Below are 56,867 nucleotides of genomic sequence, written 5' to 3'. Positions count from 1 at the left end.
GCGCAGCAGCGAAGCCGCCAGCCGCTCGGAGCGCAACCTGGAGGTCTTCTTCGGCGCGGAAGCACCGCGGAGTGTCGCCGCTCTGGTCGGCCGAGCCCGTCACATCGGGTGACAGAGCGACTGAGGAGCGTAACGGCAAGGCCGCCGGTGACCTGATTCTGGTGCGCACTGGACGCCACATGACGCCTACGCCGCGTGCGTTGGCCATGCGTACCGAGGTTCACGCTTTGGTGCAGCAGGCTCATCAGTTGCTGTCCGCCCAGACGGACCTCGACCTGGCGGGTCTGGAGCGGGTGTCCACCGTCCGCCGGCACGACGCTCTCACCAGCGCCTGCGGGACCGCTCTACCTGTGATCGAGGCGTACGCCGTCGGGGAAGAACCGCTTTCCGCCGCCGACCACGCTCGTGGTGATGAACAGGTGGTACTCGTCCACCAGTCCGGCCTTGATCGCCTGGGCCGCGAGGTTCGGGCCGTCGACGGTGAGGTCGTGATCGGCCACGGCCTTGAGATCACGTACCGCCTTCGGGTCGAAGGTCCGCTCGATCCGGGTCTTCGCGCTGGACACGGACTCAAGGGTCGAGGAGTACACGATCTAATGCGCGGCCTGCCAGTCGCGGGCGTATTGCAGGATGTGCGGTGGCTGGTCGGGCTCGGTGTGCGCGGTTTCCCAGTAGACCATCGTCTCGTACATCCGTCGGCCGTAGAGGTACGTGCCGACGGGGCGGAAGAGGTCGTTGATGAAGGTGTGCACCTCCGGGTCGTCGGCCCCCGTGCCGGGGCCGCCCTCCGCCTCGGCGTAGCCGTCGAGCGAGGTGACCATCGAATAGATGAGCTTTGCCATGCTGCTTCCTTCGGGTACGAGGGCGTCAGCCTGTGAGCGGCCGTACGGTGATAACTCCTGCGCGCCCCAGAACTCATCGATCGCCCGGCCGACCGCCCGCCCCGCACGACCGGAGCCCGCAACGGCCGACGGGCCCGCACCCCCGGGCCCCAGCGCCTACTCCAGCCCGAAGGCGTCCGCCAGCATGCCGTTCTGGGCCGCGAGCAGGGACTCCCCGTCGTGCCCCATGCCGGCGAACTGCCCCGCCACCTCCAGGCCCACCGCCCCGTGCAACTGCGCCCACACCAGCACCGCACCGGCCAGCGCAACGGCGGAAGCCCTGACGTCCCCCGCGGCGTCGGGCGCGTACTCCGCCACCCAGGACCCCACACCGGCGTCCGTCTCCAGCCACGCCGCCATCCGGTCCACCATCGAGGCCGCGTCGGCCCCCGGGGAACCGCCTGCGAAGACCGGCAGGAACGGTCCGAGCGCGGCACGCGCGCGCTCCAGGGTGTCGTCCGGGGCCACATACCCCGGTACCGGAGAGCCCTGGATCAGCAGATAGCGGTGCGGCTCGGAGACGGCCCAGGCGCGGTAGGCCCCGGCCAGTACGCGCAGCCGCTCGCGCGGGCTCCGGTCGCGCGCCGTGGCCGCCGCCTCGCCGATGGCCGTTGCGGCGTCGTCGTACGCGTCTCTGATCAGGGCGCTCAGCAGGTCGTCGCGATTGGCGAAGTAGCGGTAGAGGGCGGGCCCCGAGAGCCCCAGCGCCTTGGCGATGCGTGTGAGCGCGAGCGCCGCCGCACCACCCTCCGCGAGCTGGCGCAGCGCCACTTCCTTGATCTCCGCCCGGGTCTGCTCCCGGTACCTGGCCCGCGGCCCCTGCTGCGTCTCCGCCATTCTCGGCCCTCTCGCTAGGCACACTCACTTCCGTTACGGAGTCTAACAAGAACTCTTGCGATGGACCATTGCAAGAGTTACAGTCCATAACTAAAGCAATGCACAGTCACTCTCACTTACTTCGGGAGCCCTCATGACCACAACACGTGATCTCCACGTAGTCCTCGGCGCCGGCCCCGCCGGCACCGCACTCGCCGCAGAGCTGGCCGGCCGGGGCCACCAGGTCCGACTGGTGGACCGGAGCGGCGACGGCGGCGCCCCGGACGGAGTTCAGCGGTTCGCCGCCGACGCGTCGACCGCGGAAGGCGCGCGGGCCGCCCTCGACGGAGCGGCGGTCGCCTACCACTGCCTGAACGTCGGCTATCACCTCCAGGTCGAGGTCATGCCGCGCATCCAGCAGTCCGTCCTCGCGGCGGCCGAGACGGCCGGCGCGCGCCTCGTCGTCCTCGACACGCTCTACCCGTACGGCGAGACGCACGGCGCGGTGATGACCGAGGAAACCCCCTGGAACGCGACCTCCCGCAAGGGCCGCATGCGCGCGGAGCTCGACGCCCGCTACCTCGCCGCCCACGACGAGGGACGGCTACGCGTCGTGCTGGGCCGGTCCGCCGACTTCGTCGGCCCCGGAGTCCTCAACTCCACGCTCGGCGGCGCGGTGTTCCCGGCCGCGCTGACCGGGGGAGAGGTGCCGGTACTCGGCGACATCGAGCTGCCGCACAGCTACACGTACATCGGAGACGTGGCGGCGGGCCTGGCGACGCTCGGCGAGAACCCGGACGGCGACGGCCGCGTCTGGCACCTGCCCACGGCACCCGCGCTCACCACCCGCCAGATCATGGACCTGGTGGCCCAGCGCATCGGCCGCCCCCTGAACCTCACCGTCATAGCCGAGCCGCGCCCGTTCGGCCCGTTCGACGAGGTGTTCATGGCGGAGTACGCCGAGATGTTCTACCAGCACACGGAGGCGCAGATCGTCGACTCCACGGCCATCGAGAAGGCGTACAGCCTCACCCCGAACCCGATGCCGGCCACGGTCGACGCCACACTCGACTGGTACGGAGAACTGCTGGCCGCGCACTGAACCCGGCCCGGTCCGACCGATCCGATCGAAGGCGGCGCCCATAGCAGACACGGGTAGGCGTCATCCCTGCGTGTGCGGGGTGGAGGAGTGGTTGGTCTGGGCTTGGACTGCGCCCGGTTGCTGATTCTGCTGACCGTGCTGGCTCGTGCCGGCGTCTTCGGAGTCTGCGACAGGCGGTTCCCCGTCGGCTGCCGGAAGCCCGAGCCGCAGGGCGCGCAGATCGGGGATGATCATCTGGTCATCGTCTGTGATGCGGATGAGGCCCTCGTCGGCCAGGGCGTTGAGCCGTTCCCGGCCCTGCGGCACGAGCTCGTGAAAGGTTCCCTCGGAGACGGCCAGGGTGATGGGGCCGGTCAGCGTGGCGCTGTGGGACTCCGCGAGACGGACGAGAGCTCTGATGAGTGTGGCGCGTGGTCCCCTGCCCGTGCGCCTGCTCTGCTCGGCACTGGTGTGCGCGGTCGAGGCGAGCAGCGCGCGTACGGCCGAGGGCCGGTCGTTGATGTAACGGGCGAACTCCTGGTGGGGGACGACGACGGTGTCGCCGTTGCTCCAGTACGCGATGTACTCGTTGCTGAGCCTGCCCGTCAGCGCGTAGGCGTCGCCCACGACGTCGCCGGCGTTGCACACGCCGACGTTGAACGACCCGGCGAAGGTGCGGATCTTCCGCAGCAGCGTGCCGGACAGCACCAGGACCACACCTTGCCGGTGGGACAGCCCGTCGAGTTCCTGTGTGCGGTGCGGTCGCCCGAGGTGCAGCAGGTTGTCGTGGTCGTCGGGGGCGAGGCGGGAGAGGAAGGATCCGGGCAGATACCCGTCGTGGTGCGCACCGGGTGTCTGCGGCCGGACAGTGCTGCCGGGGACCGCCTGCGGGTCGAGTCCGGCCAGGACGCCTGCGGCCTGCTGGACCTGCCGGCCGATGGTGCGGCTGAACTCCTCCGCGCGGGAGATGGCCTGGTCGATGTTGGCGGTGAACTCGTGTGTGGCATCGAAGGGAACCAGGGCGATCGCGCCGGCGCCGGGACTGTGAGGGGGCGGGCCGGGCGGCTCGTCCCCGCGTAGCCGCGCGATCTCCTCGCGCAGACGGCGCGCGGTGATGATCAGCCCTGCGAGTACCGACGCGGCACGGTCGAAGTCACCGCTGGTCTTCTCCTTGTCACTTATCACGCGCTCGTGCTGGCGGACGGTCAGGTTCAGCAGAGTCTCCACTCGCACGAGCTCGTCACGGTCCACAGCGGCACGGCCGGCGACGGCGCTGCGGTCCACGTGTCGGCGCTGCACTTCGTCGGCCAGGATGACAACCCACACAGCCAGCACCGCGGACAGCGCGCTTGCAGCCCGCAATGTCTCCTCGGCCAGCGCCCTCGCCGCTTCGGCCTCGTCGAGCTGCCGCTGCTTGTCCACCAACTCCTGCAGCGCCTCGGCCCGGCCGGCCTCGGCGCGGGCGATGACGGCGGTCGCGGTGAGGACCGTGTTCCTGGCGTCGGCCGACAGCCTCGGGTCCAGGCCGGGGGACGGCCTGTCCCACAGCCGCTCGGCGGTGGCGAGCTGCCTGAGCCGGGCGTGAGAGTCGAGGTCCTTGGTGCACACCTCTACGACCTTCAGCACGAACGCCCTGTTCAGACCACGGCCGTTGAACCGGTCGGACAGCTTGTTCCTGCTCATGCCCAGCGGCCCGATCAAGTCCTGCTGGTGCAGCCCGGACTCGATGAGCAGCTTGCGGAGGAAATCCACCACATGCGGCTTCGCGTCGGGCTGGGGCGCCAGCTCCTTGAACGGACGACCCGGCCGCCCCGGCGAACGATCGCCCACCGCTTCCCCCTCCCGTGCCGCGCCCGGCGACTTATCCCGGGACAAAGGGTAAGCGCTCCCGCTTGGCCCGGCCGATACCGCAGGTCAGAGCGCGGAGGAACAACATCCCGCCGGGAAAAGGCAGACCACCACGCTGGGGCCTCCTACGGTGCGCATGCCGGATTCCCGGTACACCGGCCCGGCCGGTCACCTGCCGCCACCTGTGCGCGCTGAACAAGGAGTTGCCATGTCCACTGTGGTCCTCGACGAGGTGAGTACACGCTACGTGCGCTCGCAGCTCGCCCGTATGCGACGCGTCGACCTCGTGATCGCGATCGTCTTCTGGACCGCGCACTGCTTCCTGTGGCTGGTGATGATCGCCGCCGCGACGGACGCCGTGAGGCAGTTCCTCCAGCATCACAGTGGTATGGCGGTCGCCGCCGGAACCATCACCGGCGGCGCCTGCTTCGCCGTGCGGTGGTCCCACCGCGTATGGTCGCGCCGCAGGAGCCGACTGCTGCCCCCGCCCGCCCTCCCGCCCACCCTGATGAACTGACCGGACGTGCCCGCCGTACGGCGGGCACCCCACCAGACTGACGCGACTACGAAGCCGCCTCAGCGCCCTCGCGCCCAGAACAAACGTGGGATGCGGCCTGAGCATGATCAGAAGGGACGCCCTTGGTCCGCCCGTCAGAGCTGGGAGAGCTCGTCGACCAGGTCGTCCAGGCCCAGGGAGCCCTGAGAGAGGGCAGCCATGTGCCAGGCTTTCAGGTCGAAGGCATCGCCGCGGTGCTCTTTGGCTCTTTCCCGGCCGAGCAACCAGGCCCGTTCCCCGAGCTTGTAGCCGATAGCCTGCCCCGGCATTGTCAGATAGCGGATGAGCTGGCTCTCCACGTAGTCCGCCGGGCGGCTGCTGTGCGCGCTGATGAACTCCTGGGCGAGGTCAGGCGTCCACCGCTCGCCCGGGTGGAACGGGGAGCCGGCCGGGATTTCCAGCTCCAGGTGCATGCCGATGTCGACGATCACCCGGACCGCCCGCATCATCTGCGCGTCCAGATAGCCGAGCCGTTCCTCGGGGTCCTTCAGGAATCCCAGTTCGTCCATCAGGCGCTCGGCGTAGAGAGCCCATCCCTCGATGTTGGCGCTGACCATGCCGACGGTCGCCTGGTAGCGGGAGAGGTCTTCTGAGACGTGTATCCATTGGGCGAGCTGGAGGTGGTGACCCGGGACGCCCTCGTGATACCAGGTCGACACCAGGTCGTATACGGGGAAGCGGGTCTGTCCCATGGTCGGCAGCCAGGTGCGGCCGGGGCGGGAGAAGTCCTCCGAGGGAGGGGTGTAGTACGGTCCGCCGCCGCCTCCGGACGGCGCGATACGGGACTCCACACGCCGTACCCGGTCGGCGAGTTCGAAATGGGTGCCGTCCAGGGCGCTGATCGCCTGGTCCATCAGGCCCTGGAGCCAGTCACGGACCTTCTCCTCGCCCTTGACGTGCCGGCCCTGCTCACGCAACCGGGCCAGCGCTGTCCAGGGGGTGTTCGCGCCTGGCAGGACACGTTCGGCCTCGGTCCGCATCTCGGCGAGCAGACGATGGAACTCCGACCAGCCGTAGGCGTATGCCTCGTCGAGGTCGAGGTCGGTGCCGTTGTAGTAACGGGCCCAGCGGGCGTAGCGCTCGCGGCCGACGGTGTCCGGGGCGCCTTGGACGGCGGGTTCGTATTCCTCACGGATCCAGTCGCGCAGTCCGGTGAGGGCGGCGGTGGCGGCACGGGCCGCCTCGCCCAGCTCGCCGCGCAGCGCGTCGGGACCGGCGGTTGTGAAATCTTCGAACCACCCTCGCCCTTGGCCATCGGTGTCGACCCACTGATCGAGCTGGTCGGCGAAGGTGGCGGTGGGCCGGGGGGCCGCGTACAACTCGCGTTCGAGTCCGAGGGCCAGGCTCTCGCGGTAGCCGGCCAGCGCCCGGGGCACGGCCCGCAGGCGCTCGACGACGGCCGTCCAGTCCTCCTCGGTCCCGGTCGGCATCGCCGTGAAGACGTCGCGGACGAAGTGGGGTGGCGTCGCTATATTGCCTACGGCCCGCAGGTGTTCACCGGCCGAGTGAACCGCGAGTTCCGCAGTGAGGCGTTCGCGCAGCAGACGAGCGCAGCGGCGCTCGGTCCCGCTGTCGGCACCGGGCAAGCGCTCAGCCTCGGTGAGGCGCGCGAGGGTCTCACGCGCGAGCGCCGCGAGGGCGTCCGCGCCGGCCGGTGAAAGGTCGGGCAAGCGGGTGGAACTCTTCGGCACGCCGAGGAACGTACCCGTGATCGGGTCAAGCTCGATGAGGGCTGTGACGTATGCGTCGGCGACTTGGCGAGGAAGCGGGTTGTCGATCTGCGTCATGCGGTCATCCTTCCGCAGAAGCCGACACCGGTCATCAGTCGTCGAGGGGCCCGCGACACAGACGTTCCGTACCGGTACCAGCTCCGTTTCCCTTCGGCGTCCGGCTCCCGCGAGAGAACGCCGACGGGTTCGCCGCCGTCCTGGAGTACGTCGCCACCAACGGCCTGCCCTCGGCGGAGGACTGCACGCCGTGGGGAGGATCTGCGCGAGACCCCGAAGCAGGCGAACAGGCTGCAGCCAGGAGGGCATGCCCGGCCTCGGTGAGTTCGTACATGGCCGTACGGCCGGCCCGGCTGCGCTCGACCAGCCCGGCGTCCCGCAGGATTGCCAGGTGTTCGCTGGCGGTCGGGGGAGTGACGTTCACCAGTCCGGCCACCGCCGTCGTCTGTAGCGGAGTGGTGAGCGCGGCAAGGATCCTCGCTCGAGTGGCGCCCAGAAGACGGTCGAGCGACCTCGGAGTGGGAGGTGCCGCCCAGAGGTACCGCCCGGACGCCGGGTAGTAGATCGCCGGGGCCCAGTGGTCCGAGGTGGTGCACTGCACCCGGTCGGTGATGAACAGCGACGGAACGAGAATGAGCCCCTCAGGGCAGTCGACGTCGATGTCCACAGGCTTCTCGACGGTGACGGTGTCGTACTCGAACGCCGCGGACGGGTGCAGGCGCGGAAGCACCGCTCGGAGCCCCTCGCGGTTGACCTGGATGGCCCGGTCCAGTAACTCGGCACGCAGAGCCTGCCGCATGGACACCCACTCCGGTTCCACGACTGTCTTCCAGAGGCGGCGCAGCGCATCGGCGGCCTCGGACCTGGCCCGCCCGGGGTCGTTGAGCAGCCGGCCCATGTCTGCTCCACGTCCCCGCATGGCGTCCACCAGTTCCGCGTACGTCTGGTCCGTCGGTGCGGCGAGGAGGGCATCCATACCTTCTTCGAACCTCGGCTCACTGGTCATCGGCGACGGGTCGAGGAAGTCGGGCCGATACGCACCGTCGGCCATGAAGACGGTGAGCGCCCGCAGGTCCGTATGCGAGAGACGGAGGTGGCGACGGCGAAGCCACGGATGGAACATCGCGTGACGCTGCGGTTCGGTCAACAGCTGAGCAAGGCTGACCACTTCGTGGATCGGTGACATCGCCCACCGCACACTCGCGGCGCCGGCACCCAAGCGGTAGCGGATCATCCCCGCATTGTTAGGCCACCGCCGAAGTGAGCGCGAGCAGAACCGTGAAACCCGGAGACTCGGGCCATGACGAACACGCAATCGAGTGCCCGGCGCTCCCAGGAGCCTGAGCGGGCCCAACAGACGCGAATGATTCGCCTGGGCGGCAGCGGATCGACCGTCGAAGTCCTCGCCGGTCCGGCGGAGACCAGGGGAATGGTGAGCATCTACCGGTGGCGCATGTCGCCCTCCAGCCGGGGACCTGCCCCGCACTTTCACACGACCTTCAGCGAGACCTTCATCGTGGAAGAAGGCGAAATCGACTACTTCGACGGGCAGACATGGCGAACACTGAGGCGTGGCGACACCGCACATGCCCCGATGAGCGGAGTCCATGCCCTCCGGAAGGAACGCGCCGAACCAGCCACCCTCCTGATGGCACTCTCGCCGGGCGTACCGCGGGAGGAGTACTTCGCACAGCTCGCCACCATCAACGAGCGGGAGCTGAGCCGCCTTCACGAAGACCACGACAACCATTTCGTCGACGCCCACGAGCGGTGACGGCGGCGCACCCTGTCCACTCCCGCCGGACAGGTGACCTCAGGCATCCCCTCGGCAGGATCGCCACCGCCGCATGACCCACCCTCTCCCAACGCGCTAGGTGTATTGACCCGCAGCGTTGTTGACGCCGCTGATTTGGGGGCTTGCCCTCGAGTGCGGTGGGGCAGCGCTAGGTCCAGGCGTTGTCCGTCAGGACCCGTTCGATGCGGTCGATGCAGTGGTCGCGGAAGAAGGCGGCCGTGCGGGTCAGGAAGGCCGCGCAGGTGGCGACCTTCTCGTGGGCGTGGATTTCGCCGTGGCCCAGGCGGGAGTGGTCGTCGACGGCGGAATGGACGTAGTCGAAGCCCATGCTGTGGACCGGGCGGCCGGCCTTGCGGCCGTTGGTCTTGTGGCCGCCGCCGTCGGGGATCCGGCCGGGCTTCTTCACGTCAGGACCGCCCCGATCCGGGCCGGTCCGAGCTTGCGGCTTCGCCGCAGGTGGCAGACCCGGTCTTCCATCGCGGCCGCAGTCCGGTGCGGCGTCGTGCGAGGCCGGCTCGACCGGTCGTACAGACCCGCCTGGCACTCGGCCTGCCACCGGCGTATCCACTTGTGGGCCGTGGCGCGGGAGATACCCATCTCGGCCGCCACATGAGTGACCGGACGCCCTGAGTACACGCGGTCGACCAGCATTCTTCTCCTACCGAAGACGGTCAGCCGGGCATTACGGTGGGGCACGAAGACCTCCGCGCGGTGAGTTCCTGGACAGCTCCCACCACACCGGAGGTCGTCGCCATGTCCAAGACCAGACCAGTGTCAACAACGCTCGTGATCAATGCACCTAGGGCCTGTCCGGCGGATCATGTGACTTTCCGATCGGTCGCTCGTTGGTTGGGGCATGGGCCGGGGGGATCTGACGAATCATGAGTGGTCGTTGCTGGAGCCGCATCTGCCTTTGCCGGGTGGCCGGGGCGGCCGGTGGAACGATCACCGGACCGTGGTCAACGGGATCCTGTTCCGGGTCCGCACCGGTGTTCCGTGGCGTGACCTGCCGGAACGCTACGGCTCGTGGAAGACCGTCTACGAGCGGCATCGCCGCTGGTCGGCGGACGGCACCTGGGACCGGCTCCTGCAGGCGGTCCAGGCCGACGCCGACCTGGCCGGGCGGATCGACTGGGGCATGGTCGGCGTCGACTCGACGTCCTGCCGGGCCCACCAGCACGCGGCTGGCGCCCGCAGGGCGAGGCCGCGGGTCCCGAAAAAAGGACGACGCCCCGGCACCACCGCCCCGATGAGGGACTCGGGCGGTCCCGGGGCGGTCTGACCTCCAAGATCCACCTCGCCGGTGAAGGCGGCTGCCGCCCCATGGCTCTTCTGATCACTCCAGGTCAGTGGGGTGACGCCCCGCAGATGATCGAGGTCCTGGTCCGGATTCGGGTTCCCCGCCCGCTGGGCGGGCGGCCCCGGACCCGGCCCGCTCACGTCAGTGGCGACAAGGCTTACAGCTCCCGCCGAAATCGCCGCTACCTGCGAAGACGCCGCATCAAGCACACGATCCCCGAGCCGAAGGACCAGCGGGCCAACCGCCGGCGCAGAGGCAGCGCGGGCGGCAGACCTGCAGGCTTCGACCGCGAGCGCTACAGGCGACGCAACGAGGTCGAGCGGACCATCAACCGACTCAAGAACTCCCGCGCGATCGCCACCCGTTACGACAAGCGGGCCTACGTCTTCCACGGCACGGTCACCGCAGGGGCAGTCCGCTTATGGCTCCGCCCATGATCCGCCGGACAGGCCCTAGGTGTTCTGTCCTGGGAGGTTGTGGACGGGTGAGCCAGGTCTCGGCTGAGGGATCTTGAAGCAGGTGAGGGCCTTCCGGTTCGGTGTGGATTGCGATGTCAACACCTGACCGAAAGGCCCTCGTGCCCCACCGTAATGCACCCCTGACCGAGACTGGACGCCTGCGCCTGGCCCGCTGTGTGGTCGAGGAGGGCTGGCCGCTGCGCCGAGCCGCCGAACGCTTCCAGGTCTCACCAACCACAGCCCAGCGCTGGGCCGGCCGCTACCGGCACCTCGGTGAAGCGGGCATGACCGACCGCTCCTCGCGTCCTCGTCACAGTCCCGGGCGGACCCCGACCCGCACCGAGCGGCGCATCATCAAAGTTCGTGTCCTACGGCGCTGGGGCCCGGCCCGCATCGCCCACCACCTGCGACTGGTGCCCTCGACCGTGCACCGGGTCCTCACCCGGTTCGGGCTCGCCCGTCTAACCCATCTGGACCGTGCGACCGGCCGGAACATACGCCGCTACGAACGCGAGAAGCCCGGCGAACTGGTGCACGTGGACATCAAGAAGCTCGGCAACATCCCCGACGGCGGCGGCCACAAGGTGCTGGGCCGCCAGGCCGGCCGCAAGACCCGCAAGAGCGCCGGCTACAGCTACATCCACACCGCCGTCGACGACCACTCCCGCCTCGCCTACAGCGAGATCCACACCAACGAGAAGAAGGAGACCGCCACCGCCTTCTGGCAGCGGGCCCACGCCTACTTCACCAGCGCAGGCATCACCGTCGAACGCGTCCTGACCGACAACGGCTCCTGCTACAAGTCCCACACCTGGCGCGACACCCTGGCAGCGGCCGGGATCACCCACAAGCGAACCCGCCCCTACCGGCCGCAGACCAACGGCAAGGTCGAACGCCTCAACCGCACCCTGCTCGACGAGTGGGCCTACGCCCGCCCCTACCAATCAGAGCAGGAACGACGCGACGCGTTCCCCGGCTGGCTGCACACCTACAATCACCACCGCGGACACACCGCGCTCGCAGGCAAGCCACCCGCCAGCCGCGTCCCCAACCTCACAGGGCAATACACCTAGGCCGTTGAGGTGTTGCGCCGCCTGTCGGCCGGCGGTCGGCCGATCGGACGGGAAACCCGCAGGCGGGACGGGGTGTCGGCGAACTCGGCCGCTGCCGGCCTGTTCGCCCGGGTGCGGGGGAGGGTCTTCGCCGCTCGCCGTCAGGCCGCCACGGGACCGTCCGGGGGCATGGTCGTCCGGCAGCCGGCAAGGAGTCGGGTGACCATGGCCCGCGCGTGCTCGCGGTCGTATCCCGGACCCAGGATGCACAGGTTGCCGACCGCTCGCATCAGTGTGTACGCGGTGACGTCCGGGTCAAGCTCCCCCCGGGCCGTCGCGGCGTCGAGGAGCGAGGCGCAGGCCGGGACCAGTGTGTCGAGCATCAAGGAGTGCAGGCTCTGCAGGCTGGGGTCCTCGGACTGGAGCGCCGCCCCCAGTCCGTGCTTCGTGACGAGGAACTCCACGAAAGCGTCCATCCAGCGCCACAGGGCCTCGCCCGGCCTCGGCGACCCGGCGAGATCGGCGGCGAGTCGCGCGCACTCGTCCACCTGGTGCCGGTAGACGGCGACGACCAGGTCCGCCCGGGTGGGGAAGTGGCGGTACACGGTGCCCAGGCCCACCCCGGCCCGGCCGGCGATGTCACGGATGGGCGCTTGGACGCCTTGCTCGACGAACACCTGCGCCGCGGCTGCGAGCAGGGACTGGCGAGTGCGCTCGGCGCCTGCCGCTCTGGAGCCGACCGATCGGGACAAGATCTCACCCCTGGTTCGCGGAACATTGTTCCGCTACTGTGGGCGGAACGTCGTTCCGTCAAGTATGCGGCACGCGCCTTTCCTACAGGAAGTCCGCACATGTTCGCTCCTGCGCAATCCCGGACGAAGACCGTCGCGATCAAGCCCATCACCGTCCCCACCAGTGGTCGGGCGGTGCCCCTGCAGGTCAAGGTGACCGCACCGGCCGAGGGTCGCGACCTTCCGGTCATCGTGTTCTCCCACGGCAACGCGTGGTCGATGGACGGCTACGAGCCGCTGGTCGACCGCTGGGCCGCCGCCGGCTTCGTCGTCGTGCAACCGACCCACCTGGACTCGCGCCGCAACACCATACCGTTCGACGATCCGCGCTTCGGCACCATCTGGCGCGTACGCATCGACGACCTCCACGCGGTGCTGGACCACCTCGACACCATCCTGGCCGAGGCAGGCGACCTGATCGACCGCGCCGACCCGAGAAGCGTCGCCCTTGTCGGACACTCCTGGGGAGCCCAGACCGTCGGCACCCTGCTGGGCGCCCGCGTGTTCGACGCCCAAGGCACCGCGGGCGAGGACTTCTCCCACGACGGAGCAAAGGCCGGCGTGCTCATCGCCGCGACCGGCACGGGCGACTCGCTCACGCCGTTCGCCGTCGAGCACCTGCCCTTCATGAGGCCGGACTACGCCACCATGACCGCACCGGCACTCGTCATCGCCGGCGACAAGGACCAGTCGAAGATGTCCACGCGCGGACCGGACTGGTTCCTCGACGCCTTCGACGTCAGCCCCGCCCCCAAACATCTCCTCGTCGTCCCCGGCGGAGAGCACACCCTGGGCGGCATCGCCGGGGAAGCCGTGTGCGAGACCACCGACACGGACGCCCACCGGGTTGCCCTCGTCGCCGACGCCGTCACCGCGTACCTCCTCGACGCCCTCGACCGCGACCCCGATGCGTGGTCCCGCTTCCGTGAGGACACCGAAGCCGTTGAGAAGGCGTCCTTCCAGCACAAGGACTGACCCGGCCAGTGCTGCCCCTTCCCGGCCCGTCGCCGGCCGCACGGCAGCGGCGGGCCGGGAGGCCTCTCGCACACATCACGCCGGTGATGCACCGAAGCCCGCCAGAAGCCCCCGATTCTCCTGGGGCAGCCGTTCCCTGTCCCAGGCGCGGGCGCCGTACCCCACCCGCAACAGCGAGAAAGACTTCAAGGCGGATCGCGGTGGCGGTAGAGCTGCGGCCCGCGAGGTCAGTCGTCGTGGACTTCGCCCTGGGCGATGTCAACGTGCTGATGCAGACGCGCGAGCCCTGCAGTGGCTTCCCCGCTGGTTGCGGCTGAGCAGGCAAGTGGCAGGCCGGCTGCCGCGACTGCGACGCCGCGAGGAGTCGCCACCGGCTGGAGCAGCGCTTTCACGCGCTGAGGCACCGGGCCGCCTGCGGCTCCTGCGGCAAAGGAGGGCCGATTGGAGCCGCTGGAGCTCTTGGCGAGGGCTGCGCGACCAATGGCGCGACCCATCAGGCTACGGTCGCCGACCGCGGTCGCGGCGGCGTCGCCTGCGACACGCTCGACGGCCAGGGCGATGGCGTCACCCAGTCCGCGCATCGCGGGATGGCGGCGGGCGGCAAGGCCTCCCGCCGCGAGGAAGTAGTGGTGGCGCCCGCAAGTGACCCGGTGAGGGCGATCGGGCGCACGAGGAGCGACTGCGGTCTGCTATGCCGCTGGTCCCGATTAAGCCTTCCGCGCAGGTGGAGGCCCCTGCGCGGACCCGTGGGCGGAGTTCTCGGCGCACGGCACGGTCCCGGAGATCGAGAGGCTCAGCCCCTCGGTCAGCCAGGCGTGAGCAGCTGTCATGTTCAGGGAACGCCCTGCGGTGACGGCGTCCAGCAGGCCCCAGTAGCGACGCAGACGTGGGTCGAAGCCCGACGACCTGGAGACCAGCGCGTGCAGGAAGCGGCGGAAGGCCGGGGTGTCCGACTCCCTCCGAGCCCGCGCGTGAGCGGACACGAAGGCGTCGACCGCCGGTCCGGGGCCAGGCCGCAGGCGTTCCTGCACTGCAGCGGCCGTCAGAGCGGCCGCCTCGTCGATCTCGCCGTAGAAGGCGGGTGCGTCCCGCATCTCCTCCGCGTGATCCCCCGTCCAGCGCGTGAAGCCGGGCGTGGAGACCAGAACGTGTATCTCGGCGTACGCCAGCGCCGCCGCGGGGGAGGGGTTGCGCGAGGGCTCGGGAGACAGCATGGCGATCATGATTTCGAGCCGCCGCCTCGGCATCTCGGCGGGCAGCTCCCGGTACCAGTGGTCGGTGAGGCTCCGCCGCGCCTCAGGAAGCCGATGCACCCGGGCGAGGATCTCCAGGCGCCGCAGCCGCTCGCCGTCCGCGCAGTCGTCGACGGCGCCGAGTGTCGCCTCCCGCCAGCGCAACTGCGTCAGCTGCTCCTGTACGGCGGCGAGTTCGGTCGCCACGAGGTCGCCGAGGGTCTGCTCCCCGCACGCGACCCGGGTGATGGCCGCAATCGGCGTGTCGAGCGCCCGCAAGCGCCTGATCAGTCCGATCCGCTCCCACGCCTCCGGGCCGTAGCGCCGATGGCCCCCGCCACTGCGCTCCGCGACCGGCAGCAGACCGCTGTCCGAGTAGTAGCGCAGGGTCTTCACCGAGAGGCCTGTCGCGGCGGCGAGTTCACCGATGCTCCATGTGCGGTGCGTCACAGACCCTTGAACCTCCAGCGCGGGGGAGCTTCTAGCGTACTGAGCACCGGCCGCCTCCGGGCCATGCAAAACCCGGACCGTCGAGACAAGGGAGCACGCATGTCCTCGATCCCACCACTACGCCCCCGCAGGTGCATTGGCCTGCGCGCGCACAGTCTGCGCTTGCTGCGCGTGACCGTCCTGCTCGCCGTGACGGCCGTGTCCGTCACGACTGCCGCCGCCGAGCCGTCGCGTGCCGACGGGGCTTCTGCGGAAACCGTCGTACGGACCGACCACGGCCTGGTCCGGGGCGCCGCCCACGGTTCGTACGTCACCTTCGACGGCATCCCGTACGCCGCGCCGCCCACCGGCCGGCTGCGCTGGCGGGAGCCCGCGCCGGCACCGGCCTGGCGGGGAGTGCGGGACGCGACGGCCCCCGCCCCGCGCTGCGTGCAGATGCCGATGCCCGGCACGGACGGCGTGAGCGGTTCCGAGGACTGCCTCTACCTCAATGTCACCATGCCGTCGACGCCCCCGCCCACCGGTCAGCGGCGCCCGGTACTGGTGTGGTTGCACGGTGGGGCGTTCCTCGGCGGGTCCGGAGGCGACTACGGGGCCGAGCGGATGGCCGTTCGCGGTGACACCCTCGTCGTCACGGTCAACTACCGCCTCGGCGTCTTCGGCTACTTCGGTCATCCCGCCCTCGGGTCCGCTCCGCCGTTCGGCCTCGCCGACCAGCAGGCGGCCTTGCGGTGGGTGCGGGTGAACGCGGCGCGGTTCGGCGGCGACCCCGGTGCCGTCACCCTGTTCGGTGAGTCCGCGGGCGCCCTGAGCGTCTGTGCGCACCTCACCTCGCCGAGCGCGGCCGGGCTCTTCCAGCGGGCGGTGCTGCAGAGCGGTTCCTGCCACATGTCGTTCCCGCCGGGCGCCCTCGGCCCCGGAACACCGGCGTACGAGCCCTTCGCCGCCGAACGCGACGTCCAGGACAGCGGCGCCCTGGCCGCGCGGCAGCTCGGCTGCGAGGCGGGCGACGACGCCCGGGTGCTGGCCTGCCTGCGCGAGCAGAGCACGGAACGCCTTGCCACCGCGCAACTGATGGCGTCTTTCAACCGGCCCGCCTTCGGCAACCCGCTGCTGCCCGCCGCGCCGGGCAAGGCCCTTGCCGCCGGCCGCTTCCACCGCATGCCCTTGCTCCAGGGCACCAACCACGACGAGATGCGGATGTTCGTCGGTCAGTCGCTCGCCGCGTACCCCATCCGCACCGAGGATGACTACCGCACCCGTCTCGACGAGGCCTTCGGCCCGGCCGGCGCCGCGGTGGACTTTCACTACCCGGCGGCGCGCTACCCGACGCCTGCGCTGGCCTGGTCCGCCGTGCTGACCGACCGCTCCCTCGCATGCACCACGCTCCAGGAGGCCCGCGAGATCACCACGCAGGCACCTCGGATGCCGCTCTACGGCTACGAGTTCAACGATCCGGACGCCCCGGTCCCGACCGGTCTCCCCGCGCACCCCGGCCTTCCCTACGGGGCGGCGCACGGCTTCGAACTGCCCTACCTCTTCTCCTCCGTGCCCACCGAACGGCCCCTGACCGAAGCTCAGGGCACCTTGTCCGACCGCATGATCGACTACTGGGCGTCCTTCGCCCGCACCGGGAACCCGAACACACCCGGAGCTCCGCACTGGCCGGTCCTGCACACCGCGGGCCCCGTACTGTCGCTGGCCCCCGGTCCCGGGGCGATACACACCACCGACGCGTATGACGCGCACGACTGTGCCTTCTGGCGCGATGCGCGGGAACGGCCCAGTGCGTAGCGGCTCGTAGGCGCTACGACGGGTCTTCGGGGACGGCGGACAGCAGGTGGTGCAGGATCGGGCCGGCCGAGCCACCTCCGGTGACACCCTGCTCGACCACACAGGCCACGGCGACATTGCCGCGTCGGGCCACGAGCCAGCCGTTGTTGGGTTCGTCCTCGGAGACCTCCGCCGTGCCGGTCTTCGCGCCGATGTCGCCGGGCAGGTCCGCCAGGACGTGTGCGGTGCCCTCGGTCACCGTGTCCCGCATCATCGTCTTCAACTGGGCGACCACGGACTGCGGGAGCGCGGTGGTCGAGGTCCTGTCCTCGGCATCCGGCAGGATCGTCGGCTGGTGGAAACGGCCGGAGGCCGCGGTGGCGGTGACCGAGGCCATGATCAGCGGGTTCGCCTGGATGCGGCCCTGCCCGATCATGGCCGCCGCCTTCTCCGTCTCGTCCTTCGGTACGGGCACCGATCCGTCGTACGAGGGGATGCCCACATGCCACTCCTGGCCGACGCCGAAGTACGTGCGCGCCACCTCGCCCGTCTCCGTGTCGCCGAGCTTGCCGCGCAGGCTGATGAAAGCGGTGTTGCACGACTCCATGAAGTCCTTCCGGAACGTGGCGCCGTGGAACTCCGACGTCTCCACATTATGGAACTCTTTGCCCACCGTCAGGTACTTGGGGCAGTCCACCACGGTGTCCGGAGTCACGGCGTTCTTCAATAGCAGCGCACTGCTCGTGACGATCTTCCAGGTGGAGCCTGGTGCGTACGTGCCCGAGGCAGCCCGGTTGAAGCCGGTGGTGGGGGAGTTGGCCAGGGCGAGGATCTCGCCGTTGTCGATGCGCAGGGCGACCAGTGAGGCGTTCCGGCCACCGGACTCGGCGGCGAGTGCCTGATCGGCCGCGGCCTGCCACGCGGCGTCCAGCGTGGTCTTCGTCGCCCGACCGCTCTCCTTGCCCGGTCGCATTCCGAACGTGGCCTCTGTTCCGCTGGTCTGCCCGGTGACCCGGTCGACGAGCCGGATGGCGCCGCGCGGCTTGCCATCGGCACCGGCCATCCGCGCGAGCAACGGCTGCAGGGACGGATACTCGTCGCCGACCAGGGACTTCCCGTTGCGGTCGGCTACCTCAGGCGGACTTGTGTCCTCCCGCTCCAGACGGAACTTCGCCTTGTCGCTCAGGTGCGGGTGCACCAGCTCCAGAGCCCAGTCGACCTTCCAGGCCCCGTTCGCCTCCCGCAGAGGGACACGTGAGGTGTACGTCCAGGTGCCCAGCCCCTTCACGGGCATCTTCGCGGTGTACGGAACCCGTACCGTGCCGTCGTCGGCCCGCTCCACGGAACCCGTGGTCAGACGGGGCTTCTCGATGTCGAGGCCGCTGGTGAAACTGCGCAGCACGTCCTGCGCCCTGGCGGGATGGGTGGTACGCGACGCCGCGCTGTCGTAGCGCCCGGCCGACCAGTCATCGAGGAAGGCGCGCGCCTGCGCGGCGGCGGCCGGGTCGAGAGCGTCGGAACGGCGGTCGAAGGGGCCGAGCCCGGCGGCGTAGGCACCGCCCGCGAGGACGGCGAGGCTCACCGCCGTAGCGGTGACGGCCTTGAGCGGGGCACGTGTGCTTCTTCGCCGGACAGATGTGTGTGTCATGCCGTGAGGAGAACAAGATCCCTCGCCCCATGTCCAAGTCGGATATGAATGAACCATCAATCAAGAACGGATATGATTGCTGCTCGTGGACCTGATCCGGCACCTGGAATGCTTTGTGGCTGTTGCAGAAGAGTCACACTTCGGCCGTGCGGCGGTCCGTCTGAACATGGCCCAGCCGCCCCTGTCTCAGCGCATTCAGCGCCTGGAGCGTGAGCTGGAGGTACGCCTCTTCGACCGGACCAGCCGCAAAGTCGTCCTCACCAAGGCCGGCACGCTGCTGCTGCCCGAAGCACGCGAGGTCCTCGCCCGCGCCGGAACACTGCGGGCCGCCGCCCTCCGCATCCGGGACGGCGAGAGCGGCCTCCTGAGGGCGGCGCTGCCCCCCGACATCGCGGGCACCACCGTCGCCGCGCTGCTGAACGAGTTCCGGGCCAACTGCGCCACGGTGGAGCTGGAGCTGCACGAACTCTCCACCGCGGACCAACTCGAACGGTTCACGGCCCGAGAGCTCGACGTCGGCCTTGTCCACCACCCTTGCGACGTGACCGGCCTGGAACTCGGACCGGTGCTCCGCCGCGACCTCGGCGTGCTGCTACCCCGCGACGCACCCGCCGTACGGCACACGGAGGTACCCCTCGCGGCGCTCGGAGCACACGATCTGGTGCTCTTCCCGCGCTCCGGATCGCCCGCGCTCTACGACGACCTGCTGACCACCTGCGCGCGCGGAGGCTACACACCGCCCGCCGTCCGGCACGGCAGCGGCACCAGCTTCGTCCGCGGCCTCGTGCTCTCCGCGGCGGCTGTCGCCCTCATGCCGCGCGACGCCATGGACGGCACCACGCCCCCCGACCTCGTCTGGCGCCCCCTCGTCGGCGCCCCGCTGGCCTGGCGGCACTCCGCCGCATGGCCGCGAGGCCACGGCGACGCCGCGGTACGTGCCTTCGCCGACGCCGCCGCGCACGCGCTGCGCACTACGGCCGACGCCCGCCCCGACACCCCCTCCCGCCCGACATATCTGCGCCCCGCAGCGGAGTACTGGCTATGACCGACACCCTCACCGCCCTCCGCGCGGCCTTCACCGACGCCGGGGTCACCGGCCGGATGCACGCCCTCGACATCGACTCCGGCGCGGAACTCGACGTACAGGGGGACGAGGCGGTGTGCACCGCCAGCATCCACAAACTCCCGCTGCTCGTGGCCCTCCACGAGCGGGCCGCAGCCGGCGACCTCGACCTCACCGAGCAGCTGGACTGCCCGCCGCTCGGACGCCCCGCGGGTCCGACCGGCCTCGCGGCCATGCTGGACGGCGCCCGGCTCTCCCTGCGCGACCTGGCGTATCTGATGATGGCCGTCAGCGACAACGCCGCCGCCGACCTCCTCCTGGACCGCGTCGGACTCGACGCCGTGAACCGTACGGCCGCACGCCTCGGCCTCTCCCGTACCATCGCCACCCACTCCTTCGGCGAGATGATGGCCAGCGTCAAGCAGGACGCGGGGCCCGGCGGTGCCCGGGCCCTCGCCGACCCGCACGTCATCGCCCGCCTCCGCGCGCTCGACCCGGCCTGGGCCAACCGCAGCACCCCGCGCGAACTCACCCGGCTCCTCGCCGCGATCTGGCGCGACACGGCCTGCACCCCGGAGAACGGGGCCGCGATGAGGCGGCTCATGGCGTTGCAGGTGTGGCCGCACCGCCTCGCCTCCGGCTTCCCCTTCGACGACGTGCACGTGGCCGGGAAGACCGGCTCCCTCCCCACCCTGCGCGGCGAGGTCGGCGTCGTCGAGTACCCCGACGGCGGCCAGTACGCCGTCGCCGTGTTCACCCGCACCCTCAGCACCGCGGCGATCGTGCCCGCCGCCGACGCGGTGATCGGCACCGCCGCCCGCATCGCAGTCGACGCTCTCCGCGAGGACTCTGCCGCCGGGGCCGACCGCCGCTGAGCGGAAGGGACGGCCCGGAAATGCGGTGCGGCCGTCCGAACCGGAGCCATAGGCAGGCAAGGTGACAGAGAGTTTCGACCATTCCGCCCTGCTGCGACTGATCGACGAGCGCTCGGCCGCGTTCCGGCGCGCGCGGCGGCACCCGACCTCGACGCGCCGGTGCCGTCCTGTCCCGGGTGGACGCTGTTCGATTTGGTGCGGCACCTGGGTACGGGCCGGCACTGGTGGGCCGCCATCGTGGCCGTGGGCCCCGCCGGGTCGCCGGACAAGGACACCGCAGTGGCGCCGGACGAGCCGGAGGCACTGCTCGCCTGGTACGCCGAGGCGAACGAGCTGCTGCTGAGCGTGCTGCGCGAGGCCGGACCGGGGCGCGCGTGCTGGACGTGGCGGAGCGCCGGGGTGTCTCCGGCGAACGCCTGGAGGGTCGCCCGGCGACGGGTCCACGAGTTGCTGGTGCACACCTACGAAGCCCAGCTCGCCGCGAGCGTCGTTGAGCTGATGCCGGCGGCCGTCGCGCTCGACGGCGTGGCCGAGTTCCTCGACACCTGCAACTCCACCCCGGCGGCTTGGCCGTACGAGCCCGCCACCCTCCACTACCACGCCGCCGAGGGCCGTTCCTGGCTCGCCCTGGACGAGATCGGCGCTTGGCCCGCACCCCTCAAGGACGACCACGCGGCGGCCTCCGCTTCGGCCGCCGGCACGGCCGAGGAACTGCTCCTGTTCGTCTGGGGCCGCCGTACATTGGGCGACCTGAGGGCCGAGGGCGACCCGCAGGTGTTCGAGCGGCTGATCGCCTGGGAGCCCGAGGAAGTAGCCCGGCCGCGCCCCGCAGGACGCGTGGGCGGGCGCAGACGTGGTCGTCAGGGGGGCGTGAGGTTGTCGGTCCGGGCCGCGAGATCGCGGTGCGCACCGGTCAGGTGATGCCGAGTGGCGGCCAGCGGGGCGAGCAGGTCTGCGGGGTCGTCGTGGGCCAGGGCGGCGCGGAGCTCGCCGACGGGCCGACGGGCGGCCGGGGGAAGGTCGGTGAGCCCGATGATCTGTCCGGCGAGACGGCGCAGGTCGGACGCGTTGCGGCGGGCCCAGGCAGCGGTGTCGCGGTCGGCCGCCCGCGCCTGGCGGGTGGCCTGGACACGCTGCTCGCCGGTCGTGCCCGCGGGGCCGGGGCGTCCCCGCAGATAGCGACGCTCGGCGGCCTGCCGACTGGCGACACCCAGCGGAGGAGCAAGGTCCGCCCAACTCGCTCCGGCGTCACGGGCCGTCTCGATCAGGCCGGTCTCCCAGCCGGCCAACTGCTCGCGCACCTGCCGCAGCAGCGCCAACGAGGCCAGCGCCTGTTCCGGGCCGGGAGCCGGAGGGCCGGCAGTGCCGTGCCGCGCCGCGCGCAGTGCGTCGTCGATGGCCCGCAGGGCCGCCGCAGCGGCGAAGAACGACACCGGACTGTTGACGCCGGTGCTGGGCGAGGACGGCTGATCGACCGCAGCCATGGGCTCCTCCTACGTGTCATCCAATGGATGACATCTTGTTTGTCATCCATTGGATGACATGTTACAACGGTGTCAGTGAGGCGCATTGGCAGCAACTGCCTGAACCCGCTGGAGGTGTTATCCCATGTTGATGCGCACTGACCCCTTCCGTGAGCTGGACCGGTTGGCCCAGCAGATGATGAGCCCGGGCACCTGGTCGAGGCCCTCGGTGATGCCGATGGACGCCTATCGCGAGGGCGACGAGTACGTGGTGGCCTTCGACCTGCCTGGCGTCGCCTCGGACGCCATCGACATCGATGTCGAACGAAACATGCTCACCGTCAAGGCCGAGCGTCGGCCGATGGCGAAGTCCGACGACGTGCAGATCGAGCTGTCGGAACGGCCGCTCGGTGTCTTCTCCCGCCAGATCGTGCTCGCCGACACCCTCGACACCGAGCACATCCAGGCCCACTACGACGCAGGCGTTCTTACCCTGCGCATCCCGATCGCCGAGCGTGCCAAGCGGCGCAAGATCGCAGTCGGTGCCGGCTCCGGACGCCAGGAGATCTCCGGCTGAGACCGGCCCGGCACGTGCGGAGGGCGGCTGCCGAGCGGGGCCCCACCGCCCTCCGCGCCCCGGCGACGGTCCGAAGGAACGGGGTGCGCCAGGACGACCTGAGACGTTTCCGCGCCCAGCCCGCCGCACGCCTTCCCGCAGGAGTTTGCCCTGATCCTCCTCAAGCCGCTTTGAGAAAGGAAAGGACCGCAGTGACCATCGACGTAGGCGCACCGCTCCGAGTCCAGCAGCACGGGACGGCGTACGAACAGATGCTGGAGAAAGTCCGCTACGAAGGCGCCTACCCCACCCGCGAGCGCGCCGAGGAAGCCGTCCGCCTGGTTCTCGCAGGGCTGGGGCGGCAGCTCACCGGCGACGAGCGCATCGAGCTAGCCGCCTGCCTGCCCACGGAGGCTGCACGGGTTCTCACCGCGGAGATCCCCAGCCCCCAGCCGCTGACCGGCTGGGCGTTCGTCAAAGACCTGGCCACCCGATCCGGCGCCGCCTTGGCCCCCACCCGCTGGGACACCGGGTCCGTCTTCGCGGCCGTCGCCGCCTGTGCGGGCCCCGACCTGACCACCCGTATCCTCCGTCAACTCCCCAACGGGCACGCACTGCTGTTCGGGCGCGCTGAACTCGCCCCGGCCGCGTAGCCAGGAGCCCTTGCCGGGCCTGGGCACCAGCCGCTGCCGCTCCCCCTCCGTCAGAGACGTCGGGCCGTGCGGTTGGTGTGGCGTGCCAGCCACATCAGCAGGGTGTCCAGGTCGGCGGCGGCCGAGAGAACCTGCTCGACCGCTTCGGGAGTGTGGAGCCACTCCTCGCAGCCGAGAGAACGGGCGGCGATCAGCGAACGGTGGCGCAGCAGTTCCGCCCGAGGATGGCCCGCAGGACAGCCGCGCGGAAGCCGCTTCATCATGTCCCCGGACACGTCGTAGCCCTGGTGCCGCACGTCCTCGACGATGGCCGCCAGCTCGCCGCCGCTGCCTTCGGAGACCACTGCCGCGCGGAACGCTTCCACCTGGCCGGGGTCGGGATACCACCAGGCACCCTGGATCCACAGTCCGTCCAGAGAGAACCGGAGATTGATCTCGACCTTGCGGCCGAGCCGGATCACCGCACTCTGGTTCTGCCACCACCAGGACCCGGTGCGGTAGTGCCAGACGGAGAAGTCCTCGTACCGGGGATCGGCGTCCGCGACCTCGTTGAGCAGCGCGATCATCGGCTGCCGGACCAGTAGCTCACGATCTGACCGGCAGCTCTCCCTGGTCTCCCTCGTGGGTTCCCCCTGGAGCTGCCACAACACGTCCATGGCCTGCTCCGGCCAGCCGGTGAACTGTTCACGCATGCGCGGAGGATAACGCGAGCGGCGGTTCGCGAGCCCCGCCCGTACCGCTCCTGTGGGGGAGTCCAGAATCTCAGAGCCCTCTGATGTGGCACCACTACCGTCCGGGCCATGGTGCGCGACTATCTCATCGTCGGGGCCGGACCGGCCGGACTCCAACTCGCCGCTCTGCTGGAGCGGGACGCGTGACTACGTCGTCCTGGAGCGGGGGACGGGACCGGGAACGTCCTTCACCCGAGAACACCCATGAGAGCCGCTGTTGTCCGTAGCTTCACGGAACCGGTGGCCATCGAGGACCGGCCGGTCCCCTCACCCGCCGGCCATCAGGTCCTCATCCGGATGGAGCCTCCGGGCTGTGCCATACGGGCATTCACGCGGCGCACGGCGACTGGCCGGTCAAGCCGTCGCCGCCCTTCGTTCCGGGCCACGAGGGCATCGGCATCGTGGAGGCGGCCGGTGACGAGGTCACCCACCTGGCCGTGGGAGACCGGGTGGCCATTCCGTGGCTCGGCGAGGCATGCGGGCACTGCGACCACTGTCTGTCCGGCTGGGAGAGGGTCTGCCCGGAGCAGCGGAACAGCGGCTACTCGGTCGACGGCAGCCATGCCGAGTACGCCCTCGCCCACGGGACGTACGTGGTGCCCGTGCCCGACGGCATCGACCCGCTGGACGCGGCGCCGCTGACCTGCGCGGGCGTCACGACGTACAAGGCCGTCAAGCTCTCCGGGGCACGCCCCGGCACCCGGGTGCTCGTCTCCGGCATCGGCGGCCTGGGGCATCTGGCCCTGCAGTACGCCCGGCTCTTCGGCGCCGAGACCATCGCGGTCGACGTCACCGACGAGAAGCTGGACCTTGCCGGGCAACTGGGCGTGGACCACGTCCTGGACGCGCGCGTCCAGGACGTGGCCGAGGAGACGCAGCGGCTCGGAGGCGCCGACGCGGCCGTTTCCCTGGCGGTGAGCAACGCTCGTTCGAGGCCGCGTACGCCTCACTGCGGCGCGGCGGCACGCTGGTGCTCGTGGCCCTGCCCGCGGAGGGCAAGCTGGAAATCCAGGTCTTCGACACGGTGCTCAACGGCACGAAGATCGTCGGATCGATCGTGGGTACCCGGCAGGACCTGGCCGAGGTCTTCCACCTGCACAGCCTGGGCCGCACCCGCGTGGTGCGCGAGACCCGGGACCTGGCTGACATCAACGCCTCGATCGAGGAAGTGCTGGAAGGCAGGGTGCCCGGCCGCCTCGTCTTCGACATGAACTGAAGGATGCTGGTGGAACGTCAACGACAGGCCGCTCGCCGGGCGTACCGCGGGAGGAGTACTTCGCACAGCTCGCCACCATCGACGAGCGGGAGCTGAGCCGCCTTCACGAAGACCACGACAACCATTTCGTCGACGCCCACGAGCGGTGACGGCGGCGCACCCTGTCCACTCCCGCCGGACAGGTGACCTCAGGCATCCCCTCGGCAGGATCGCCACCGCCGCATGACCCACCCTCTCCCAACGCCCTACGTGCACGCCGAGGCCTACCCGCCTCCGAGAGCCGGGCTCGGCCCGCCATCGACAGCTTCTACCTCTCCCACACCACCACGAAATGGATACGTCTCATGCTCGCCGCCATCGCCACCACCCTGGCCGCCCTGATCGCCACCGCTGTCGTCCTCGTCGCGGCCCGCTCCGTGTGGGCGCCCGGCACCGCCGCCGTTTCGGCATCCCCAACACCCGCCCCGATGACCCGGCCATGCGATCATGGCTGGCCGTCATGGGCGTCCGAGACATCGGCACCGGCCTGATTCTCGCGGTCCTGCTGATCGGCGCCACCACTCACCTGCTGGGCTGGGTCATGCTGGCCGCCGCCCTGATACCCGCCGGTGACGCGGCCGTAGTGGCCCGCAGTAAAGGGCCGCGCTCCGCCATCTACGGTGTCCACCTCGGCACCGCCGCCACCATGGTGATCATCGCTGCCCTCCTGGTCCTGGCTTGAAGGCCAAGCGGGAATGCCAACCCGGCTGGCTGGCTGCGCCTGCTGTGGACTCGCTTCCCTCCGGTACGAAGTGGAGGCCGTCGCCCCGGTCGCCGGTGTCCGCACCTTGGGCCAGTCACCGCGGACTTGCGGCCGGTAGCCGTTCGAACTTCACGTCGCGGGAGGCGGGGCGGCCCTGAGCCACCGTCGCTTCCAGGAGCAGTCTCAGCGTCACATCAGGTGTCCGGGTGGGAGTCTGTCCTCAGCGCCCACGCGCGACCTGGACAGCCGGCTGGAAGCGGAGGAAGTCGATGCCCCTTGACGTCTGTGCTCCAGTGGTGGCCGGCCCCGCAGTCGCACTCGTAGATACCACTCGCGGGCACGATTTCCCCGGGACGACAGGTCCGCTGTTCGTCGCCCGTGCTTCCGGTGTACGCCTTCCGGCGACTGGGAGGAACTTGCCTCGGCCGACCGGCTCCGCGAGGGCCGGTCGACGAGGTTGGAAAGCGCCACGCGTCGTGCAGGTCGTGCCCTGGGCATCGACGGCTCGACCGCCGAGTCGGGTTCGTTCGCATCGGGGGCATGCGCGCCCCGCCCTGGCCGATCGCCTGCCTCCGCGTGGCGGGCCGTTCCACGTGGCGACGGCTTCCTCTATCCGGCCTGCGGGCCGGCCCGTGTACGCGCGGATCGTGGTCAGCAGCGTACTTCCGAGCCGGGAGAAGAGGGACTGCCAGTAGACCTCGCGGCACTTCCACGGCCTCTGTCGTGGGCTGATGGTGGCATCGGCCTTGCACGGGCCCGTTACGCACGCCACGTCCTTTGACTAGGGTGCGCCCATGGCCAGCGAGCGAGCCCACGAACCCGTCCTGCTTGATCCCAAGGGCCCGGTGATCACGGCCATCGCCTGCACCGTGGGCGCGATCCTGCTGCTGGGTGCGGGCGGGGCCGCCGTCTATGCCGCGGTCCGTACCGTCTCCGAGTTCGGGGAGACGGGAAGCGGGTGGACGTGGGCCGGCGCCGGCCTCTTCCTGGTGGCGGTGTTCGTCGCCTGCGTCGGGTGGTCGACCTTCTTCTCCGCCCGCTGGGAGCGTCGGCTCACCCTCCGGCTCGCCGCCACCGGTGTCGATGCGATCGCCCTGGTCCTGTCGGCCTCCTCCGCCCCGCCGTCCAACGACGAGCACGAGCAGGTCCGGCTGCTGGTGCGGGTCGAGGGTCCCGGGTTCGAACCGTTCGAGTGCGCATGTGTCCTGCTGGCGTACCTTTTCGCGGACGCCGCACAGGGGACGGTGCTGCCTGCCCGGGTCGACCCGGCCACCCGCGTGTTCACCCTCGGACCATCGCCCGCGCCGCGGGCACAGGGGGCCGCGGATGCTTGAGGCGGGTCGTACCTTGACCTCGTCGTAAGAGGAACACCAACTGCCCCCGGTCAGGACGCCCGGGGCTAAAGGGTGTTGCAGAAGGCTCGGTTCCGGGCATTTCCCTTGTATGGGTGGGGTGTTGCGGGCTGAGCCGGTGTGGGTCGAGACGTTCACGGGCTTGCGGATCGACCGGTTCGCGAAGCTTGTGAAAGTGGTGAAGGAGCGGGGCGGGGACGGTCCCGGTGGTGGCCGGCCGTGGTGCCTGCCTCTGGCAGACCGGGTCCTGCTGGTGGCCGTCTACTACCGCACCAACCTCACCATGCGGCAGCGCCCCGCTCTTCGGGATCTCCGCTGCCACCGTCTGCCGGGTCATCCACCGCCTGCGGCCGCTGCCGGCCCTGGAGCCGGCCCCGCGGCCGGTTGCTGACGTGGACCGGCTGTGGATCGTGGACGGAACCTTGATCCCGGTCCGCGACCGCAAGGTGGGCGCCTCGTCCCGCAACTACCGGTTCTCGGCGAACGTGCAGGTCATCATCGACGCGGATACCCGCCTGGTCATCGCCTCGGCCCGGCCCGCACCGGGCAACACGACCGACGCCCACGTCCGGCGGGAGTCGGGCCTGCCGGCCACCGCGGCCGGGACGACGGTGATCGCGGACGGCGCCTACCTCGGCACCGGCCTGATCGTCCCGCACCGCAAGAGAGCCGGACGCCCCCTCCTGCGCGGCCAGGAGGAAGACAACGCCGAACACCGGCGCGTCCGAGCCCGCGTCGAGCACACCTTCGCCCGGATGAAGAACGGGAAGATCCTCCGCGACTGCCGCCGGAAAGGAGACGGCCTCCACCACGCGGTCCAGGCCGTCGCCACCATGCACAACCTCGCCATGACACGGTGAAACTGCAGGTCAGCCGCCACTCCGGCCTGCCCAAGCCCGACCTTCCGCAACACCCTTTGGCGAACGCCTCGCTGGTGTCGGAGCGCCGTTCGTAGTCGCGGGCGAGCCGCCGGCTGCGCATCAGCCAGGCGAAGGTCCGCTCGACGACCCATCTGCGGGGCAGGACGGTGAACCCGCGGCTGTCGTCACTGCGTCGGACGATGTCCAGGCGCGGGCCGAGCGGGTGGGCGGCTTCGGTGAGGACGTCGCCGGTGTAGGCGCCGTCCGCCCAGATCAGCCGGAGCCGACGGAAGCATTCCCGCAGCGCGGGCAGCATCCCGCGGGCGGCGTTGCGGTCCGTCACCGACGCGGGGGTGACCAGCACCGCCAGGACGAGGCCGAGGCAGTCCACGACCAGGTGCCGCTTGCGTCCGTTGACCAACTTGCCGCCGTCGAAGCCGCGGGAGGCCGCGCCGACCACGGCGTCCCCTTTCACCGACTGCGAGTCCACTATCCCCGCGGTCGGCTCCGCGTCCCGGCCCTCCGCCTCGCGGACGCGTTCTGGCTCGTCATCGACGGCACCCTGCCCGTGGCGGGCGCAGCGGTGCGCATCGACCCGGACGGCACCTGTCATCTCAGCCACGGCGGCTGGTCGGCAACCGTCGGAGGACAGTAGGCGCGGCCCCAGTCATCCCGGCCTGGGCGGCTGCACGGCCTTCGCACAGCCGCCGGGAGACATCCGACCGCTAACGGCCGCGGCTACGGGATTCGCTGGAGGGGCGGGGCCTGCGGTCGGCCTACCAAGCCGGTGGCCTGGGCCCCGTCGGGGTTTCAACGTTCCGCCCCAATAGGACGTGACTGGGGGTGGGCGTCCCTCTACCCCGGGACCAGCGGTGCCCTCCCTCCGAGCTCAGTTACCCGGAGGTCGCACCGGTGGCACTGACGGACCTCCCCTTTCCGCAGGAACTCCCGTCTGACCTCCAGGACGAGGTGCACCAGCTCGTCAAGGAGACCGGCAGCGACGCTGAGGGAGGCGACATAGTCACGCGCGTCGCGGGGAGCGAGTTCGGCAGGTGACCGACCTGGTACCTGGCCGAGCCATGCACCATGCTCTGCCGGGCTGTGCGGTGATGGAGCCTTTTCGTTCACGGTGGCAAGCGACGCCACCACGGGCATCACGGTCGGCAGATGGGGGGACCTGCGGGTCTTCAGCCGTCCCGCCGACATCCAGTCCGTCTGGTCCACGGCGTCGACATGAACCAGCTGGCGTTCGCGGTCGGCTCGCCACCGAACCCGAAGCCGCCGGTGACTTCGCCGCGCCCGCTCCGACGCACGTTACTTGATCTCGGTTCAGGGGGGTTCGCTGCGCTCCCCCGCCGTGCGGCGCTCAGACCTTGCATGGTGGGTGCGATTCACCCACCGGGCCGGACTCCTCGGCCTGTGCGGTAAGGAGCTGTGGTCGCACGTACGGGCTCACTGGTGGCCGCCCGCGCCCGCACGTGCAAGATCCACAGCTCAACCCGTTGCGAAGCGATCAGTCGCCCCGCATGTTGACGGACGGTCGCATCGCCGAGGCTGCTGCGTACGGGTCGGTTGGGCTGGAACCGGTTGGCGGGTCGATGGCGGCTGCACGCGCCGCTGGTAGGTCCATCACTCTGCGGGGGTGCGGTTGAAGCACTCGGCTTCGCCAGGCGTGCCACCAGTGAAAGAGCGGCACACGTGGCTGCCGGGTTCCTCCCGACCTCAGTCATGCCGGGGTGGGCACGCCTCCGCCGAAGCCCACCGACCGACCGGTCACCGCTCGGGCAAGGGGGAGGGGCGCTTGCTGATAGAGTTTATGCATCGAATTGAATTACTAGTCGGAGGCTGATGATGCGAGGAGAGAGCGCCGTGCACCGGGCTGGGGGAGGCGCGACGTCCGACAGCGGGCGGATCAGTGTCCGGGCGGAGGCCGACGGGGAGGGGGTGCCGCTGTCCCCCTTCTGGCGCCGGGTGGTCGGTGCCGGGCGGGCCAACGAGGGGCTGCGGGCGGACTGGCAGCGCCAGCTGCTCGCTGCCCGCCGGGACTGCGGTTTCGAGTACATCCGCTTCCACGGGCTCTTCCACGACGACATGTTCGTCTACACGGAGCGCGAGGACGGGACCCCCGTCTACAACTTCCAGTACGTCGACGCCCTGTTCGACTTCCTCCTGGAGGCAGGCGTACGGCCGTTCGTCGAATTCGGTTTCGCGCCCCGGGCGCTGGCCCGTGAGACGAACACCGTGTTCTGGTGGGGTGCGCACGGCTCGCCGCCCACGGACCTCTCCAAGTGGTCGGGGCTGATCGACGCCATCGTGCGGCACTGGGTCGGGCGGTACGGTCTGTCCGAGGTGCGGCGCTGGTACTTCGAGGTCTGGAACGAGGCCAACCTCGACGGCTTCTTCCGCGGCACGCGCTCGGAGTACTTCGAGCTCTACCGTGTCACCGCCCGCGCCGTGAAGGCCGTCGACACCGGACTGCGGGTGGGCGGTCCCGCGACCTCCAACTTCGTGCCCGACGAGCGGTTCTCCACCGAGCGTGAGGACGTGGGCCTGCGGATCACGGCGGGCCGCGACGACATCGACTCCCTGGAGTGGCGGCCGGTCTGGGTGGAGGCATTCCTCGACTTCTGCGCCCGCGAGGACCTGCCGGTCGACTTCGTGTCCACCCATCCGTATCCGACGGACTGGGCCCTGGACGAGCACGGGCAGGGTGAGAAGCTCACCCGCTCCAAGGACGCCACCCCGCAGGACCTGGCGCTGCTGCGCGACATGGTGGCCAAGAGCGCGTTCCCGGATGCCGAGATCCACCTGACGGAGTGGTCGTCCTCCTCCTCGCCGCGTGACCACACCCACGATACGGTGCCCGCCGCGACCTTCGTGGTCCGTTCGGTGCTGCATTCCCTGGGCACGGTCGACTCCCTGGCGTACTGGGCCTTCACCGACGTGTTCGAGGAAGGCGGGGCGGGCGACGAGCTCTTCCACGGCGGCTTCGGCCTCCTCACCCTCCCCGGCATACCCAAGCCGACGTACCACGCCTACCGGATGCTGAACGCCCTGGGCGACGAACTCCTGGAGCGCGGAGAGAACCACGTGGTCACCAGGCACACGGATACCGGCCGGCTGAGCGTCCTGATCCACCACTACCCTGAGGAGGAGCCGAAGTCGGTGCCCGCCTCGTTCGACGACCGCTCGATGGCCGACGCCACTGAGGCCAAGGGCACGCCGCGTGACGTGCACGTGCGACTGGAACGGCTGGACCCCGGGGCGGCCTTCGAGGTCGAGACCCTGGAACCGGGGCACGGGGGCGCCTTGGCCGCCTGGCGTGACCTGGGCGCTCCGGGTGCTCCCACCCGCCAGGAACTCGACCACCTCGACCGGCGCGCCCGGGCCACGGAACTCACGGCGATGCATGCCGACGCGCAGGGTGAGCTCACCTTCACGGCGTGTCTGGCTCCCTGGTCGGTCACACTGATGCGTCAGGTCTCGTAGAGGGTGTTCCGCTCGACCGAGGCTGGGCACGGCGTCCGTGCCGTGCCCAGCACCTCAGGAGAAGAATCGTGACCATGAGCCATGCGTCCATCAGACGTGGCACCAACCTGCCACGCATGGGCGATTTCAATGAGTCGGTCATCCTCGACGCCATCAGACGCCATCACGACGGGCTCAGCCGGGTCGAACTGGCGGGCGCGACCGGTCTGTCCGCGCAGACCGTCTCCAACATCTGCCGGCGCCTCATCGACCAGGGCCTGGCCGCGGAGTCCGGCAAGCAGCCTACCGGCGGGGGCGGCAAACCTCGGACACTGCTCCGCGTCGTGCCAGGGGCCCGCTACGCCGTCGGCGTCCACCTCGACCCGGCCGTCATCACGTACGTGCTGCTCGACCTGCTGGGGACGATCGTTGCCCAGCACAGCGAACCGACCCCGCTGGGGATGGACACCAAGGCCGTGGCCGAGGACATGAGCACCTCCGTTCAGGCGCTGGTGGAGCGGTCGGGCGTTGACCGGAGTCGCATCCTGGGCCTCGGGATCGCCGCGCCGGGGCCGCTCGACACGGAGAACGGACAGATCGTCGATCCGCCGGAACTGCCGGGCTGGGGGAGCGTGCCCCTGCGCGACCAACTGGCCGCCGACACGGGCCTGCCCACGTTGATAGACAAGGACGTCATCGCCGCCGCGGTGGCCGAGCGGTGGATGGGCGCCGCCAGTGACACCCGCGACTTCCTGTTCTTCTACCTGGGAACCGGTTCCGGCATGGGGCTCGTCGTGGACGACACAGTGCTGCGCGGCGCGTCCGGCAACGCGGGCGAGGTCGGGGGACTGGGCGCGGCATGCTCCACCCGGGCCCTGGTCGACGAGGCGATCCAGATGGGCGCCTTGGGCCACGAGTTCACCCCCCTCGGCCCCCAGGACGCCCGGCGCAGCCTGGACGAGCTGGCCCGGCGGGCGAAGGCGGGAGAACCGCAGGCGGCCGGGATCGTGGAGCGCTGGGCGATCCGGATCGGCCGGGGTGTGTGCGCGGCGGCGACCCTCGTGGACAGCGACACGATCGTGTTCGGCGGACCGCTGTGGCCCCAGATGGCACAGCCGTTCCTGGCGGTGATCGAGCCCATGGTCGCCTCCTCGCCGTATGTGAAGGCGACACACGCCACGACGGTGACCTCGACGCGGATCGGTGAGCACGTCGCGGCCGTCGGGGCGGCGTGCCTGGTGCTGGACGGCAGTCTCTCGGCGCAGCCCAAGAGCCTGTTGCTGCACTGAGCGGCCGGCAGGGCGGGGGCAGGGCCGGGCAGTACTGCCCGGCCCCTGGCCTCACGGGCGGTGCGCGCTTCCGTCGACCGCGCGCAGCAGGGCCCAGCGGTCGTGCTGCAACGGCTCCGTGACGGGGTAACGAGCCGCGGCGGCCTCGTCGAAGTCCACCCCGAGCCCTGGTGCGGCCGAGGGGTGCAGACGGCCCCTGTCCGGCACCGGGGTGCCCGGGAACACCTCACGCGTGGCCTCCGTGAAGGTGGCGGCCTCCTGCACGCCGAAGGCCGGTGAGCTCACGTCGAGAGCGAGATTGGCGGCCATGCCGACGGGGCTGACGTCGCCCGGGCCGTGCGGGGCCGTACGCACCCCGAACAGCTCGCACGCGGCGACGAGTTTGCGGGTCGGCGTGAGGCCGCCCAGCGTGGGTATCCGGATCCGGGCGAAGTCGATGAGGCGGTTCTGGATCAGCGGCAGGTATGCCTGCACCTCGCTGTAGAGCTCGCCGACCGCCAGGGGCACGGTGCCCGCGTCACGAAGCCGGTCGAAGTGGGCCGCGTCCTCGGGCGCCAGTGCGTCCTCCAGGAAGAACAGCTGCGCGTCCTCGACGGCACGGACGAGCTCGCGTGCCTGCGAGGGGGTCAGGCGCTCATGGGCGTCGTGCAGCAGCTCGACACCCGGCCCCACCCGCTCGCGTACCGCCCGCAGGACCGGCGGCACCAGGCGCAGGTAGGCGAGGGAGTCCCAGCTCTCGGCCCGCATCTCGCGGCGCCGGGCCTCGGCCGCGTCCCGCGGCGCGGTGCCATAGGTGTCGGTCCCGGGCACGGCGACCTGTACCCGTACGTGCCGCCAGCCCCGCTCCGCCGCGGCGAGCACCCGGTCGGCGATCTCCGCGGCGTCGCGTCCGTCGACGTGGGTGTAGGCGTCGGCGGCCTCCCGGGCCCGGCCGCCCAGCACGGAGTACAGCGGCAGCCCGGCGGCCTTGCCCTTGATGTCCCACAGTGCGACGTCGATGCCTGCCAGTGCGTTGTGGGCGATCGACCCGCCCCGCCAGTAACCGCTGTTGAGCAGCAGCCGGTGCAGGTCCTCGATGTCGGCCGGGTCCCTGCCGAGCAGCATCGGGCCCAGGTAGTCGTCGATCACGGCGCGGATCGCCGTCGTGCGCTGCGGGTCGCTCGCGCAGCCGAGGCCGTACAGGCCGGGCTGGTCGGTCTCGACCCGCACGATCACGTAGGGGCACCCCTGCGGAGCACAGGTGAAGGTGCGGACGGCGGTGACGCGCACGGCGTCGGGGCGAGCGTCGTCCCAGGGAGCCGGGGCGAGAAGGCTCCGGGCGGCGGCGGATGAGGTGGAGAGGGACATGCGTCCGTCCTGTTCAGTCGTGGTGGCCTCCGCGGCGTACATCGCGCGGGTTCCACGCAGATTCTCGGGGTGTTACGACCGTTGACACCGTACATCAACTCGATTTAGATACCCCGTGTCGAGTTTCCCCGGAAACAGCCCGCCGGGACGCTCAGCCCGTCGACGGCATGTCGCCGGGCCCGGCCCAGCCGCAGGGCGGATCCGCGCCAGAAGGGGACATCGCGTGAGCCGCAGAGCCGCAGTTCAGCGCAGTCGGCAACGCCCCCTTCCCGCTGTCCCAGGCCCTGACGCCGACCTTCGGGCAGCAAGATCATCCCAGGGCGTTCCACCGCTCCCTCCGCCCGTCACGCAACCCGGGCCCCCACAGCCCGCCGGATGACCGCCGCGCCGGTGACACGCACGCCCCCGGGCGGTGCACCGGCCGGCACGCCGCGAACCCCCGGGTCCTGACAGCGCACAGCACGCCCGATCCCCCACTGGAGAGGAACACACCATGGCCATCACCCGCCGCACCGCCCTCGCGCTCGCCGCCGGTGGAGCCGCAGCCGTCGCACTCGCACCCGTGGCGGCGCAAGCGGTGACGACCGAGGCGACGGAACCCGGCAGGGCCCGGGCCGGTTCGCCCGGCGACGTCGTCGGCAAGGTCACCGTCGGCTACCAGGGCTGGTTCGCGGCCCCCGGCGACGGCGCACCCATCAACGGCTGGTGGCACTGGAGTCCGGACATGAGCCAGGCGCCGCGCCCCGGAGCCGTCAGCGCCAAGTCGTGGCCCGACGTGCGCGACTACACCCGGACGTACCCCACCGCCATGCCCGACCTCAACGGCGGTGGGAAGGCGGCGCTCTTCTCCTCCTGGGACCAGCAGACCGTCGACACCCACTTCCGGTGGATGCGCGAGAACAACATCGACACCGCCGCTCTCCAGCGTTTCAACCCCTTCGGGTCGGAGGGCCCCACCCGCGACGCGATGGCACAGAAGGTCCGCGGCGCGGCCGAGGCCAATGGCCGAAAGTTCTACGTCATGTACGACGTCACGAACTGGACGTCGATGGCGAGCCAGATCAAGCAGGACTGGTCGCAGAAGATGTCCGCCCACACGGGCTCCTCCTCCTACGCCCGGCAGGGCGGCAAGCCGGTGGTGTGCATCTGGGGCTTCGGTTTCAGCGACGACGCGCGGCCCTTCGGCGCGGCGGAGTGCCTGGACGTCGTCAACTGGTTCAAGCAGCAGGGCTGTTACGTCATCGGTGGTGTTCCCACCCATTGGCGCACCGGAACGGAGGACTCCCGGCCGGGTTTCTCGGGCGTCTACCACGCCTTCGACATGCTTTCACCGTGGATGGTCGGCCGGATCGGCAACGCGGCGGACTCCGACAACTTCTACCAGAACGTCAACCAGCCGGACATGGCCGACTGCGCGGCCCACGGAATCGACTACCAGCCCTGTGTGCTCCCGGGGGACCTGCAGGACCGCCAGCGCGCACACGGCGACTTCATGTGGCGGCAGTTCTACAACATGGTCCGTGTCGGCGCCCAGGGCATCTACGTCTCGATGTTCGACGAGTACAACGAGGCCAACCAGATCGGCAAGACCGCCGAGACGGCGGCCGCCGTCCCCGCCGGCTCGGGGATCCTGGCCCTCGACGAGGACGGCACGGCCTGCTCGGCCGACTACTACCTGCGCCTGACCGGTGACGGCGGACGCATGCTGAAAGGGCAGATCGGCCTCACCGCGCAGCGGCCGACCCCCGTCAGGCTCTGACGTGGCCGGCCGCCGGGCCGCCGCACATCCGTAACGCTCCACTCACCCATTCACCCGTCGTCCAGTCTCTGTACGACCACGCTGAGGCAGAGGTCCATGAGCTCACCACTCGCACGTATGTCCCCCAAGGCCAGACTTGTCACCGCGGCCATGGCGACCGTACTGACGCTGAGTCCGCTGACCGCCTGCGGCGGTGACGCGTCGGACTCGGGCGACGCCAAGTCGCTGACGATGTGGACCTTCAAGCAGTCCCACGTCCAGGCCCTGAAGAACGCCGCCGCGGACTTCGAGAAGCAGACCGGCATCAAGGTCAGCGTGAAGGCGTACGGTCCGGACGACGCCTACACCACCAAGGTGCAGGCCTCCGCCAAGACCGGCGACCTCCCGGACGTGCTCGAGGTCCACTCCGACGGCGAGGACTTCGCACTCGGCGCCACCGGCATCACCCGCGACATCGCGAAGGACGTCACGGCGGACTGGAGCGGCCTCTACCAGGAGGGGGTCCAGAAGTCCGGCGTCGTGACTCCCGCCCGCTACAAGGAGTCCGAGCCCTCCGACTCCAAGACGCACGGCATCAAGGAGGGGCAGCGCTTCAGCGTGCCGCTGACTTCCGGAACCTTCGGCATCGTGATGGGCAACAAGAAGAAGCTGGCCGAGGCCGGCATAACCGAGCCGCCGGCCAGCTACGAGGAGTTCCTGGAGGACCTGAAGGCGACCACCGCCAAGGACCCCAAGAACGGCGGGGTCAGCCTCGGCCTGAAGGTCAAGGCCACCGGCCTGACCTGGAGCCTGCAGCCGCTGGCCTTCGGCGAACTCGGCAAGGAGAAGTACCAGGCGCTCTGGGGCAAGGATGCCTCCGGCAACTTCGCCTCGGCCAACGGCAGGAAGGTCCTCGACCTGTACGCCAGGATGCAGCCGTACTGGATGCCGGGCACTCAGACCCTGGACATCGACGCCGCCGACCAGGCGTTCGCGCAGGGCAAGTCGGCGTGGGACATCGGCGGCACCTTCACGCTCGCCTTCCTGCAGCAGAACGGCATGAACCCCGAGGACGTCATGGCCTTCGGATTCCCCGGCCCGGAGAAGGGCGCCGTCCCCAAGCCGGCCCTCGCCCCGCTGGCGCTCACCGGCCTCGCCGCCACCTCCACCAGCAAGCACCCGGAGAACGCCGCGAAGTGGATGAAGTTCCTCGCGCAGCCGAAGACCGCGGCGCGGTTCGCCAAGGACGCCACCGAAGTCCCGTCCACCGAACTCGGTGACGACGCCGCCGCCGCGATGGGCGCCACCCTCGCCGCCATGACCAAGGCCTTCGCAGGCGCACCGGAGAACACCTACGACCCGACGGTCAACGACTTCCGGCCGCCGACCTACGACCAGGACTCGATGGCGGAGATCCTCGCCGACCTGACTCCGCTCAAGAAGAAGGACGCGCAGACCGCGGGCAAGGACATGGCCAAGCTGAACGACAACTTCTGGGCGAGCGCGGAGAAGTGAGCACCGCACCCCACACCGCCCCTGCGACAACCGCGGCCGACCCCGGCCGGGGTGCCGAACCCCGGCCGGGTGACGCCCCCGCTCCGGCCCGGCGCAAGCCGCGCCACCGCACGTACGAAGCGGTCTCCGGTTATCTGTTCGTGGCGCCCGCCGTGATCCTCTTCGCGGTCATGGGGCTCTACACCGTCGGCTACGGCTTCCTGCTGAGCTTCGCCCGCTGGAACGGCTTCGCACCCCACTGGGACTGGGTGGGCCTGCAGAACTACAAGGACCTGCTCTGGCAGGACCCGGCGTACGCCCCCCGGCTGGAGAACGCGGCGGTCCACACGCTGTACGTGATGCTCGCCGTGCCCCTGCTGACCGTGCTGGTGTCCTTCCCGCTCGCCATCCTGCTCAACTCGGCCAGGCGCATGCAGGGCCTGCTCCGGTCCGTCTACTTCGTGCCGTACGTGACCAGCGGCATCGCGGTCTTCTTCGCCTGGCAGTACATCCTGCAGCCCGACGGTGCGATCAACAGCGTGCTCTCCGCCCTCGGGATGGGCTCCCTCGCCCAGCCGCAGGGCTGGCTGGGCAACCCCGACACGGCACTGCCCACCATGATCGTGGTCACCGTATGGAGCGCCGTCCCGGTCGCGATGCTGCTCTACCTGACAGGGCTCCAAGGCGTCGACCGCAGCGTGCTGGAAGCGGCGCAACTGGACGGCGCCGGCTGGTGGCGCACCAACACGTCGGTGGTGTGGCCGCTGGTCAGGCCGATCACCGCGGTCGTAGTGCTGCTGAACCTGCGCGACTCGCTGCAGGGCTTCCAGACCTTCCTGGTGATGACCAACGGCGGTCCCGGTGACCACACGAACGTGCTGGGCCTCGAGGCGTACCGGCTCGCCTTCCTCAAGGACCTCGCGCCGACCCTCGGGCTCGCCAGTGCCCTCGGCTGGCTGCTGTTCGCCGCCGCGCTGGTCATCGCGCTGATCAACCTGCGAGTCATGCGGAGCAAAACATGACAACGATTTCCCTCCCCTCGCGGTCCGGCCCCAGCGGGCCCGTCCGCGCCCGCAGGATCGGCGCACGGGTCCTGGTCGGCGGACTGCTCGCCCTCTACGGCGTGATCAGCGTCTACCCCTTCCTCTGGATGGTCTCCGCGGCCTTCAAGGACCAGGTGGAGGTGATCCGCTCCGGCCACCTGATCCCGGACCACCCCACCTTCCAGACACTCGCCGACACCTGGAACCAGCTGCACTTCTTCAGCTACTTCCTGAACAGCCTCTCGGTCACCCTCCTCACCGTGGTGCTGACCCTGGTGGTCTACGCGTCCGCCGGCTACGCCTTCGCGGTGCTGGACTTCCCCGGCCGCGGCGCGCTGCAGAAGCTCTTCGTGGCGCTGCTCTTCGTGCCCGGTGTCACGGTGATGCTGCCGATCGTCCTCCTGGAGAACAAGCTCGGCATCCTCGGCACCCATATGGGGCTCGTACTGCCCTTTGTCAACGGCGGTGCCCCGCTCTCCGTACTGCTCATGACCGGTGCCTTCAGCGCCGTGCCGAAGGAGCTGAGGGAGTCCGCTCGGGTGGACGGAGCCAACGAGTTCCGCATCTTCACCCGCATCTACCTACCGCTGACCCGGCCCGCCCTGATCACGGTGGCCCTGATCACCGCGATCCCGACCTGGAACGAATACTTGCTGACCCGCGTCTCGCTCAACGACGAAAGCACCTTCACCCTGCCGCTCGGCCTGCAGACCCTGGCGTCCCAGAACGTGCCCCACTACAACAACCTCATGGCCGGCGCGCTCATCGTCGTCATCCCGGTCATCGCCCTGTTCCTCTGCCTGCAGCGCTACTTCGTCAACGGGCTGGTCGGGGCGGTGAAGGGCTGATGCGCGTTCTGGTCACCGGCGCCGCCGGCCACATCGGCGGGCGCGTCACGGAGGAACTGCTCGCGGCCGGGCACGAACTCGTCCTGACCGACCTGCTGCCCGTGGAGGCGCCCGACGCCCACCGGGTGCACGTCGGCGACCTCCAGGACCCCGGCCTCGTGCGCCGCGCCATGGACGGCGTGGAGGCGGTGGTCCACCTGGGGGCGATCCCGCATCCCAACGTGGACGACCCCAGCGCCATGTTCGCCGCCAACGTCCATGCCGCGCACCGCGTCTTCCAGGAAGCGGGGAACGCCGGGGTACGCCGCGTCGTGGCCGCCTCCAGCATGGCGGCGACCGGGCTGGCCTGGTCCCCGGTCTCCGTCTCACCGGTGTACGTGCCCATGGACGAGGCCCACCCCAACCTGGTCCGCGACCCCTACGGGCTGTCCAAAGTGGTGCTGGAGGAGATCGCGGGCGTGGCGCACCGGCGCTTCGGCATCGACTCCGTGTGCATGCGCTTCCCGTTCACCGGCGACGGCGCACGGCTCGACGCCTTCGTCGCCGAGTGCGCCGAAGACGCGGCGTCCCAGCGCCTCCACCTGTGGGGCTGGCTGCACACCCTGGACGCGGTGCGGGCGATCCGGCTGGCCGTCGAGGGCGACACCCGCGGCAGCCGGGTCATCAACGTCAGCGCGGCGGACACCACCTCCACCCTGCCGACCGCGGAACTGATGGCCGCCCACCACCCGGGGGTACCGGTCCCCGCGTCGATCAGCGGTCACCGCACCCTGTTCGACACCACCGGCTGCACGGAACTCCTGGGGTTCACCCCCCACCGCACCTGGCGCACCACGGGGGGCGCCGCCTGACACTCCGCGGTACGCCGGGCCCGGCCCGGCGTACCGCGGAGCGGCCACATCCGGTCCGGTCCACCCCGCACACCGAATCCGCCGCGACCGGCCCGCCCGGAACCCGGTGGACCGGCACCACCGCCCCTGAGGCGGTCCCGCCGTGGCCCCGGGAACAGTGCCCCGGCCCGGCAGGACCCGGTCCTGCCCGGCACCGGCCGCGCGGCTCCCGCCCGAGGGCGCGAGCCGCGCGGCCCGCGCCTGGCCAGCCGACGGGCGCCGCTCCCGCACGACCCCTGATCCACACGTCCGACCGTGATCTTCGGAGGTAGTCCGTGCCACCTGTACGCACCAGACTCGCGGCGCTGCTGCGCGCGCCGGTCATCGCCCTGCTCGCCACCCTCGCGCTCCTGCTGCCGGTCTCGGCGCCGGCCCGGGCCGCCGCCCCGCAGCTCTACCCGCTCGGCGTCGGGGCCGACCTCGGCCCCGACCCCTTCACCCTCGGCCTGACCGCCACCGCCGGCGACGACGCGGACGGCCTGCGGACCGGCAACCAGGACGGCACGCCGTACTGGCGCACCGATGTATCCGCCGGCACCGGCCACCTGGCCTTCGACCTGGACCCCGAGTACACCGACGCCGTGACGGCGGACCGGCTGACCGTCGCCGTCACCTACCTGGACACCGGCAGCGGCGCCCTGCGCCTGACGCGCGGCGCCGACCGGGAGCTCGGCCGTGTCGCGCTCCGCGACACGGGGGCGTTCACGACGGAGGCGTTCGTCGTCCCTGCAGAGTTCTCCGACGGCAGGCAGCTGCGGATATCCGGTGTCGACGGTGACACCGCGGCCGACGTCACGGTCTCCTCGGTGCGCGTGTCCTCGGGACCGTCCGTGGACCTCGGCGCCGCCGTGGACGCGCACGGCATCTCCCCGCGAGCCGGCGACAACGACGGCCACCTTGTCACGGGCGTCGAGGCAGGCCGCGGCTTCTGGGGGACCGACCAGAGCAATCCCGGGGCCGAGACCGGCTTCCTCTACATGAACGTCGACGACACGATCCTCTACGGCAACCACGAGCCGGTCGCCGTCAGCATCGACTACTTCGACCACGGCAGCGGTTCGCTGCAGCTCGAGTACGACTCGCCGGGCGAGACCATCCCGGACATGTTCAAGCAGTCCCCGGTCTTCACCTACGGGGACTCGGACACCTGGAAGACGCACACCTTCCTCCTGGACGACGCGATACTCACCAGCCGGTCCAACGGCTCCGACTTCCGGATCACCACCGGGGGCGGCACCGGTGAACTGAAGGTGGCGCGGGTCTCCGTGACCGCGCTGCAGAGCAAGCTCGACCCGACCACCGGGCTGGAGCAGCTGATCGCCCAGGCCACCACCGCCCACGCCGCCGCCCGGGAGGGTGTGCGCGACGGCCAGTTCCCCGCGGGCGCCAAGGACCGGCTCCGCAAGGCGGTGGACGCGGCGCGCTCCGTAGCCGCCGGGACCGGTGTGACCGACCAGGAGGCACGGGCCGCCTTCCACACGCTGGCGGCAGCCCTGGACGCCTTCCGGGCCTCTACGGTCGACAAGGACCTGGCCCACGAGGGCACCGCGACCGCCTCGTCCACCGCCGGCGGATCCAGCCCGGGCGCGGCTATCGACGGCGACCGGGGTACGGCGTGGGTGAGCGGTGACGACGGTGACGGCGAGACCTACACCGTGGACCTCGGCACCACCCGTCGGCTGTCGCAGGTCAAGACGGTGTGGGGTGGCGCCTTCTCGCCCGACTACACCGTCCGCGTCTCGCGCGACGGGAAGAGCTACACCGAGGTCGGCCGCACCGGCAGCACCGGTTCCGGTGACGTCTTCGCCACCGCTTTCCCGGCGGTCCGGGCACGGTACGTACAGCTGAGGATCGACGGGTACACCGCGGGCGCGACCGACGTCGAACTCGCCGACCTCAGGGTGTTCGACCGCCGTACCGTCACCGGCCACCCGGTACTGGCCGACACCCGCTACCCGGCCGACGGCCCGGTCGTGGCGGACTTCGACGTCCGCGACCACCACGCCGACGTGACCGGGCGCAAGGACGCCACCGCAGCCGTGCAGGCCGCACTCTACGACTGCCAGGACGCGGGCGGCGGCACCGTCTGGATGACGGCGGGCACCTACCGGATCACCGGCACGGTTGAGGTCCCGGCCTTCTGCTCGCTGCGCGGTGACCGGCGCGACCCCGACCGCGGCAAGGGCGACTACGGCACGGTGATCCGGGCCGACCTGCCCGCGGGCGCGGACGGGCCGGTGCTGTTCCGCGTGGGCGGCAGTGCCTCCGTACAGGGCCTGACCACCTACTACCCGCACCAGGACGCCGCCCGCCCGGTGCCGTACAACTACACCTTCGAGATCCCCGGCTCGGCATGGGCGAGCGACGAGAACTTCATGATGGGCACGGTCCAGCACGTGACCATGCTCAACTCGTACAAGGGCGTCGGCGTCTCCACCATGACCGACGAGCGCGGCCGGCCCGCGGTACAGGGCCAGGTGCACGAGTCGGCGACCGTCCAGGACGTCAAGGGCACCGTGCTGTCCGAGGGAGCCGTCGCCTACAACGGTTCCGACGTGGGCACCTGGGACGACATCACCTTCTCCAACGCCTACTGGGCCGGCGCCCCGGCGGCGTACCACCCGCCGAAGCGGTCGGCGCTCGACAAGTGGACCCGCGCCCACGGCACCGGACTGGTGCTGGGCGACCTGGAGTGGGACCAGTTCTCCCGCATCACCCTGTCCGACTACCGCACCGGCATCCACATCGTGAAGGGGCAGCGGGCCAGGTTCACGGGAGCTTTCGTCAGGACCCGGGTGCTGCGTACCGACACCGCCCTGCTCGTGGAGGACATCGACTCCCGCTGGGGCATGACGCTGGCCGAGAGCACTCTGGAGGGCAGCACGGCCTCGGTCCGCAACACCGTGGAGGGGTACGTCAAGGTCACCGGCACGAAGCTGACCGGCCCCACCAGCGCCACCGTGATCCGGATGCCCGGAAGCGTGCCCGCCTACCGGGCTCCGGCCGCCGACCCGCACCCCCGGCGTGAGGTGCTGTACGTCGCGGAGAACGCGCCCCATGGCGTCGGCTACCAGCCGAAGGCCGATGCCACCGCGTCGGTCCAGAAGGTGCTGGACCGTGCGGGCGCCCGGGGCGGGGGACTGGTCTACCTGCCGGCCGGCTGGTACCGGATCGACGGCCGCCTCCGGGTGCCGGCCGGGGTGGAGCTGCGCGGAGCGTCCGCCTCCCCGAACCGGGACGAGAGCCAGAACAGCGGCGGTACGGTCCTGATCGCGCACGCCGGACGTGACAGCGCCGACGCGGCGAAGGCCCCGGCCACCGTGACCCTTGACGGCACCGGCGCGGGCGTGCGCGGGTTGCGGGTCTTCCACCCCGAGAACAACCCGGCCACCGGCTACGTCCCCTACCCGTACGACATCCGGGGCCAGGCGCGCGGCAGCTACGTCGTCGACGTGAGCCTGACCAACGCGTGGAACGGAGTGGACATGTCGTCCGAGCGCAACGACGGCTTCGTGGTGCACAAGCTGCACGGCGTCTTCCTCAACCGGGGGGTCACCGTGGGCGCGGTCAGGGGCGGCAGCATCAACGGAGTGCTCAGCAACGGCAACGGCGTGGCCCGGGTCGGCTACGGCATCCCGAACTGGGGCCTGGGAAGCAACCTCTTCCCGGAGACCATCGACGGTTTCACCCGCAAGAACACCGACCTGGTGCACGTCGACGGCGCTCGCGGCCTGACCGTCAACGACGTCTTCGGCTACGGGATGCACAACGGCCTCGTCGTCGAATCCGGTGAGGTCCACGCCCACAACCTCGGCACGGACAACCTCGGCGACGGCGGGTACAGCGTCAAGGCGGGCAAGGACGCCGAGGTCAGCGCGGTCAACGTGATGCGCTACAACGGCACCACCTCGGCCGGTCCCGCGAAACTGTACGGGATCATGGTGATCAACGTGGTGCAGCAGAAGGTCAGGGCGAGCGCCGAGCCGGCGAGCGGCGGCACGGTGACCCTCAGCGGTAACGCGACCGAGCCGGACACCTATGAGAAGGGCGACACGGTGACCGCCACCGCCCGTCCCGCGCACGGTTTCCGCCTCACCGGCTGGACGGTCGACGGCAGGAGACTGCCGCAGACCGGAAACACGGTCAGCATCACGGTGACGGGGGACCACACGGTCGTCGCCGAGTTCAGCTGATCCCTGAGAGCCGGTGAACCGCAGGCCGGGGCAGGCGTGCCGCCCGCCCCGGCCTGCGGTTCTTCATGTCCGGGGAGAGGCGCCCCGATCGGGTCCCTGCGACGGGTGGCGGGCGCTCCGGCCACGCAGGGACGATCGGGCCGTCAGCTGCCGGGCTCAGGCGCCGTAGGCGGGGCGGGCGGCGACTCCGAGGAGGAGGTTGTCGACCAGGGCGGTGACGAAGCCCTCGGTGACCGGCTCATCGGGTATCAGGAGCCGGTGGTAGATGGCTCCCCAGAGCTGGTCCACCATGACCTGCACGTCGACGTCCGGCCGGATCTGCCCCTGCGCCTGGGCCTGCCGCAGTCGCTCGCCCGCGAGCCTGCGGCGCTCGGCGGAGTACAGGCTGCGGTAGGAGGCGGCCAGTTGCGCATCGGTCTGAGAGGCGCCGATGAGCTCGGTGAGGACGCGCCCGCCGGGTGTCCGGGTCATCACCTCGGCGAAGGCGTGCAGTTGCGTGAGCAGGTCGGCTCGGATGTCCCCGGTGTCGGGGAAGGCGAGGGTGTCCTCGACGGCATGGAAGTAGCCGTCGAGAGCGAGCGCGCCGATGGACGGCCACCACTTGTAGAGGGTCGTCTTGCTGGCGCCCGACGCCTTCGCGACGCGCTCGAAGGTGAGGCGGCTCGTCCCCTCCGTCAGGAGCAGTTCGCCGACGGTGTGCAGGACCTCCGCCCGCACCTCCTCGGCGGGTCGCCGTCCGCGGCCTCGGTTCGCCGGGATTTTCGCGGCCTCTGACACGGGATGCTCCTGATCTGGTGAAGGGTGACGACGCCGGGAACCGTACCGGTGGCGTACGGGCCGGGGCCCGTACGCCACCGGTACGGTCAGTGTCCGCCGCTGAGCAGGTCGGCGAGGCCGATCCGCTCGAGGAACGTGGCACGGATGCGGTCGGCGGTGTCCGAGACCTCCTCCGACCCGTCGTCCGCGGGGTCGACGTGTACCCGGAAGGGCCGGTCGCCCGCCGGCAGGGCGACGATGCGCGCGATCTCGTCGGAGACCATGGAAGCATCCGCGCCCTCGGGGGCGAGGGCCGCCAGCTTGCCCGCGACCTGGTCCATGAGCCCGGGGTACTTCGCCGCGTACTCGGCCTCGACGGAGGTGTCCGAGGGGCGGCCCGAGTGGGCGAAGTGGTTGGTTCCGCTGGTGAACGAGCCGGGTACGACGATCGTCGTCTCGATGCCCCAGCGGGCCAGCTCGGCCGCGTAGGACACGGCGAGGGAGTCCATGGCGGCCTTGGCCGCGAAGTAGGGGGCGAGATACGGGGGAGTGCCGCCCTTGACGCTGCTGCTGGACACCCAGAGCACGAGCCCCTTGCCCCGGCTGCGCATGCCGGGCAGCGCGGCGCGGTTCACGCGCTGGGTGGAGAGGACGTTGACGTCGTACAGCTCGGCGAACTGCTCCGGGGTGAAGGCCTCGGCGGGGCCGGTGGCCATGTGGCCGGCGTTGTGGATGAGCACGTCGATCCGGCCGGACTCGGCCTCGACCTGCGCGACGGCCGCGTCGACGGAGTCCTGTGCGTTCACGTCGAGCTCGATGGAGCGCAGATCGACGCCGTGCTCGCGGGCGTAGTCGGCCGCGGCCTGGACCTGCGGCGCGTTGCGGCCCGCGGTGTTGCGCATGCCCGCGTACACGGTGTGGCCGGCGTCCGCCAGGGCCCGGGCGGTGAGGGCGCCGAAACCGCTGGAAGCGCCCGTGATGACGACGACATTGCCTGTGGAGGACATGGGGGACCTTTCGGGTGGGGGGTGACTGCGGCCGGGTTAGGCGAGGCCGCCGTTGGTGTAGATGACCTGGCCGTTGACCCAGCGGGCGGGGCCGGCGAGGAAGGCGACGGTCTCGGCGATGTCCTCCGGCTTGCCGAGACGCTCCAGCGGGGCCGCCTTGGCGAGTTTGTCGATGGTCTCCTCGTCCTTGCCCTGGAGGAAGAGCGGGGTGGCGGTGGGACCGGGGGCCACGGCGTTGACCGTGATGTCGCGGCCGCGCAGCTCCCTGGCGAGGACGAGGGTCATGGCCTCGACGGCGGCCTTGCTGGCGACGTAGGCGCCGTACTGGGGAAACTGGGTGCGGACCACGGACGTGGAGAAGTTGATGATCGCGCCGCCGGGGCGCAGGCTTCGCGCGGCCTGCTGGCTGACGACGAACGTGCCGCGGATGTTGGTGCGGTGCATGCGGTCCAGGTCGTCGAGGTCCAGGGTCGCGATCGGGGCGAGGACCATGATGCCGGCCGTGTTCACCACGACGTCGATGCCGCCGAACGCGGACTCCACGGTCTCGAAGGCGGTACGCATTGCGTTCTCGTCGGCGACATCGCCGCCCACAGCGAGCGCACGGCCGCCGGACGCGGTGATGGCCGTGACGGTCTCCTCCGCCTTGGTCCGGTTGCCGGCGTAGTGGACGGCGACCGAGACGCCGTCCTTGGCCAGCCTCTCCGCCGTGGCGCGGCCGATGCCGCCCGAGCCGCCGGTGACGAGAGCGACGCGGGTGGGTGCGGACATGCTCATGAGGGTCTCCTCGCTTGCTCGATGGCGCCTTATGAACGCCGAGTTCATATAATCATGAAATGAACGTGGCGTCCATTTGTGTGGGCGGGAGGTCCGACGGGGGGCGACACCCGGTCGCGGATCCGGGCCAGGGAGACCGCCCAGCTGCCGCTGTCCACTGTGGCCGCACCGGTGGTTGCCGCAGCCGGTACTCATCCTGGCGCCGCCCGCCGGTGGCCGCTCCGCATCCGCGGCGGGCGGGCCCGCACCTGCGTGCCGAGAACTCCGCAGGTGCCGACGCTCCGGGCGGACGCCCGGCCGGGCCCGGGAAGGCGCTCGGACCGCGCGACCCGGAGGGGCCACCGCGGGTACGCGTGGGACTCGCGGGTGGCGAGGTAGACGACGTTCGCGTCGTCGAGCCGTGCCAGGTGGATCGTTTCGCCGAGCGCCTCGGAGGCCTCGTAGAGATACGGGCGTGCCACGCGTACGTGCGGGTCGCTGTCCAGGTAGCTCGCGCCCGTGTGCAGGTCCCGGATGCCGATGCCGTACAGGGAGCCGGTCGTGTCCGAACGGAGCCAGCCGCAGTCGACCAGGGCCTGCAACAACGGGTACATCCTGCGTGGTACGCCGAGACCCGAGGCGCGTTCGTCCAGGCGGGCCGGCCGGTCGCCCCGTGTGGCGAGCAGTTCAGCAGCGCCACGGTGGCGAGAGGATGACCCGGACGCTGAGCGACGCCGGTGCCCTGGTCGTCGGCGCCGCGGTGGGTGACTGCAAGCGTGTCCTGCGCGAGATCGGGCGCAGGTTCCGGGACCGTGACGCGGGCGGACGAGGGGCGCCGACGGTCGACCTGAAGACCACCGTGCACGCCGATACGGCGGTCGAGTACGTCCTGCGCGCCCTGCTCGGCCAGCACCTCGGGGTCCCGGTCGCGGCACTGCTGGGCGACGTTCAGCAGCGCGACTTCCGGGTGCTGGGCTACCTTCTCTACGTCGGCGACCCGGACCGCAGAAGCCTCGGCTACGCCCGCGAACCCGATGCGTGCGTCGACTGGTACCGCATCCGGCACGAGGAGGCTCTCACGCCCGAGGCCATCGTCCGCCAGCCGAAGCCACCTACGACGTATACGGGCCGCCGGTGGGAGCCTGCGACGAGCCGCGTTCCGGCTCCGCGGGGCTGACGTCCTGAGCCCGGGGTGTGCTCCTGGGGCGAAGCCCGCAGCGCCCCGTCGGGGGTCGGCGCGTGGGGTGCAGGGCGCCTCCGCGTATCTCCGTCCCCTCGCGGTCAGTTGCTGGGCCTGTACCTGCCGAGAATGATGCTCAGGAGTTCGTCGGCGATCTCCTCCCGCGTGGCGGTGACCCAGCCGACGACCCAGTCGTGCATGAGTCCGTTGATCGCACCAATGAGGGCCGCCGGGGCCAGGCGGTAGTCGTCGGCCGGTGTTTCCCCGCGGGCGACGGCCTCGTCCGCCAGGTGGTTCAGCAGCTCGATCCAGGTGGCGCGGCGCTGGAGGCGCTGGTGGTTGATGCGAGGGCTGACACCGACGACCTCCACGTAAGCGATGCGGGCGTGGCGCATGTCGTCGGAGGCGCCCTCGAGGTAGGCGCGCGTGTAGGCGGTGACGCGATCCGCAAGAGGGAGTTCCCGCACCTGGGGGAGCACGTCGAGGACGGCCCCTGCGGCGATCTCGTTGACGTACAGGTGGAGGTCGGCCAGGAGGTCTTCCAGTGTGCGGTACTCCTCGTAGAACTGACGGGTTGACAGGCCGGCCGCTTTGCACAGGTCGCCCAGCCTGGTGGCCCGGTACCCCGGTCCGGAGCCGAACAGGTCCAGGCCGGCTTCGCGGAACCGCGCGCGTCGCTCCGCCCGCCGCTCGGCTGCGTTCCTGCCTCCGTACCGGCCCTCGGCCGGGGTGATTCTCCCCGCCACGGCCACCCCCCTCCTGCCTGCTCGTACGCACAATCCTGCCGCACGGCCCTTGCGCCGCGCTCCAACTGCTCCCTACCATCCGGTAACCCAAGTCTGAATGAGGCTGTGTTCAGACTTGGGGGTGCGCGTCACGCCCGCACGGCGCGCCGACTCGGTCGAACCGTGAGCGGCCGGCCCGCCCGGCCGCGGCCACCGCGGTCTTCCCGTGCGGAGTCGTCCGGCGCTCGACCGCGGGGCTGACCCACCGCACAGTGCTCCAGTTTCCTGCCCGGTCCGGCACCTCACTTCCCGCAGAGGAGCGAAACATGCACACTGCACCACCCCCCGCCCCGCCCGGCTCTCGTCGACACGCCGGGAGCAGCTCCCGCCGCGGCCGGCGGCTGTGGAGCATGACCGCGGCGGCCCTGATGGCCGCGGGCGCCCTGGTCCCCGCGAGCACCGCGCATGCCGCACCTTCCCTCCAGGAGGTGATGCTGGTCGGCAACAACTGGGAGGGCACCGCGGACGTCATCAAGTCCACGGGGGACTTCTCCAAGGTCGGCCGCATCAACCTGGTTCCCGACAAGAGCGAGCGCCTGCGGGAGATCTACACCGACCCGATCCGGCTGATCTTCTTCCTGGGGATCAGGGAGACCGCCGGGGAGGGCCACGACCAGTTCGTCGACGACATGTACACCACGCCGGACGGCTCGGCGATCGTGGTGTCACGCCCGAGCTTCGGGGACGTGGCCTCCATCGACACCACCACGGGTGCGGTCAAGTGGCGCTTCCGCGTCTCGGGTTACCGGGCCGACCACATGGCAGTCTCTCCCGACGGGTCCCGGGTGGCGGTGTCGGCCTCCACCGGCAACACCGTGCACGTGCTGGACATCAACACGGGTCGGCAGACCGGCTCGTTCGCCACCGGTGACAAGCCCCACGAGAACGTCTTCACCCGTGACGGCAAGATCTGGAACATGTCGATCGGGGAGGTCAACAATGACTTCGACGCACCCTGGCAGGACTTTCTGAAGGGTGACCGCAAGATCACCGTGGCGGACGCCCAGACGTTCAAGGTGGTGAAGACCATCGACATGCGGGAGCGCCTGAACGCCTTCCCCGGCGGCAAGGACTTCTCCGACTCGATCCGGCCGGTCGCGTTCACGCCCGACGAGTCCAAGATGTACTTCCAGGTCTCGTTCTTCAACGGCTTCTTCGAGTACGACGTCGCCGCCGACAAGATCACCCGGATGAAGACCCTGCCGAAGAACCCCGGGACCAGCGACGACCGCACCACCTTCGTCAACGACTCACGCCACCACGGCATGTCCATGAAGCCCGACGGCACCAAGCTCTGCATCGCCGGAACCATGGACAACTACGCGACCGTCGTCGACCGTGCGACGCTTCAGGAAGGCCCGCTCGTCTCCGCCTCCAAGCCGTACTGGGCCACCGTGAGCGGCGACGGCGAGGCGTGCATCATCTCCGAGAGCGGCGCGGACCAGGTCACCGCCATCAGCTTCGCCACCGGCCGGAGGATCGCCTCCGTTCCCGTCGGCGACCACCCCCAGAGGGTACGCCTCGCCCACCTCCCCACCGGCTGGACCGGCCCGACCGGCTGACCCCTCTCCGGCTCCCGTGCGCGGGGGAGTGCGCGACCCGCGCGTAGGAGAACGCGGTACGACCGGCCCGCCCCCGCCCGCCGGGGGCACGCGCGAGACCGGCAGTCCGGGGCGGAGCTGCCCCGGACTGCGGGTCTCTGGAGCACCAGGTCTGTCGGTGACAGATTCAGGGTCCCGCGGCCCGGTAAGGACACGACGCTCTCGCGTGCGCCCGGGGGCGTACGGTCGGCCGCGCCTGCTGCGGCGCCGATGGCGGCACCCTTCGGTGTCCCGGTCACGATCTGCGGCTCCACACGGGTCGCCCGGGTGCGCGAAGCCGGTCCGGGGGACACACGATGACGGCGCGGTACGCCAGGCAGGCGCTGTCCCTCGTGGTGCGGACGTCGCTCCGCTGGGTGCGCTTCACTCCTGTCGTCCCAGCGCATTCCCCGATCACCCCCGCCGCGCCGGTCCCGTCGAGCGGCCGCGCCGGCCTGGACGTGGCGGCCGAACTCCGGACCGCCTTTCCGGCCGACCGTTCCGGAGACCTCTCGGCGCCGCAGGGGCCCGCCGTGCCCGCTGCCGCAGCTTTTGCGCCTCGAACCCGAAGGCGGCACCTGCTGCTCGCCCAGCACACCGGCTCCGCAGCGGTGAGGTGCGCGGCGAGGTCTCGGGCAAACGCGCGACACTCTCGCCCTCCTTCCGGCCCTCACCCGTGACCACGTCCCCCTGGCCGGTCGAAGGGCTGAACAAGCCTCATCGCCAGGACAAAGGTGGTCAACGGCCTGGAGCCCGGAGCAGATCGCGCGCCGGCTGCGGGTCGATTTCCCGGACGATGAGTCCATGCGCATCAGCCACGAGGCGATCTGCCAGTCGCTGTTCATCAAGGGCCGGGCGCGCGAAAGCGCGAACTGGTCACGTGTCCACTTGAACCATGGACAGCAGCGAGGCCACCACGACGCCTGAGCGGTCGGCCAACCGATCGACGCGTCTCCGCAGGCTTCGTGTGCGGATCGTGGTCCGTGCCGCCGGAGACGAGCGTCGCTCCGCGGCCCGCAGCAGCCGCACCTCGCATCAGTCGAGGGTGTAACTGCGGGCGGCCCGCAGAATCTCGTCGGAGAGTCCGGGCTCGACGTGGCGTACGGCGCGGGCGATCATCAGTGCGCCGACCATTTCGCTGAGCAGGCGAACGGCCTTCTGGCGGGCTTCGGCCGGGTCGGGTTCGTGGCCCTTCTCCTCGGCTTCGCGCAGGAACTCGGTGGCGAAGCCGGTCAGATAGCCCTCGACGCCTTCGGCGTAAGCGCTCTGCACCGCTTCGTTCAGCCGTACGGCGTCGGTGACCAGGGAGGCGGAGGGGCAGCCACCGTTCGCGTCGTCACGGTGCGCGGTGGACACATATCCGGCCACGACGTGTTTGAGCGGAGGGCCGGCCATGTCCTGACCCTCCGCGATCATGCCGGCCAGGCTTTCGTGTGAGGCGGCGAAGGAGGCCCTGCACACCTCGACCACCAGGTCGTTCTTGGAGGCGAAGTGGTTGTAGAAGCCGCCATGGGTGAGCCCGGCTTCCTTCATCAGTTCGGCGATGCCGACTGCGTCGACGCCCTGCGAGCGGAACATGCGGCCCGCCGCTTCGAGGATGTTCTGCCGGTTGCGGGCCTTGTCCTCCTTGGTGATTCGCGGCACTGCAGCCCTTCCGCCGTCGTTCCCGAATTGACCTTTTCAATGACGACCTTCATTATAACAGGAGTTGCAATGACACCCATCATTAAAACTGCTGTCGAACGGGCTCACCGTACGTGCCCCGATGCGGCACCGTCGCAGCCCATCCGCGCGTTCCCGGGATCAGGCGACCCGATGGAATCGCAGCGTCCGTCGATTGCGCCGCCGGGGGGTGCCCCCCTGGCGGTACCAGCACCGAGGAGAACATAAGTGACACGCAATGAAGAGGTTGTCCGCGAGGCATACCGGCTGGCGGAAGGGAACGTCCTCGACGGACACGGCTTTCGCGCCCTGTTCACCGAAGACGGAACCTTCAACGACCTGCCGAACGCGATGACCCTCCGCGGGGACGAGATCGCACAGGGAGTGGCGGGGCTGGCCTGCGTCTTTCCCGACATCCACCGTGAGCTGCTCGCGGTGCATGTGCTCGGTGACGTCGTCGCCGTCGAACTGCGGATCCAGGGGACGCATCTCGGTGCGTTCCCGACTCCGGTCGGCGACATCCCTCCCACCGGAAACCGCATCGACGTGCCGACGGCGGACCTCTGGTACCTCCGTGAGGGAAGGATCGAAACGTTCAACTGCTACAACGCGGCGAACGTACTGCTCGCACAGATCGGGGCCGCCCCCGACTTCACATCGGCGATCGAGGCCGCCGAGACGGCCGCCACACGGGTGTAGTTTCACCGCACCGCACAGGCGACAGAAGCTACGCCGAGGCGGCCACCGCCGACCGCCTCGGCGCGGTTCGTCGTGCGCCTGCTGCTCCGTCTGCGGACGGCGCCCCGGCCGCACCGACTCTCACACGGGGGAACTTGCGCCGCCGGCCCCGTTCCCGGCAGGGCAGGATCGGGAGTGCGGCCACCCGCCTCGACGCCTCGCGCTCTCCCCGGTGCGGCCTCGTGACCTGGGCGGCCCGGGACCATTCCGCATCCGCCTGACCGGCCTGCCCGCGGGATCCTCGGGGTGCTCAGCCACGTCGCGGAAGCGGGTAGTACGGGCCCCCGATGCAGTTCCGCGGCACAGCCTGCTGACGGGCTTGGACGGTGACGGCTGCTCTCTGCGCAGAAGTGCGGGACGTGCCCGGCCGGGAGGTCGACCGCGTGCGGTCGGCGCACTGCCGCCACCTCTCGGCGGCCTCGCCGACCACGGTCGTATGGGTGCTGCTCCATGAGCATGCTCGGGTTCCCTCGGCACCACCCCTTTCAGGCCCCGGAGGGCGGAGTGCACAGGTCGACCTCGGACAGGTGAGCCTGGACCTCACGGTCGTCAGGCCCCTCGCGGCGAGCGAGATGACCATCTCGTCGACGCCCGACAGACACCTCTGCCGCTTCTTGACGATCTTCGGTTCGAAGGAGCCCCCGCGGTCCCGTGGCGCGGCTGTCTCGACCGGGTCGACGTCGGTCAGCACGGTTTGCCACGAGTCCCGTTACGGCTGTTGCCGCCGTTCTTCCCGGCGGGATCATGCTTGTCATAGTCGAGGTGGTTGGTGATCTCGCCTTCGAGAGCGGACTCCAGGAGCCGCCTGGTCAGCTGCTGGAGCAGCCCGCCCTCGCCGGTCAGCCGCAGGCCCTCGGCCTGAGCTCGGCCAGCCGGCTCGTCGATCAGCCCGGTCGTCCATGGACTTCGGCACCTCGGCCTCGGACGGCTCAACGCCCTCGGCCTCGGTCACGTTGCCGCTGGTCATCGATGCCTCTTCCGTGTTCGGGAGTTGCACCGAACTTTCACAGTCCCCGCCAATGCACCGGGCAACTCCAAGATCACCGACAGAGTCCAGCTCAGGCCAGGGTGAGGAAGAGCTTTTCCAGCTCCGTCTCGTTCATGACGGGCGTACCGCCGTCTTCGGGGGCGGTGAGGCATTCACGCATGCGTCCGGCGATGATTTTGAAGCCAGCCCGGTCCAGCGCCCGGCTGACGGCGGCGAGCTGGGTCACCACATCCCGGCAGTCGCGGCCTTCCTCGACCATGGCGATCACTCCCGCGAGTTGCCCCTGTGCGCGGCGCAGGCGGTTGAGTGCAGCCCGGGCGGAGGCCTCGTCCGCGGCGGTGACGGCCGGGGCCGCTTCCGGGACCGGGTCGGGCAGGGGCGGGTTCATCCTTCGAGCTCCTCGGAGAGCTGGGCGAGCATGCTGTCCATCCGGCGCGTCGCCTCGTCCGCGATGGGGGCCATGGCCTCCAGGCCGGTCAGAGTGACCATGGTGGTCGGGTCCAGGGCCTGCACCACTGTCTGTGCTCCCTCGGCCCGGACCACCACGTTGCAGGGCAGCAGGAGCCCGATGGCCGGGTCGGCGTCGAGGGCCTTTCCTGCCAGCTGCGGGTTGCAGGCTCCCAGGACCAGGTAGTCCTCCATGTCCCGGCCGATTTTGGTTTTGAGGGTCGCGGCCATGTCGATCTCGGTGAGTACTCCGAAACCCTGTGCGGCAAGGGCCTGCCTGGCGGCGGCCACGGTGCGGGTGAAGTCGGCGTGGACGCGGATAGTCCGGTCGTATCCCATGATCTTCCTTCCCAGTCCGGGGTGAATCGGGTCATTCTCCTTCGACTATACCCCCGGGGGTACTCTGTTATGGTGGATTTAATACCCGGGGGGGTATAGAGCTGAGGAAGTGAGACACACATGTTCTTTATCGACACCATCGAGATCGAGGGGCTGGGCAACCGGCACTACCTGGCCGGGGGTGCCCGGACCGCGGTGGCGGTCGACCCGCCGCGCGACATCGATGAGGTGATCGCGGCAGCCGCACGCCGCGGAGTGCTCATCACGCACGTGGTGGAGACACACATCCACAACGACTACGTGACGGGCGGCCTCGAACTGGCTCGGGTGACCGGCGCCGCCTACCTCGTGCCGGCCGCCGCGCAGGTCTCCTTCGCCCGCGTCCCGGTCAGCGACGGTGACACGATCGAGATAGACCAGGAACTGTCCGTACGGGCCCTGGCCACCCCCGGTCACACGCCGCACCACACCGCCTATGTCCTGGAGGAGGGCGGGAATCCGGTCGCCGCGTTCACCGGCGGCTCCCTGCTCATCGGCACCGTGGGCCGCCCCGACCTGGTCGAACCCCGCCTCACCGAGCACCTCGCCAGGGCCCAGCACGCCTCCGCGCACCGCCTTGCGGCCGAGCTGCCCGATGACACCTCCGTCCTGCCCACCCACGGGTTCGGCAGCTTTTGCTCCTCCGGACAGGCCGAAGGCGACGCGAGCACCATCGGCCGGGAGAAGACGGTCAACTCCGCCCTCGCCCAGGACGTCGACTCCTTCGTCGCCGACCTGCTCGCCGGCCTGGAAGACGTTCCCGCCTACTACGCCCACATGGGCCCGGCCAACTCCGCCGGCCCGGCCCCCGTCGATCTGACCGCCCCCCGGCTCGCGGACGCGGAGGAGATCGCCACCCGGCTCGCGGCTGGGGAATGGGTCGTGGACCTGCGCAACCGTGTCGCCTTCGCCCAGGGCCACGTCGCCGGCTCGTTCAACTTCGAGGCCGACGGCAAGATCGCCACCTATCTGGCCTGGATGATCCCGTGGGGAAAGCCCGTCACCCTGCTCGCCGAGACGCCTCAGGAACTCGCCGCCGCCCAGCGCGAACTGGTCCGGGTTGGGATCGACCGCCCCGCGGCAGCCGCGACCGGCGACCTGTCCGACTGGCTGCGCCCTGGCGACACCCCGGCCTCGTTCCGCCGCGCGGTTTTCTCCGACCTGGCAGTCGAACTGTCGGACGCGCAGGAACTGCCGGTCATCCTGGACGTACGCCGCGACTCCGAGCGCGCCGGCGGATACATCGAGGGATCGGTCCACATTCCCGTGCACCAGCTGCACAAGCGGATCGACGAGGTGCCCGCAGGACAGATCTGGGTGCACTGCGCCGGCGGCATGCGCGCCGCGATCGCGGCCTCGGTGCTCGACGCGGCCGGACGCGACGTCGTCGCTGTCGACGACGGCTTCGATCAGGCCGACGACGCCGGCCTCACCGTCCGCACCACTGCCTGAACCTCGACCGGCCCCGAGAGGAGTCCCACCATGCCCATCTTCCGTTCCGGGCCCGCTCGCCCGGGCGTCGCGGAGGCCCACCACCTGCACCAGGCGGCCGCCGCAGTGCTGCTGTACGTGCGCGAGAACGACGAGTGGGACGCCGGACACATTCGCGGCGCCCGGCACCTGCCGCTGTCCCGGCTGTCAGCCGGACCGAAGGCGCCCGGCATACCGGCCGGCACACGCCTCGTGCTGATCTGCCGCTCCGGGCAGCGCTCGCAGCGCGCCGCCCGCCTGCTGCGTGAGCGGGGCATGGACGCGGTCGACGTCACCGGCGGCATGAAGGCGTGGGCCCGCCAGGGACTGCCGGTGCAGAACACCGCCGGGGCAGCCGGAACCGTCATATGAGTGTGCTCATCCTGGCTCTCGTCGCAGGAGCGGTCGTCGGCCTGGCCCTGGGCGGGCTCGGCGGGGGCGGCAGCGTCCTGGCGGTGCCCGCACTGATCTACCTGCTCGGTTTCAGCCCCGTCGCCGCCACCACCGCCAGTCTGATCATCGTCGCCGCGACGTCCATCAGCTCTCTGGTCGCCCACGCCCGGGACGGCAACGTCCGCTGGCGGTCCGGGCTGCTCTTCGCCGCCGCGGGCATCGTCCCCGCCATGCTCGGCGGCTTCGCCGCCGACAGCATTCCGGCCCCCGCACTGACCATCGCGTTCTCCGTGGTCGCCGCTCTCGCGGCCTGGCGGATGCTCCGTCCCAGCCGCCCCGCACCGGATCAGCCCGTGCGGCCCGCGAAGGCCGCGGGAGCAGGAGCCGGCCTGGGCGCCGTCACCGGTGTACTTGGCGTCGGCGGAGGCTTCCTCGCGGTACCCGCTCTTGTCAGCGTCCTGGGCCTGCGTATGAAGGCCGCCGTCGGCACCAGCCTCCTGGTCATCATCATCAACTCGCTCGC

Annotated in this window: 45 protein-coding genes and 11 pseudogenes (2 of these 56 running past the window's edge); 34 read left to right on the top strand and 22 right to left on the bottom strand. The window is 70.5% G+C overall.

All coding sequences use genetic code 11. From position 1 onward, the window contains the following. Both OHS17_RS01405 and OHS17_RS01400 read left to right on the top strand, forming a co-directional pair. On the top strand, positions 1 to 112 hold the final stretch of the coding sequence (locus tag OHS17_RS01405) for an FAD-dependent oxidoreductase (protein WP_330310658.1). The gene continues 749 nt to the left of window position 1, outside the view; 112 of the gene's 861 nt are visible here — the last part of the coding sequence; its start codon lies beyond the left edge, outside the window; it ends in the stop codon at positions 110 to 112. Between the two features lie 25 nt (positions 113 to 137). Beyond that, positions 138 to 347, top strand: a pseudogene (locus OHS17_RS01400) (LysR family transcriptional regulator); the annotation flags it as partial. A 6-nt stretch (positions 348 to 353) separates the two neighbouring features. Here the strand turns inward: OHS17_RS01400 and OHS17_RS01395 are convergent. After that, positions 354 to 842, bottom strand: a pseudogene (locus OHS17_RS01395) (dihydrofolate reductase family protein); the annotation flags it as partial. Between the two features lie 156 nt (positions 843 to 998). Then, complete coding sequence (locus tag OHS17_RS01390; protein WP_330310657.1) at positions 999 to 1,718, bottom strand: TetR/AcrR family transcriptional regulator; 720 nt, start codon at positions 1,716 to 1,718, stop codon at positions 999 to 1,001. Between the two features lie 133 nt (positions 1,719 to 1,851). Here OHS17_RS01390 and OHS17_RS01385 point away from each other — a divergent pair, with 133 nt between their 5' ends. Further along, positions 1,852 to 2,799 carry an NAD-dependent epimerase/dehydratase family protein gene (locus tag OHS17_RS01385; protein WP_330310656.1) on the top strand — a complete coding sequence of 316 codons (948 nt, stop codon included), beginning with the start codon at positions 1,852 to 1,854 and terminating at the stop codon, positions 2,797 to 2,799. 60 nt (positions 2,800 to 2,859) lie between these two features. On the opposite strand, the gene OHS17_RS01380 is transcribed toward OHS17_RS01385, so the two are convergent. After that, positions 2,860 to 4,608, bottom strand: a complete 1,749-nt coding sequence (locus tag OHS17_RS01380) for a hypothetical protein (protein ID WP_330310655.1) — start codon at positions 4,606 to 4,608, stop codon at positions 2,860 to 2,862. 226 nt (positions 4,609 to 4,834) lie between these two features. On the opposite strand from OHS17_RS01380, the gene OHS17_RS01375 reads away from it, so the two are divergent. Beyond that, positions 4,835 to 5,143 carry a hypothetical protein gene (locus OHS17_RS01375; RefSeq protein WP_330310654.1) on the top strand — a complete coding sequence of 103 codons (309 nt, stop codon included), beginning with the start codon at positions 4,835 to 4,837 and terminating at the stop codon, positions 5,141 to 5,143. A 134-nt stretch (positions 5,144 to 5,277) separates the two neighbouring features. Here OHS17_RS01375 and OHS17_RS01370 read toward each other — a convergent pair whose 3' ends face one another. Further along, the gene (locus OHS17_RS01370) at positions 5,278 to 6,969 is read right to left on the bottom strand and encodes a DUF885 domain-containing protein (protein ID WP_330310653.1); all 1,692 of its coding nucleotides are present in this window, start codon (positions 6,967 to 6,969) and stop codon (positions 5,278 to 5,280) included. Positions 6,970 to 7,003: 34 nt separating this feature from the next. Beyond that, positions 7,004 to 8,143, bottom strand: a complete 1,140-nt coding sequence (locus OHS17_RS01365) for a DUF5937 family protein (RefSeq protein WP_330310652.1) — start codon at positions 8,141 to 8,143, stop codon at positions 7,004 to 7,006. 66 nt (positions 8,144 to 8,209) lie between these two features. On the opposite strand from OHS17_RS01365, the gene OHS17_RS01360 reads away from it, so the two are divergent. Then, positions 8,210 to 8,683, top strand: coding sequence for a cupin domain-containing protein (locus OHS17_RS01360; protein WP_330310651.1), 474 nt, complete (start codon positions 8,210 to 8,212; stop codon positions 8,681 to 8,683). 181 nt (positions 8,684 to 8,864) lie between these two features. Here the strand turns inward: OHS17_RS01360 and OHS17_RS01355 are convergent. Next, positions 8,865 to 9,400 (bottom strand): annotated as a pseudogene (locus OHS17_RS01355) (helix-turn-helix domain-containing protein); the annotation flags it as partial. Positions 9,401 to 9,560: 160 nt separating this feature from the next. On the opposite strand from OHS17_RS01355, the gene OHS17_RS01350 reads away from it, so the two are divergent. Next, positions 9,561 to 10,441, top strand: a protein-coding gene (locus OHS17_RS01350; RefSeq protein WP_330310450.1) for an IS5 family transposase whose coding sequence is annotated in 2 segments (ribosomal slippage) — positions 9,561 to 9,921 and positions 9,921 to 10,441 — 882 coding nt in all. Because the reading frame shifts where the segments join, the coding sequence is not laid out codon by codon here. A gap of 140 nt (positions 10,442 to 10,581) precedes the next feature. Then, complete coding sequence (locus OHS17_RS01345) at positions 10,582 to 11,535, top strand: IS481 family transposase (protein ID WP_330310650.1); 954 nt, start codon at positions 10,582 to 10,584, stop codon at positions 11,533 to 11,535. Between the two features lie 140 nt (positions 11,536 to 11,675). On the opposite strand, the gene OHS17_RS01340 is transcribed toward OHS17_RS01345, so the two are convergent. Beyond that, entirely contained in the window at positions 11,676 to 12,266 is a 591-nt protein-coding gene (locus OHS17_RS01340) for a TetR/AcrR family transcriptional regulator (RefSeq protein WP_330310649.1), read from the bottom strand. 99 nt (positions 12,267 to 12,365) lie between these two features. On the opposite strand from OHS17_RS01340, the gene OHS17_RS01335 reads away from it, so the two are divergent. Then, on the top strand, positions 12,366 to 13,280 hold the full coding sequence (locus OHS17_RS01335) for an alpha/beta hydrolase family protein (protein WP_330310648.1): 915 nt from the start codon (positions 12,366 to 12,368) through the stop codon (positions 13,278 to 13,280). A gap of 707 nt (positions 13,281 to 13,987) precedes the next feature. Here the strand turns inward: OHS17_RS01335 and OHS17_RS01330 are convergent. Next, complete coding sequence (locus OHS17_RS01330) at positions 13,988 to 14,962, bottom strand: helix-turn-helix domain-containing protein (protein WP_330310647.1); 975 nt, start codon at positions 14,960 to 14,962, stop codon at positions 13,988 to 13,990. Positions 14,963 to 15,133: 171 nt separating this feature from the next. On the opposite strand from OHS17_RS01330, the gene OHS17_RS01325 reads away from it, so the two are divergent. Further along, entirely contained in the window at positions 15,134 to 16,756 is a 1,623-nt protein-coding gene (locus OHS17_RS01325; RefSeq protein ID WP_330315124.1) for a carboxylesterase/lipase family protein, read from the top strand. A gap of 13 nt (positions 16,757 to 16,769) precedes the next feature. Here OHS17_RS01325 and OHS17_RS01320 read toward each other — a convergent pair whose 3' ends face one another. Further along, positions 16,770 to 18,383, bottom strand: a complete 1,614-nt coding sequence (locus OHS17_RS01320; RefSeq protein WP_330310646.1) for a penicillin-binding transpeptidase domain-containing protein — start codon at positions 18,381 to 18,383, stop codon at positions 16,770 to 16,772. A gap of 115 nt (positions 18,384 to 18,498) precedes the next feature. Between OHS17_RS01320 and OHS17_RS01315 the strand changes: the two genes are divergently transcribed. The 3 genes and pseudogenes from OHS17_RS01315 to OHS17_RS01305 form a co-directional block, all read left to right on the top strand. Further along, on the top strand, positions 18,499 to 19,428 hold the full coding sequence (locus OHS17_RS01315) for a LysR substrate-binding domain-containing protein (RefSeq protein WP_330310645.1): 930 nt from the start codon (positions 18,499 to 18,501) through the stop codon (positions 19,426 to 19,428). Next, positions 19,425 to 20,321 (top strand): serine hydrolase, encoded by an 897-nt coding sequence (locus tag OHS17_RS01310; protein ID WP_330310644.1) that lies wholly within the window; start codon positions 19,425 to 19,427, stop codon positions 20,319 to 20,321. Before OHS17_RS01315 ends, OHS17_RS01310 begins: the two co-directional genes overlap by 4 nt. 61 nt (positions 20,322 to 20,382) lie before the next feature. Next, a pseudogene (locus tag OHS17_RS01305) lies at positions 20,383 to 21,131 on the top strand (maleylpyruvate isomerase family mycothiol-dependent enzyme); the annotation flags it as partial. 50 nt (positions 21,132 to 21,181) lie between these two features. Here the strand turns inward: OHS17_RS01305 and OHS17_RS01300 are convergent. Next, complete coding sequence (locus tag OHS17_RS01300) at positions 21,182 to 21,805, bottom strand: type III effector protein (RefSeq protein WP_330310643.1); 624 nt, start codon at positions 21,803 to 21,805, stop codon at positions 21,182 to 21,184. Between the two features lie 124 nt (positions 21,806 to 21,929). Between OHS17_RS01300 and OHS17_RS01295 the strand changes: the two genes are divergently transcribed. Continuing rightward, complete coding sequence (locus tag OHS17_RS01295; RefSeq protein WP_330310642.1) at positions 21,930 to 22,361, top strand: Hsp20/alpha crystallin family protein; 432 nt, start codon at positions 21,930 to 21,932, stop codon at positions 22,359 to 22,361. Positions 22,362 to 22,612: 251 nt separating this feature from the next. Beyond that, the gene (locus OHS17_RS01290; RefSeq protein WP_330315123.1) at positions 22,613 to 22,993 is read left to right on the top strand and encodes a DUF2267 domain-containing protein; all 381 of its coding nucleotides are present in this window, start codon (positions 22,613 to 22,615) and stop codon (positions 22,991 to 22,993) included. 50 nt (positions 22,994 to 23,043) lie between these two features. Here OHS17_RS01290 and OHS17_RS01285 read toward each other — a convergent pair whose 3' ends face one another. Then, the gene (locus OHS17_RS01285; protein WP_330310641.1) at positions 23,044 to 23,685 is read right to left on the bottom strand and encodes a DUF2461 family protein; all 642 of its coding nucleotides are present in this window, start codon (positions 23,683 to 23,685) and stop codon (positions 23,044 to 23,046) included. A gap of 108 nt (positions 23,686 to 23,793) precedes the next feature. Here OHS17_RS01285 and OHS17_RS33845 point away from each other — a divergent pair. The 5 genes and pseudogenes from OHS17_RS33845 to OHS17_RS01265 form a co-directional block, all read left to right on the top strand. Next, positions 23,794 to 23,920: pseudogene (locus OHS17_RS33845) on the top strand (NAD(P)-binding protein); the annotation flags it as partial. Positions 23,921 to 23,928: 8 nt separating this feature from the next. Further along, a pseudogene (locus tag OHS17_RS01280) lies at positions 23,929 to 24,940 on the top strand (zinc-dependent alcohol dehydrogenase). Positions 24,941 to 25,418: 478 nt separating this feature from the next. Beyond that, positions 25,419 to 25,661 carry a DUF4267 domain-containing protein gene (locus tag OHS17_RS01275; RefSeq protein ID WP_330310640.1) on the top strand — a complete coding sequence of 81 codons (243 nt, stop codon included), beginning with the start codon at positions 25,419 to 25,421 and terminating at the stop codon, positions 25,659 to 25,661. An 815-nt stretch (positions 25,662 to 26,476) separates the two neighbouring features. After that, on the top strand, positions 26,477 to 27,016 hold the full coding sequence (locus OHS17_RS01270; protein WP_330310639.1) for a hypothetical protein: 540 nt from the start codon (positions 26,477 to 26,479) through the stop codon (positions 27,014 to 27,016). 109 nt (positions 27,017 to 27,125) lie between these two features. Further along, a pseudogene (locus tag OHS17_RS01265) lies at positions 27,126 to 27,894 on the top strand (transposase). 76 nt (positions 27,895 to 27,970) lie between these two features. Here OHS17_RS01265 and OHS17_RS01260 read toward each other — a convergent pair. Continuing rightward, positions 27,971 to 28,507: pseudogene (locus OHS17_RS01260) on the bottom strand (transposase); the annotation flags it as partial. Positions 28,508 to 29,763: 1,256 nt separating this feature from the next. Between OHS17_RS01260 and OHS17_RS01255 the strand changes: the two are divergent. Together OHS17_RS01255 and OHS17_RS01250 are read left to right on the top strand one after the other, a co-directional pair. Then, the gene (locus OHS17_RS01255) at positions 29,764 to 31,383 is read left to right on the top strand and encodes a GH39 family glycosyl hydrolase (protein ID WP_330310638.1); all 1,620 of its coding nucleotides are present in this window, start codon (positions 29,764 to 29,766) and stop codon (positions 31,381 to 31,383) included. A 116-nt stretch (positions 31,384 to 31,499) separates the two neighbouring features. Further along, positions 31,500 to 32,651, top strand: a complete 1,152-nt coding sequence (locus tag OHS17_RS01250) for an ROK family protein (RefSeq protein ID WP_330310637.1) — start codon at positions 31,500 to 31,502, stop codon at positions 32,649 to 32,651. Between the two features lie 51 nt (positions 32,652 to 32,702). Here OHS17_RS01250 and OHS17_RS01245 read toward each other — a convergent pair whose 3' ends face one another. Beyond that, the gene (locus tag OHS17_RS01245) at positions 32,703 to 33,998 is read right to left on the bottom strand and encodes an enolase C-terminal domain-like protein (protein WP_330310636.1); all 1,296 of its coding nucleotides are present in this window, start codon (positions 33,996 to 33,998) and stop codon (positions 32,703 to 32,705) included. A gap of 493 nt (positions 33,999 to 34,491) precedes the next feature. Here OHS17_RS01245 and OHS17_RS01240 point away from each other — a divergent pair, with 493 nt between their 5' ends. From OHS17_RS01240 to OHS17_RS01215, 6 genes are all read left to right on the top strand, one after another. Further along, positions 34,492 to 35,757 (top strand): glycoside hydrolase family 71/99-like protein, encoded by a 1,266-nt coding sequence (locus OHS17_RS01240; protein ID WP_330310635.1) that lies wholly within the window; start codon positions 34,492 to 34,494, stop codon positions 35,755 to 35,757. A gap of 150 nt (positions 35,758 to 35,907) precedes the next feature. Beyond that, positions 35,908 to 37,251, top strand: a complete 1,344-nt coding sequence (locus OHS17_RS01235) for an ABC transporter substrate-binding protein (protein WP_330310634.1) — start codon at positions 35,908 to 35,910, stop codon at positions 37,249 to 37,251. Next, on the top strand, positions 37,248 to 38,252 hold the full coding sequence (locus OHS17_RS01230; RefSeq protein WP_330310633.1) for a carbohydrate ABC transporter permease: 1,005 nt from the start codon (positions 37,248 to 37,250) through the stop codon (positions 38,250 to 38,252). The genes OHS17_RS01235 and OHS17_RS01230 overlap by 4 nt, the downstream gene beginning before the upstream one ends. Next, positions 38,249 to 39,121 (top strand): carbohydrate ABC transporter permease, encoded by an 873-nt coding sequence (locus OHS17_RS01225; RefSeq protein WP_330310632.1) that lies wholly within the window; start codon positions 38,249 to 38,251, stop codon positions 39,119 to 39,121. The genes OHS17_RS01230 and OHS17_RS01225 overlap by 4 nt, the downstream gene beginning before the upstream one ends. Further along, complete coding sequence (locus tag OHS17_RS01220) at positions 39,121 to 39,972, top strand: NAD-dependent epimerase/dehydratase family protein (RefSeq protein ID WP_330310631.1); 852 nt, start codon at positions 39,121 to 39,123, stop codon at positions 39,970 to 39,972. The genes OHS17_RS01225 and OHS17_RS01220 overlap by 1 nt, the downstream gene beginning before the upstream one ends. A gap of 314 nt (positions 39,973 to 40,286) precedes the next feature. Beyond that, positions 40,287 to 44,204 carry a discoidin domain-containing protein gene (locus OHS17_RS01215; RefSeq protein ID WP_330310630.1) on the top strand — a complete coding sequence of 1,306 codons (3,918 nt, stop codon included), beginning with the start codon at positions 40,287 to 40,289 and terminating at the stop codon, positions 44,202 to 44,204. A 156-nt stretch (positions 44,205 to 44,360) separates the two neighbouring features. On the opposite strand, the gene OHS17_RS01210 is transcribed toward OHS17_RS01215, so the two are convergent. From OHS17_RS01210 to OHS17_RS01195, 4 genes and pseudogenes are all read right to left on the bottom strand, one after another. Next, positions 44,361 to 44,981 carry a TetR-like C-terminal domain-containing protein gene (locus OHS17_RS01210; protein WP_330310629.1) on the bottom strand — a complete coding sequence of 207 codons (621 nt, stop codon included), beginning with the start codon at positions 44,979 to 44,981 and terminating at the stop codon, positions 44,361 to 44,363. 86 nt (positions 44,982 to 45,067) lie between these two features. Continuing rightward, positions 45,068 to 45,967 carry an SDR family oxidoreductase gene (locus OHS17_RS01205; protein WP_330310628.1) on the bottom strand — a complete coding sequence of 300 codons (900 nt, stop codon included), beginning with the start codon at positions 45,965 to 45,967 and terminating at the stop codon, positions 45,068 to 45,070. Between the two features lie 36 nt (positions 45,968 to 46,003). Further along, positions 46,004 to 46,744 carry an SDR family oxidoreductase gene (locus OHS17_RS01200; RefSeq protein WP_330310627.1) on the bottom strand — a complete coding sequence of 247 codons (741 nt, stop codon included), beginning with the start codon at positions 46,742 to 46,744 and terminating at the stop codon, positions 46,004 to 46,006. A gap of 275 nt (positions 46,745 to 47,019) precedes the next feature. Further along, positions 47,020 to 47,409: pseudogene (locus tag OHS17_RS01195) on the bottom strand (IclR family transcriptional regulator); the annotation flags it as partial. Positions 47,410 to 47,423: 14 nt separating this feature from the next. Between OHS17_RS01195 and gudD the strand changes: the two are divergent. Beyond that, positions 47,424 to 47,851: pseudogene (gene gudD, locus OHS17_RS01190) on the top strand (glucarate dehydratase); the annotation flags it as partial. A gap of 153 nt (positions 47,852 to 48,004) precedes the next feature. Here the strand turns inward: gudD and OHS17_RS01185 are convergent. Beyond that, the gene (locus OHS17_RS01185; protein ID WP_330310626.1) at positions 48,005 to 48,649 is read right to left on the bottom strand and encodes a TetR/AcrR family transcriptional regulator; all 645 of its coding nucleotides are present in this window, start codon (positions 48,647 to 48,649) and stop codon (positions 48,005 to 48,007) included. A 389-nt stretch (positions 48,650 to 49,038) separates the two neighbouring features. Between OHS17_RS01185 and OHS17_RS01180 the strand changes: the two genes are divergently transcribed. Both OHS17_RS01180 and OHS17_RS33840 read left to right on the top strand, forming a co-directional pair. Continuing rightward, a complete protein-coding gene (locus tag OHS17_RS01180; protein WP_330310625.1) occupies positions 49,039 to 50,250 on the top strand; it encodes a YncE family protein in 1,212 nt (403 codons plus the stop codon). A gap of 822 nt (positions 50,251 to 51,072) precedes the next feature. Further along, on the top strand, positions 51,073 to 51,195 hold the full coding sequence (locus OHS17_RS33840) for a hypothetical protein (protein WP_383168709.1): 123 nt from the start codon (positions 51,073 to 51,075) through the stop codon (positions 51,193 to 51,195). Between the two features lie 108 nt (positions 51,196 to 51,303). On the opposite strand, the gene OHS17_RS01170 is transcribed toward OHS17_RS33840, so the two are convergent. Continuing rightward, a complete protein-coding gene (locus OHS17_RS01170) occupies positions 51,304 to 51,912 on the bottom strand; it encodes a TetR/AcrR family transcriptional regulator (protein WP_330310624.1) in 609 nt (202 codons plus the stop codon). 246 nt (positions 51,913 to 52,158) lie between these two features. Here OHS17_RS01170 and OHS17_RS01165 point away from each other — a divergent pair, with 246 nt between their 5' ends. Further along, positions 52,159 to 52,629: an ester cyclase gene (locus OHS17_RS01165; protein WP_330310623.1), complete on the top strand. Its 471-nt coding sequence runs from the start codon at positions 52,159 to 52,161 to the stop codon at positions 52,627 to 52,629. A 554-nt stretch (positions 52,630 to 53,183) separates the two neighbouring features. On the opposite strand, the pseudogene OHS17_RS01160 reads toward OHS17_RS01165, so the two are convergent. The 3 genes and pseudogenes from OHS17_RS01160 to OHS17_RS01150 form a co-directional block, all read right to left on the bottom strand. Then, positions 53,184 to 53,569: pseudogene (locus OHS17_RS01160) on the bottom strand (transposase); the annotation flags it as partial. A 157-nt stretch (positions 53,570 to 53,726) separates the two neighbouring features. After that, on the bottom strand, positions 53,727 to 54,044 hold the full coding sequence (locus OHS17_RS01155) for a metal-sensitive transcriptional regulator (RefSeq protein WP_330310622.1): 318 nt from the start codon (positions 54,042 to 54,044) through the stop codon (positions 53,727 to 53,729). Further along, positions 54,041 to 54,442 (bottom strand): DUF302 domain-containing protein, encoded by a 402-nt coding sequence (locus tag OHS17_RS01150; RefSeq protein ID WP_330310621.1) that lies wholly within the window; start codon positions 54,440 to 54,442, stop codon positions 54,041 to 54,043. Before OHS17_RS01150 ends, OHS17_RS01155 begins: the two co-directional genes overlap by 4 nt. 120 nt (positions 54,443 to 54,562) lie before the next feature. On the opposite strand from OHS17_RS01150, the gene OHS17_RS01145 reads away from it, so the two are divergent. The 3 genes in view from OHS17_RS01145 to OHS17_RS01135 are tightly spaced (at most 30 nt apart) and all read left to right on the top strand, a layout consistent with a single transcriptional unit that may run on beyond the window. Then, positions 54,563 to 55,933 carry an MBL fold metallo-hydrolase gene (locus OHS17_RS01145; protein ID WP_330310620.1) on the top strand — a complete coding sequence of 457 codons (1,371 nt, stop codon included), beginning with the start codon at positions 54,563 to 54,565 and terminating at the stop codon, positions 55,931 to 55,933. Positions 55,934 to 55,963: 30 nt separating this feature from the next. Next, positions 55,964 to 56,323, top strand: a complete 360-nt coding sequence (locus OHS17_RS01140; protein ID WP_330310619.1) for a rhodanese-like domain-containing protein — start codon at positions 55,964 to 55,966, stop codon at positions 56,321 to 56,323. Next, positions 56,320 to 56,867: the 5' portion of a sulfite exporter TauE/SafE family protein gene (locus OHS17_RS01135; protein ID WP_330310618.1), read on the top strand. 196 nt of this gene lie beyond the right edge of the window; 548 of the gene's 744 nt are visible here — the first part of the coding sequence; it begins with the start codon at positions 56,320 to 56,322; its stop codon lies off the right edge, out of view. The genes OHS17_RS01140 and OHS17_RS01135 overlap by 4 nt, the downstream gene beginning before the upstream one ends.

The sequence above is a fragment of the Streptomyces sp. NBC_00523 genome (assembly GCF_036346615.1).
Taxonomy (GTDB): Bacteria; Actinomycetota; Actinomycetes; order Streptomycetales; family Streptomycetaceae; genus Streptomyces.
Note: the sequence above shows the minus strand (reverse complement) of the source record. Positions and strands in the feature narration are given on the sequence as shown.

Excerpts from the sequence above, each read along its gene's own strand:
- OHS17_RS01390 (WP_330310657.1), bottom strand. The coding sequence starts at position 1,718 with ATGGCGGAGACGCAGCAGGGGCCGCGGGCCAGGTACCGGGAGCAGACC.
- OHS17_RS01385 (WP_330310656.1), top strand. The coding sequence starts at position 1,852 with ATGACCACAACACGTGATCTCCACGTAGTCCTCGGCGCCGGCCCCGCC.
- OHS17_RS01375 (WP_330310654.1), top strand. The coding sequence starts at position 4,835 with ATGTCCACTGTGGTCCTCGACGAGGTGAGTACACGCTACGTGCGCTCG.
- OHS17_RS01370 (WP_330310653.1), bottom strand. The coding sequence starts at position 6,969 with ATGACGCAGATCGACAACCCGCTTCCTCGCCAAGTCGCCGACGCATAC.
- OHS17_RS01365 (WP_330310652.1), bottom strand. The coding sequence starts at position 8,143 with ATGATCCGCTACCGCTTGGGTGCCGGCGCCGCGAGTGTGCGGTGGGCG.
- OHS17_RS01360 (WP_330310651.1), top strand. The coding sequence starts at position 8,210 with ATGACGAACACGCAATCGAGTGCCCGGCGCTCCCAGGAGCCTGAGCGG.
- OHS17_RS01335 (WP_330310648.1), top strand. The coding sequence starts at position 12,366 with ATGTTCGCTCCTGCGCAATCCCGGACGAAGACCGTCGCGATCAAGCCC.
- OHS17_RS01320 (WP_330310646.1), bottom strand. The coding sequence starts at position 18,383 with ATGACACACACATCTGTCCGGCGAAGAAGCACACGTGCCCCGCTCAAG.
- OHS17_RS01310 (WP_330310644.1), top strand. The coding sequence starts at position 19,425 with ATGACCGACACCCTCACCGCCCTCCGCGCGGCCTTCACCGACGCCGGG.
- OHS17_RS01300 (WP_330310643.1), bottom strand. The coding sequence starts at position 21,805 with ATGGCTGCGGTCGATCAGCCGTCCTCGCCCAGCACCGGCGTCAACAGT.
- OHS17_RS01295 (WP_330310642.1), top strand. The coding sequence starts at position 21,930 with ATGTTGATGCGCACTGACCCCTTCCGTGAGCTGGACCGGTTGGCCCAG.
- OHS17_RS01290 (WP_330315123.1), top strand. The coding sequence starts at position 22,613 with ATGCTGGAGAAAGTCCGCTACGAAGGCGCCTACCCCACCCGCGAGCGC.
- OHS17_RS01285 (WP_330310641.1), bottom strand. The coding sequence starts at position 23,685 with ATGCGTGAACAGTTCACCGGCTGGCCGGAGCAGGCCATGGACGTGTTG.
- OHS17_RS01275 (WP_330310640.1), top strand. The coding sequence starts at position 25,419 with ATGCGATCATGGCTGGCCGTCATGGGCGTCCGAGACATCGGCACCGGC.
- OHS17_RS01270 (WP_330310639.1), top strand. The coding sequence starts at position 26,477 with ATGGCCAGCGAGCGAGCCCACGAACCCGTCCTGCTTGATCCCAAGGGC.
- OHS17_RS01250 (WP_330310637.1), top strand. The coding sequence starts at position 31,500 with ATGGGCGATTTCAATGAGTCGGTCATCCTCGACGCCATCAGACGCCAT.
- OHS17_RS01245 (WP_330310636.1), bottom strand. The coding sequence starts at position 33,998 with ATGTCCCTCTCCACCTCATCCGCCGCCGCCCGGAGCCTTCTCGCCCCG.
- OHS17_RS01240 (WP_330310635.1), top strand. The coding sequence starts at position 34,492 with ATGGCCATCACCCGCCGCACCGCCCTCGCGCTCGCCGCCGGTGGAGCC.
- OHS17_RS01235 (WP_330310634.1), top strand. The coding sequence starts at position 35,908 with ATGGCGACCGTACTGACGCTGAGTCCGCTGACCGCCTGCGGCGGTGAC.
- OHS17_RS01225 (WP_330310632.1), top strand. The coding sequence starts at position 38,249 with ATGACAACGATTTCCCTCCCCTCGCGGTCCGGCCCCAGCGGGCCCGTC.
- OHS17_RS01220 (WP_330310631.1), top strand. The coding sequence starts at position 39,121 with ATGCGCGTTCTGGTCACCGGCGCCGCCGGCCACATCGGCGGGCGCGTC.
- OHS17_RS01205 (WP_330310628.1), bottom strand. The coding sequence starts at position 45,967 with ATGTCCTCCACAGGCAATGTCGTCGTCATCACGGGCGCTTCCAGCGGT.
- OHS17_RS01200 (WP_330310627.1), bottom strand. The coding sequence starts at position 46,744 with ATGAGCATGTCCGCACCCACCCGCGTCGCTCTCGTCACCGGCGGCTCG.
- OHS17_RS01180 (WP_330310625.1), top strand. The coding sequence starts at position 49,039 with ATGACCGCGGCGGCCCTGATGGCCGCGGGCGCCCTGGTCCCCGCGAGC.
- OHS17_RS33840 (WP_383168709.1), top strand. The coding sequence starts at position 51,073 with ATGCGCATCAGCCACGAGGCGATCTGCCAGTCGCTGTTCATCAAGGGC.
- OHS17_RS01155 (WP_330310622.1), bottom strand. The coding sequence starts at position 54,044 with ATGAACCCGCCCCTGCCCGACCCGGTCCCGGAAGCGGCCCCGGCCGTC.
- OHS17_RS01150 (WP_330310621.1), bottom strand. The coding sequence starts at position 54,442 with ATGGGATACGACCGGACTATCCGCGTCCACGCCGACTTCACCCGCACC.
- OHS17_RS01145 (WP_330310620.1), top strand. The coding sequence starts at position 54,563 with ATGTTCTTTATCGACACCATCGAGATCGAGGGGCTGGGCAACCGGCAC.
- OHS17_RS01140 (WP_330310619.1), top strand. The coding sequence starts at position 55,964 with ATGCCCATCTTCCGTTCCGGGCCCGCTCGCCCGGGCGTCGCGGAGGCC.